Source organism: Actinophytocola sp. (assembly GCF_036378875.1).
GTDB lineage: Bacteria > Actinomycetota > Actinomycetes > Mycobacteriales > Pseudonocardiaceae > Actinophytocola.
In genome coordinates, this window is record NZ_DASUVO010000054.1 from 57,672 (window position 1) to 103,370 (window position 45,699).

The following is a 45,699-nucleotide window of genomic DNA, read 5'->3' on the forward strand; positions in this document are numbered from 1 at the left end:
GCACCGGATCCTGGCGGTGTTGCGTGGTTCCGCCGTGAACCAGGACGGCGCGTCGAACGGCTTGACAGCACCGAACGGTCCGTCGCAGCAACGGGTGATCCGTGCCGCGCTGGCCAACGCCGGACTGTCCACGTCCGATGTGGACGTCGTGGAGGCCCATGGCACGGGCACGGCTCTTGGCGATCCCATCGAGGCACAGGCATTGCTGGCCACCTACGGGCAGGGCCGGGAGCGTCCGCTGTGGTTGGGTTCGGTGAAGTCGAACATCGGACACGCGCAGGCCGCCGCCGGTGTGGCGAGCGTGATCAAGATGGTGGAGGCGTTGCGGCACGGCGTCATGCCACCCACGTTGCACGCCGACGAGCCCACCACTCAGGTGGACTGGACCGAAGGCGCGGTGTCACTACTGACCGAGGCCCGTGAGTGGCCGCGCGATGGGCATCCGCGCCGGGCCGGGGTGTCCTCGTTCGGGGTCAGCGGGACGAACGCGCACCTGATCATCGAGGAGGCTCCCGCCTCGGCGGAAGTTCCGGTCCCGCCGGAGGAGCCGGCCGTGTTTCCGTTCGTGGTTTCCGCGCGCACCAACGGTTCGGTGGCCGGGCAGGCCGGTCGGCTGGCGGCGTTGCTCGAGAGTGACGTGCCGTTGGTGACCGTGGCCGGTGCGCTGGTGTCGGGCCGGGCGGTGTTCGACGAGCGTGCCGTGGTCGTCGCGGGCTCCCGTGACGAGGCGCGGGCCGGACTGGAAGCCCTGGCGCGCGGCGAGGACACCGCCGGTGTGGTGACAGGCCGCGCGGGTGCGCCGGGCAGGATCGTGTGGGTGTTCCCCGGCCAGGGGACACAGTGGGTCGGGATGGGCCGGGAGCTGCTGGAGTCCTCGCCGGTGTTCGCCGAGCGGATCGCCGAATGCGCGGCCGCGCTGGAGCCGTGGGTCGACTGGTCCCTTGTGGACGTTCTTCGTGGTGAGGCTGAGCTGGACCGGGTCGACCTGCTCCAGCCCGCTTGTTTCGCGGTGATGGTGGGTCTCGCCGCGGTGTGGGAGTCGGTGGGGGTGCGGCCGGATGCCGTGCTCGGCCACTCCCAGGGAGAGATCGCCGCCGCGTGTGTGTCGGGTGCGCTGTCCCTTGAGGATGCCGCCCGGGTCGTTGCCCTGCGCAGCCAGGCCATCGCCAAGGAGCTGTCCGGCCGTGGCGGCATGGCCTCCGTCGCGCTGGCCGAGGACGACGCGGTCGACCGGTTGACGCCGTGGGCGGGCCGGGTCGAGGTGGCGGCCGTGAACGGTCCTTCCTCTGTGGTGATCGCCGGTGATGCCGAGGCACTGGATGAGGCACTGGAAGCGTTGTCCGCCAACGGTGTTCGCGTGCGTCGGGTCGCGGTGGACTACGCGTCCCACACCCGGCACGTCGAAGACATTCGCGACACGCTCGCCGACGCTCTGGCGGGCATCACCGCGCAGGCGCCGGCCATCCCGTTCTACTCCACCGTCACCGGTGGCTGGGTGAAGGAAGCCGGTGTGCTGGACGGCGAGTACTGGTACCGGAACCTGCGCGGCCAGGTGCGGTTCGGTCCCGCGGTAGCGGACCTCGTGGGGCACGGCCATGGGGTCTTCGTCGAGGTGAGCGCGCACCCGGTGTCGGTGCAGCCCATCTCCGAGATCGTCGACGACGCGGTGGTGGTCGGGTCGTTGCGGCGGGACGACGGTGGTCCGCGCCGGTTGCTGACCTCCATGGCGGAGCTGTTCGTCCGTGGCGTCGCCGTGGACTGGGGCCTGCCCGCCACTCGGGCGGACCTGCCGACCTACGCGTTCGACCGCCAGCACTACTGGCTCCAGCCAGCCGCACAGACCGACGCCGCGGCACTGGGACAGGCAACGGCCGACCATCCGCTGCTCGGTGCGGTGGTGTCGTTGCCGCGGTCCGACGGGCTGGTGTTCACCACGCGGCTGTCGGTGCGGTCGCACCCCTGGCTGGCCGACCACGCGATCGGTGGGACGGTGCTCTTTCCCGGCACCGGGCTGGTGGAACTGGTCGTGCGGGCCGGGGACGAGGCCGGGTGCCCGGTGATCGACGAACTCGTGACCGAGGCGCCGCTGGTGGTGCCCCAGCACAGCGGAGTCCGCGTGCAGGTCACCGTGAGCGGGCCCGACGACACCGGGTCACGCACCGTGGACGTGTACTCCCAACGCGACGGTGACCTGTGGACACGGCACGCCACCGGCACGCTGTCCGCGAAACCCCGGAACGGTGCCGATGTCGACCTCACCACCTGGCCGCCGCCCGGCGCAGACCGGGTCGACGTCGAGAACCTCTACCCCGACCTGGCCGAGCGCGGGTACGCGTACGGGCCCGCGTTCCAGGGGGTGCGGGCGGTGTGGCGGCGCGACACGGAAGTCTTCGCCGAGGTCGCCCTGCCCGACGAACTGCGTGGCGACGCCGCCGGTTTCGGTATCCACCCAGCCTTGCTGGACGCGGCCATCCAGACCGGGACGATCGCAGCGGCCGCGGCGGGTGCGGAGTCCGAGCGGTCGGTCATGCCGTTCTCCTGGAACGGGCTGGCACTGCACGCCGTTGGCGCGTCGGCGCTGCGGGTGCGGGTCGCACCGGCCGGCCAGGACGCGCTGTCGATCCAGGCCGCCGACCAGACCGGCGGCCCCGTCCTGACGATGGACTCGCTGGTGTTGCGGCCGGTGTCCACCGAACAGCTGGACACCACGCATGCCGAGTCCCTGTTCCGGGTCGACTGGACCGAACTGTCCCCAGTGGAGGGACCGGAGCCGTCGTGGGTGGCGGTGTCCACCGCTGACGACGTGGCCGCCCTGACCGACGTGCCCGCCGTGGCGGTGCTGGAGGCGGTCGGCGACGGCGACGCGCTGGCCGTGACATCGCGGGTCCTGGCGGTCGTGCAAGCGTGGCTGACGGTGCCTGAACTGGAGGAGTCACGGCTGGTGGTGACCACCCGGGGTGCGGTGCCTGCCGGCGACGGCGTGGTGACCGACTCCGCCGCGTCGGCCGTGTGGGGTCTGGTGCGTGCCGCTCAGTCCGAGAACCCGGATCGGATCGTCCTGGCCGACCTCGATCCCGCCGTCGGCGACGGACCGGAAGCGGTGCTGGGTGCCGTGCTGGCGAGCGGTGAGCCGCAGGTCGCGGTCCGCGGGACGACCCTGACCGTGCCGCGTCTCGCCCGTGTCGCCCATGAGTCGGGCTCGTCTGTCGTGTTCGGTCCGGACACGACGGTGCTGATCTCAGGCGGCGGGTCGTTGGGTGGTCTCGCGGCTCGCCACCTGGTCACTCGGCACGGTGTGCGGCGCCTGGTGCTCGCCAGTCGCCGGGGCCGCGACGCCGACGGTGTGGCGGAACTGGTCGCCGAGCTAGCCGAGCGGGGCGCGGAGGTGGCCGTGACGGCCTGCGACCTGTCCGACCGGGACCAGGTCGCTGCCCTGCTGGCGGAGCATCGCCCGACCGCCGTCGTGCACACGGCGGGTGCGTTCGACGCCGGCGTGATCGGTGCGCTGACACAGGACAAGCTGGCCGGGGTGTTCGCGCCGAAGGTCGACGCGGTGCGACACCTCGACGAGCTGACCCGTGACCTCGATCTCGACGCGTTCGTCGTGTACTCGTCCGCCTCGTCGATCTTCATGGGCGCGGGCAGCGGCGGATACGCGGCCGCGAACGCGTACCTGGACGGGTTGATGGCTCAGCGCAGGGCGGCGGGCCTGCCCGGGGTGTCGTTGGCCTGGGGACCGTGGCAGCAGGTCACCGGCATGGCGGACACCATCGACGACCTCACCCTGGCGCGGATGAGCCGGCGTGAGGGACGCGGCGGAGTCCTGGGGCTCGGGTCCGAGGACGGCATGGACCTGTTCGACGCCGCTCTGGCGTCCGTGCAGGCGCTGCTGGTGCCGGTCAAGCTGGACCTGCGTGAGGTGCGCGCCGACGCGGCGACCGGCGGCGTTCCGCACCTGCTGCGCGGCCTCGTCCGAGTGGGCAGGCAGTCGGTACGGGCGGCATCCGGCGAGGACGGTGGGCTGGTACGCCGGCTGGCCGGGCTCACTCCGGCCAACCAGGAAGCCGTGCTCCTGGATCTGGTCCGAGGACAGGTCGCGGTCGTGCTGGGGCACGCCGGTGGCAGTGCGATCCGGGCGGACGCGGCGTTCAAGGACGCCGGGTTCGACTCGTTGACGTCGGTGGAGCTACGCAACCGGCTGCGTGAGGCGACCGGGTTGAAGCTGCCAGCCACGGTGGTGTTCGACCATCCGAACCCGCAGGCCCTCGCCCGCCACCTGCGCGACGAGCTCGCCGTCGACGAGGTGTCCGCCACCGATTCGGTGCTGGCCGGGCTCGCCGGTCTGGAGGCGGCCATCGAGGCGACGGCCGCCGACGTCACGGCGCGGGACCGGATCACCGTGCGCCTGCGGGAACTGCTGCAGGCGGCGGAGACGGCCGGCAGCGATCCGGGCGACGACGAGGACCTCGACACCGCCAGCGACGAGGAGCTGTTCGCGCTCGTCGACCGCTTCAACTGACACCGACATCTCCTGGGAGCTTTCAGTGGCTGACGAGACGCAACTCCGCGATTACCTCAAGAGGGCCATCGCCGACGCTCGCGACGCCCGCAAGCAGCTGCGCGAGGTCGTGGACCACGCGAAGGAGCCGATCGCCATCGTCTCCATGGCGTGCCGGTACCCGGGGGGTGTGTCCTCGCCAGAGGATCTGTGGCAGCTGGTGGCCGACGGAGTCGACGCCGTCGCCGGGTTCCCCACCGACCGCGGCTGGGATCTGGCGGGCATGTTCGACCCGGATCCCGACCGTGCGGGCACCTCGTACACGAGCCAGGGCGGGTTCCTCGACGGGGCGGGACTGTTCGACGCGGGGCTCTTCGGGATCTCGCCGCGTGAGGCCCTCACCATGGATCCGCAGCAGCGGTTGCTGCTGGAGACGTCATGGGAGGCGGTGGAACGCGCCGGCGTCGACCCGATGTCGTTGAAAGGCGCCGATGTCGGGGTGTTCTCCGGGTTGTCCGCCACGGGCTACGGAGCCGGTGGCGGAGTGGTCCCGCCGGAGATGGAGGGACTCGCTGGCACGGGAGCGGCGGCGTGCATCGCGTCGGGTCGAGTGTCCTATGTGCTCGGGCTGGAGGGTCCGGCGGTGACGATCGACACGGGGTGCTCGTCGTCGCTCGTGGCGATCCACCTTGCCGCGCAGGCGCTGCGGTCCGGCGAGTGCTCGATGGCGTTGGCCGGTGGCGCGATGGTGATGGCGACCCCCGGCGCCTTTCGGACGTTCTCCCGGCAGCGAGCGCTGGCCGAGGACGGTCGTTGCAAGGCATACGCGGACGGCGCGGACGGGACAGGGCTGGCCGAGGGCGTCGGTGTCGTGGTGCTGGAGCGGTTGTCGGTGGCGCACGAGCGTGGGCACCGGGTGCTGGCGGTGATTCGTGGCAGTGCGGTGAACCAGGATGGTGCGTCCAACGGCCTGACCGCGCCGAACGGCCCGGCGCAGCAGCGCGTGATCCGCGGCGCGCTGGCCAACGCCGGCCTTTCTCCGTCCGATGTGGACGTGGTCGAGGGGCACGGCACCGGTACCGCGCTGGGTGATCCTATCGAGGCGCAGGCATTGCTGGCCACCTACGGCCAAGGCCGGGATCAGCCGTTGTGGCTGGGGTCGTTGAAGTCGAACATCGGTCACACACAGGCCGCCGCGGGTGTGGGCGGCGTGATCAAGATGGTGCAGGCGTTGCGGCACGGCGTGCTGCCCCCCACGTTGCATGCGCAGGTACCCACGCCTGAGGTGGACTGGTCGGCGGGTGCCGTCCAACTGCTGACGGAGGCGCGGGAATGGCCGCGCGACGGTCGTCCGCGCCGGGCCGGGGTCTCCTCGTTCGGGATCAGCGGAACGAACGCGCACCTGATCCTGGAAGAGGTGCCCGAGGAGCCCGTGACCGCCGAGGAGGCGGTGCCCAAGGGTGTGCTGCCGCTGGTGGTGTCGGCACGCAGCACGGCGTCCCTGGTGGGGCAGGCGGATCGGCTGGCCGCCTACATCGAGAACGCCGGTGCCGAGGTGCCGCTCGCGGAGGTGGCCGGTGCGTTGGTGTCGGGCCGGGCGGTGCTGGACAAGCGTGCCGTGGTCGTGGCGGACGGCCGGGACGAGGCGATCGCCGGACTGAGGGAGATCGCGGAGAGTGCGGAGCGATCATCGGGCACAGTCGCCGCCGGCAGAGGCGTGGTGGGCGACGGGATCCGCGATGGCGGCGTGGTGTTCGTGTTCCCCGGCCAGGGCACCCAGTGGGTCGGGATGGGCCAGCGGCTTCTCGAGGAGTCGCCCGTGTTCGCGGCCCGGATGGCTGAGTGCGACGAGGCGATCGCGGCACTGACGGGCTGGTCGGTGCTCGAGGTCCTGGGCAGCGAGGAGGGCCTGGATCGCATCGAGGTCCTGCAGCCTGCGCTGTTCTCGGTGATGGTGTCGCTGGCCGCGGTGTGGGAGTCCTTTGGTATCCGCCCCGACGCGGTGGTGGGCCATTCGCAGGGCGAGATCGTGGCCGCACACGTGGCGGGTGTCCTGAGCTTGACGGATGCCGTGCGTGTCGCGGTGTTGCGCAGCGACCTGTTCGCCCGGCGGCTGGTGGGCCATGGCGCGATCGCGTCCGTGGCGTTGTCCGCCGACGCGGCCCGGGAGCGGCTCCACGGCTATCCGGAGCTGAGTATCGCCGGGCGTAACGGTCCTGGGGCGTGCACCGTGTCGGGGGAGACCTCGGCGCTGCGACGGTTCATGGACGAGTGTGAGGCCGCCGGCGTGCGGGCACGTGTGGTGCCCAGCACCGTTGCCTCCCATGGCGTCCAGGTCGAGCCGCTACGGGACGAGCTACTCGGCTTGCTCAAGGACGTGCGGCCAAAGCCGGGCACGGTGCCGTTCTACTCCACCGTCAAACCCGGCGTTCTCGACGGCGAGCGGCTGGACGCGACGTACTGGTACGACAACTGCCGGCAGATGGTGGATCTGCACGGCGCGGTCGACGCGCTCCTGGGCGACGGGCACCGGTTCTTCGTCGAGGTCAGCTCACACCCGGTGATGGTGCAGCCGATCAGCGAGATCGTGGACGACGCCGGCGTGGACGCCGCGGTGGGCGGGTCGTTGCGGCGTCAGGACGGTGGCCTGCGGCGGCTGCTGACGTCGATGGCGGAGCTGTTCGTGCGGGGTGTCGCGGTGGACTGGCGCGGTGTGCTGCCGACCGTCCCACCCGGACGGGTCGCCCTGCCGACGTACGCGTTCGACCACGAGCACTTCTGGCTGCAGCCCGCTCCGGCGGACACCGACGCCGCGTCGCTGGGGCAGGCGGCGGCCGATCATCCGATGCTGGGTGCGGTGGTGTCGTTGCCGCCGTCCGACGGGCTGGTGTTCACGTCCCGGCTGTCGGTGCGGTCGCATCCGTGGCTGGCCGATCACGCGATCGGTGGTGTCGTGACCGTTCCCGGCAGCGGGCTGGTCGAGCTGGCCGTGCGTGCCGGTGACGAGGCCGGCTGCTCGGTCCTCGACGAACTGGCGGTCGAGGCACCGCTCTCGGTACCAGAGAACGGCGTGCGGGTGCAGGTCGTGCTGGGTGGACCGGGCGAGCGCGGCTCACGCACCGTGGAGGTGTACTCCCTGCGTGACGGCGACGCGGAGGTGTGGACCCGGCATGCCACCGGCGTGCTGTCGGCCGCGCCGGCGACGCTGGGAACGGGATTCGACTTCGCTTCGTGGCCGCCGCCGGGTGCGCAGCAGGTCGAGATGGACCCCGGCCTGTTCTACGACGACCTGGCCGAGCGCGGGTTCGGTTACGGGCCGGCGTTCCAGGGCGTGCGGGCGGTGTGGCGGCGCGGTGACGGTGATAACGCTGAGGTCTTCGCCGAGGTCGCCCTGCCCGAGGAGCTGCGGGAGGACGCCGGCGGGTTCGGCGTTCACCCGGCGTTGCTGGACGCGGCCCTGCATTCGACCATGCTGAACGCCGAAGGCGACCTGGACGAACAGGAGCCGCGCCAACCGCGTGACTGGAGCGGGCTGGTGCTGCACGCGGCGGGTGCCTCGGTGCTGCGGGTGCGGCTGGCACCCAGCGGGCCTGGCGCCGTGTCGCTGGAAGCGGCGGACGGGGTCGGCGGTCCGGTGGTGTCGGTGGACTCGGTCGTGTTCTCGGCGGTGTCCGCCGAGCAGCTGGGTACCGCGGCGGTCGAGAACCGCGACTCGTTGTTCCGGGTGGAGTGGCCCGAGCTTTCCCTTGCCCCAGCCGCATCTTCGCCATCCTGGGTGTCGGTGGCCACCGCTGACGACGTTGCGGCCCTGGCCGATGGCGTGCCCGAGGCGGCGATGCTGGAGGCCATCGGCGGTGCGGACGCCCCGCTGGACGTGACATCACGGGTGCTGGCGGCCGTCCAGGCCTGGCTGGCGACGGCCGGGCTGGAGGATTCGCGGCTCGTGGTCGTGACCCGCGGCGCGGTGCCCGCCGGCGACGGTGCGGTGACCGATCCGGCCGCCGCGGCGGTGTGGGGTCTGGTGCGTGCCGCCCAGTCCGAGAACCCCGACCGGATCGTCCTGCTGGACCTCGACCCGGCTTCCGATGACGCTGCGGAATCCGTGTTGGGCGCGGTGCTGGCGAGCGGCGAGCCGCAGATCGCGGTGCGCGGGAAGACCTTCGCCGTCCCGCGTCTTGCCCGCGCAGGCGACCAGCCCTCGCACGCGCCCGCGGTGTTCAGTCCGGAAGGGACGGTTCTCGTCTCGGGCGCGGGAGTGTTGGGCGCTCTGGTCGCCCGGCATCTGGTCAGTCACCACGGAGTGCGGCACCTGGTGCTCGCGAGCCGGCGGGGTCCGGACGCCGAGGGCATGGCGGACCTGGTCGCCGAGCTCACCGAGCAGGGAGCGGCGGTGTCCGCGGTGTCCTGTGACCTGTCCGACCGGGACCAGGTGGCGGCACTGCTCGCCACACACCAGCCGACGAGTGTCGTGCACACGGCGGGTGCGTTGGACGACGGCGTGATACAGGCATTGACGCCAGAGCGGTTGGCCACCGTGTTCGCGCCGAAGGTCGACGCCGTACGACACCTCGACGAGCTGACCCGCGGCATGGACCTCGACGCGTTCGTCGTGTTCTCGTCCGCCTCAGGCGTGTTGGGGTCCGCCGGTCAGGGCAACTACGCGGCAGCGAACGCGTTCCTGGACGTGTTGATGGCGAACCGGCGGGCGGCAGGACTCCCGGGACTCTCGCTGGCTTGGGGGCTGTGGGAGCTGGCCACGGACATGATCGCTCATCTCGGCGGTGTCGACCGGGCGCGGATGAGCCGTGGTGGTGTGCTGGCGATCACGGCGACGGAAGGCATGGACCTGCTCGACGCCGCGCTGGGCCTCGACGAGGCGCTGCTCGTGCCGGTCAAGCTGGACCTGCGTGAGGTGCGGGCCGGCGCGAAGTCCGGTGGTGCGGTCCCGCACATGCTGCGCGGACTGGTTCGCGTGGGGCGGCAGCAGGCGCGGGGGGCGGCCGGCGGTGACAGTGGGCTGGTCCGTCGACTGGCCGGGCTGGCCGCGGCCGAGCAGGAGGCGCTGCTCCTGGACCTCGTTCGTGATCAGGCGGCGGTCGTGCTCGGGCACGACGGGTCCGGAGGTGTGCGGGCGGAGATGGCGTTCAAGGACGTCGGGTTCGACTCGTTGACGTCGGTGGAACTCCGCAACAGGTTGCGTGAGGGAACCGGTTTGCGGCTTCCCGCCACGCTGGTCTTCGACTATCCCACCCCGCAGGTCCTCGCCCGCCACCTGCGCACCGAGCTCGGTGTCAGCGAGGACGCGCTTTCCCTCGTGCAGGCCAAGATCGAGGCCGTCGAGTCGTTGATCAGCGGTCTTCGCCTCGACGAGTCCATGAAATCCAGCATCACGCTTCGCCTTCAGGGTCTGGTGGCCAGGTGCAACGGAGTTCTTGAACAGGCGGACGTCTCCACGGCGGCGGAGCAGCTGGAATCCGCCTCCGCCGACGAGGTCCTCGACTTCATCGACGAGGAGCTCGGGCTCGTCTGACACACCGTCGAGGCTTTCGACAAACCTTCGTGAGGATTGTGAAGAATGGCTACGGACGAGAAACTCCTCAAGTACCTCAAGCGCGTCACGGCCGAGTTGCACAGCCTGCGCAAGCAGGGCTCGGGACACGCTGACGAGCCGCTCGCCATCGTGGGGATGGCGTGCCGGTTGCCGGGCGGGGCGTCCTCGCCGGAGGACTTGTGGACGTTGGTGGCCGACGGGGTCGACGCGCTCACCGAGTTTCCCACCGACCGTGGCTGGGACCTGGACGGTCTGTTCGATCCGGACCCCGACCATCCTGGCACGACGTATGCCAGCCAGGGTGGATTCCTTCAGGGGGCTGGGCTTTTCGACGCCGGCCTCTTCGGTATCTCGCCGCGTGAGGCGGTGATGATGGACCCGCAGCAGCGGTTGCTGCTGGAGACCTCGTGGGAGGCGCTGGAGGACGCGGGCGTCGACCCGTTCTCGTTGAAGGGCACCGATGTCGGGGTGTTCTCCGGACTCTTCACCCAGGGCTACGGGACCGGTGCCAATGTGGTCCCGCCGGAGTTGGAGGGCTACGCGGGCACGGGCGGGGCGTCGAGTGTTGCGTCGGGTCGGGTGTCCTATGTGTTCGGTTTCGAGGGTCCCGCGGTGACGGTGGACACGGCGTGTTCGTCGTCGCTGGTGGCGATTCATCTTGCCGCGCAGGCGTTGCGGACCGGCGAGTGCTCGATGGCGCTTGCCGGTGGCGCGACGGTGATGCCGACCCCCGGCACCTTCGTGGCCTACTCCCGGCAGCGGGTCATGGCGCCTGACGGACGGAGCAAGGCGTTCTCCTCGACGGCGGACGGCACCGGTTGGGCCGAGGGTGTCGGCGTGTTGGTGCTGGAACGGTTGTCGATGGCGCGGGAGCGCGGACACCGAGTCCTGGCCGTGTTGCGTGGCAGCGCGGTGAACCAGGATGGCGCGTCGAACGGGTTGACCGCGCCGAACGGTCCGTCGCAGCAGCGGGTGATCCGCAGGGCGCTGGCCGGTGCCGGGTTGGTTCCGTCCGATGTGGACATGGTGGAGGCACACGGCACCGGAACCGCCCTGGGTGACCCGATCGAGGCCCAGGCGTTGCTGGCCACCTACGGGCAGGGCCGGGATCCGGAACGGCCGTTGTGGCTGGGCTCGGTGAAGTCCAACGTCGGGCACACACAGGCGGCCGCGGGTGTGGTCGGTGTGATCAAGATCGTGCAGGCGCTCCGGCACGGCGTCATGCCACCCACCCTGCACGTCGAAGAACCCACCCCGCAGGTGGACTGGTCGGCCGGTGCGGTCTCGCTGCTGACCGAGGCACGGGAGTGGCCGAGGAACGGTCGTCCACGCAGGGCGGGGGTGTCCGCGTTCGGGATCAGTGGGACGAACGCGCACCTGATCCTCGAGGAGGCGCCACAGGAGGAGCCGATCTCCGAGGAGCCGGCGCTCGTCGGTGCTGCACCGCTGGTCGTGTCGGCGGGAAGCCCCGGTTCCCTGGCGGCTCAGGCAGAACGGCTGGGGTCGCTTCTCTCCTCCGGCGCCGGCGAGGTGTCGTTGGCGCGGGTCGCCGGGGCGTTGACGTCTCACCGTGCGGTGCTCGGTCAGCGTGCCGTGGTGGTGGCGGAGGACAGCGCGGAGGCGCTCGCCGGGTTGGCCGCACTGGCTCGAGGAGAGCACGCGCCCGGTGTGGTGACCGGCAGTGCGGGAGCGCCGGGCAAGACCGTGTGGGTGTTCCCGGGCCAGGGCTCGCAGCGGATCGGGATGGGCCGAGAGCTGTACGAGCGGTATCCGGTGTTCGCGGAGGCGTTCGACGAGGCATGTGCGCACCTGGACGCGTTCCTGGCCGGGTGGGTCGACCATTCGGTGCGGGACGTGGTGTTGGGCGAGGTGGCCGGTGGTGCGGAGCTCCTGGACCTGACGGTGTTCACGCAGGCGGGGCTGTTCGCGGTGGAGAGCGCTCTGTTCCGGCTGGTGGAGTCGTGGGGCGTGCGGCCGGATGTGGTGATCGGGCATTCGGTCGGCGAGATCACCGCCGCGTACGCGGCGGGTGTGTTGTCCTCGCAGGACGCGGCGCGGGTGGTCGCGGCCCGGGGCCGGCTGATGCAGGCGTTGCCGCCTGGCGGGGCGATGGTCGCGGTGGCGGCAGGTGAGGACGAGGTCGCCGAACTGCTGGGTGAGGGCGTGGAGCTCGCGGCGGTCAACGGCCCGGCCGCCGTGGTGCTCTCGGGCGATCACGACGCGGTCCTCGCGGCGGCTGACCGGTTGCGGGAGCGGGGACACAAGACGAAGCGGCTGGCGGTCTCACACGCCTTCCACTCCTCCCGGATGGAGCCGATGCTCGCCGAGTTCGCCGCCGAGCTGAGCGACGTGACGTGGCGACGGCCGACGATCCCCGTGATCTCCAACGTGACGGGGAACCTGGCCGAACCCGGTGAGTTGGCCGACCCGCGGTACTGGGCCGACCATGTGCGGCGGCCGGTCCGGTTCGCCCAGGGCATCGCGGCCGCGGTGGCGCACGGCGGCGGCACGTTGTTCGTGGAGCTGGGTCCCGGCGCGGCCCTGACCGGCCTTGTCGAGGAAGGCTCCGCTGCCGGGGTGACCTGTGTCGCGGCCCTGCGCGACGACCGCTCGGAAGAAAGGACCGTGCTGGCCACGGTCGCCGAGCTGTTCGTGCGCGGCGTGTCCGTTGACTGGAGCGCCGTGCTGCCAGCTTTGCCGGGCTGGGTGGACCTGCCGACCTACGCCTTCGACCACCAGCACTTCTGGCTCAACGCCACCGGCAGGGCGACCGACGTGACGTCGCTCGGGCAGTCGGCGGCCGACCATCCGCTGCTGGGCGCGGTGGTGCGGCTGCCACACTCCGACGGGCTGGTGTTCACGTCGCGCCTGTCGGCCAGGACGCACCCCTGGCTCGCCGACCACGCCATCGGCGGGGTCGTGCTCGTCGCCGGCACCGGTCTGGTGGAGCTGGCCGTGCGTGCCGGCGACGAGGCCGGGTGCCCGGTGCTCGAGGAACTCGTGATCGAGGCGCCGCTCGTCGTGCCCGAGGACGGCGGCGTGCGGGTGCAGGTCGCGGTGGGTGCGCCGGGGGAGACCGGCTCACGCACCGTGGACGTGTACTCCCTGCGTGAGGACCAGGCCGACAGCGACGAGGTGTGGACGCGGCACGCCACCGGGACCCTGACGGCGACACCGCCGGCGCGGGGCTCGGGCTACGACTTCACCGCCTGGCCGCCACCCGGTGCTCAGCGGGTCGACATCGCGGACTTCTACCCCGAGCTGGCCGAGCGCGGCTACGCGTACGGACCGGTGTTCCAGGGCCTGCGCGCGGTGTGGCGGCGCGGTGACGAGGTCTTCGCCGAGGTCGCCCTGCCCGACGAACACCGGGAGGACGCCGGCGGGTTCGGCCTCCACCCCGCACTGCTGGACGCCGGGCTGCACGCCGGCATGCTCGGCGTCGCGGCCACGCCCGAGGAGGAACTCGGGCAGCCGGCGCTGCCGTTCGCGTGGAACGGGCTGGTGCTGCACGCCGCCGGCGCCGCGGCACTGCGGGTGCGCCTGGTGATCGGCGGACCCACCACCGTGTCACTGGAGGCGTCGGACGAGACCGGCGGCCTCGTGGTGACGGTGGACTCGCTGGTGTCCCGCCCGGTGTCCACCGAGCAGCTCGACGCCGCGCCGACCCGTGACGCGTTGTTCCGGGTGGACTGGACCGAACTGCCGGCGACTCACGAGGAATCGGCGCCGTTGTGGATGCCAGTGGCGACCGCCGATGACGTGACGGCGCTGGTCTACGGGCTCGGGGTGTTCGAGGCTGTCGGCGGCGCGGACACCGCGCTGGACGTGACGTCGCGGGCGCTCGCCGTTGTGCAGGCATACCTCGCGGGTGCCGTGGAGTCGCGGCTCGTGGTCGTGACCCGGGGCGCGGTGCCTGCCGGCGATGGTGTGGTGAGTGACCCGGCCGCGGCCGCCGTGTGGGGCTTGGTGCGTTCCGCTCAGGCCGAGAACCCGGACCGGATCGTGCTGCTTGACCTCGATCCGGAGTCCAGTGTGGACACCGTGCTGGGTTCGGTGCTGGCGAGCGGCGAGCCGCAGGTCGCCGTCCGGGGCACCGCGCTGTCAGCGCCTCGGCTTGCCCGGGTCAAGCCCCCGGCCTCGCCTCCTCGGTTCGGTCCGGAAGGGACGGTTCTGGTCTCGGGTGCTGGATCGCTGGGCGCTCTGGTGGCCCGGCACCTGGTGGCCCGCCACGGTGTTCGGCGGCTGGTGCTCGCCAGCAGGCGGGGACAGGGCATGGACGACGTGGTCGCCGCGCTCAACGAGCAGGGCACGGAGGTCTCGGTCGTGGCGTGCGACCTGTCCGATCGGGACCAGGTCGCGGCGCTGCTCGCCGCGCACCGGCCGACGAGTGTCGTGCACACGGCGGGGGTGCTGGACGACGGCGTGATCGAGGCGCTGACCCCGGAACGACTGGCGACCGTGTTCGCGCCCAAGGTCGACGCTGTGCGGCACCTCGACGAGCTGACCCGCGAGATGGACCTCGACGCCTTCGTCGTGTTCTCGGCAGGGGCGGGGGTGTTCGGGTCCGCAGGCCAGGGCAACTACGCCGCCGCCAACGCCTACCTGGACGCGCTGATCGCGAACCGTCGAGCGGCGGGCCTGCCGGGAACGTCGCTCGCCTGGGGCATGTGGCAGCAGACCGATGGCATGACCGCGAAGCTCGGCGACGCGGACCAGGCGCGGGCGAGCCGTGGCGGCGTTCTGGCGATCGCGCCCGCCGAGGGCATGGACCTGTTCGACGCCGCCGTGGCGGCGGATCGGGCACTCATGGTGCCGGTCAAGCTGGACCTGCGCGGGATCGGTGCCGCGGCACGCAAGGAGGTCCCGCACCTGCTGCGCGGCCTGGTGCGCGCGGGTCGGCAGCAGGCACGGGCGGCGTCCGCGAGTGACAGCGGGCTGGTGCGCCGGCTGGCCGGGCTCGCCGCGGCCGAGCAGGAGACGCTGCTGCTGGACCTCGTGCGCGGGCAGGTCGCGGTCGTGCTCGGCCACACCGGGTCGGAGGGCGTCCGCGCGGACACGGTGTTCTCCGACGCAGGGTTCGACTCGCTGACGTCGGTGGAGCTGCGCAACCGGCTCCGGGAGACGACCGGCCTGAAACTACCCGCGACCCTGGTGTTCGACTATCCGACACCACTGGCACTCGCCCGCTACCTGCGCGACGAGTTGGGTGACACGGTGGCCGGCACGCCCGCCGCGCCGGTGGTGTCCACGCGTGCGGACGAACCGATCGCGATCGTCGGCATGGCGTGCCGCCTGCCTGGCGGCGTCGCGGATCCCGACGACCTGTGGCGCCTGGTGTTCGAGGGCCGCGAGGGGTTGTCCCCCTTCCCCGACGACCGCGGCTGGGACCTGGACGGCCTGTTCGACGCCGACCCCGATCGCTCGGGCACCTCGTACACCAGCCAAGGCGGTTTCCTGCCCGGGGCGGGGCTGTTCGACGCGGGGTTCTTCGGGATCTCGCCGCGTGAGGCGCTCGCGATGGACCCGCAGCAGCGGTTGCTGCTGGAGGCCTCGTGGGAGGCGCTGGAACGCGTCGGCATCGACCCCTCCTCGTTGAAGGGCACCGATGTCGGCGTGTTCGCCGGAGTGTCCAACCAGGGCTACGGGATGGGTGTGCCCCCATCGGAGCTGGAGGGCTACGCGAGCACGGCGGCGGCGTCGAGTGTGGCGTCCGGTCGGGTGTCCTATGTGTTCGGTTTCGAGGGTCCGGCGGTCACGATCGACACGGCCTGTTCCTCCTCGCTGGTCGCGATGCACCTGGCCGGGCAGGCGCTACGGCAGGGCGAGTGCTCGATGGCGCTGGCCGGTGGCGTGACGGTGATGGGCACGCCAGGCACCTTCGTGGAGTTCTCGCGGCAGCGTGGCCTGGCCGGGGACGGTCGGTGCAAGGCGTACGCGAACGGCGCGGACGGCACGGGGTGGGCCGAGGGCGTCGGGATCGTCGTGCTGGAGCGGTTGTCGGTGGCGCGGGAGCGTGGGCACCGGATTCTCGCGGTGCTGCGTGGTTCCGCGGTGAACTCCGACGGCGCCTCCAACGGTCTGACGGCGCCGAACGGTCCGTCGCAGCAGCGGGTGATCCGCAGGGCCCTGGCCGGCGCGGGTCTCTCTCCGTCCGATGTGGACGTCGTGGAGGGTCATGGCACCGGTACGGCTCTGGGTGATCCCATCGAGGCGCAGGCGTTGTTGGCGACCTACGGGCAGGGCCGGGAACGCCCGTTGTGGTTGGGGGCGCTGAAATCCAACATCGGCCACACCCAGTCGGCCGCGGGCGTGGCGAGCGTGATCAAGATGGTGCAGGCGCTGCGGCACGGCGTCATGCCACCCACCCTGCACGTCGACGCGCCCACGACCCAGGTGGACTGGTCGGCCGGTGCGGTCGAGCTGCTGACCGAGGCCCGGGAGTGGCCGCGCAACGGCCATCCGCGCCGGGCTGGGGTGTCCTCGTTCGGGATCAGCGGGACGAACGCACACCTGATCATCGAGGAAGCGCCTCTGGACGAGGCGCGGCCGGTCCCCGGCGAGACGCCGGCCGACGGTGTGGTGCCGTTGGTGGTGTCGGCGCGGAGCGCGGGTTCGTTGGCGGGACAAGCAGGTCGGTTGGCGGCGTTCGTCGAAGGGGACGTGTCGCTGACGGGTGTGGCCGGCGCGCTGGCATCCGGCCGGGCCGTGCTCGGTGAGCGTGCCGTGGTCGTGGCGGGATCGCGTGACGAGGCCATGGCCGGGCTGAAGGCGCTGGCGCGCGGCGAGGACGCACCCGGTCTGGTGACCGGCAGGATGCCTGCTTCGGGTCCGCCGGGGAAGCTGGTGTGGGTGTTCCCGGGCCAGGGTACGCAGTGGGTCGGGATGGGCCGGGAGCTGCTGGACACATCCGCGGTGTTCGCTGAGCGGATCGCCGAATGTGCTGCCGCGCTGGAGCCGTGGGTCGAATGGTCTCTCGAGGACGTTCTGAGTGGCGATGCTGAGCACGAGCTGCTCGACCGGGTCGATGTGCTCCAGCCCGCCTGTTTCGCGGTGATGGTGGGGTTGGCGGCGGTGTGGGCGTCGGTCGGTGTGGTTCCGGACGCGGTGCTCGGACACTCGCAGGGAGAGATCGCTGCGGCATGTGTGGCTGGTGCTCTGTCTCTTGAGGACGCCGCCAGGGTGGTTGCGTTGCGCAGTCAGGCGATCGCGGCGGAGCTGTCCGGGCGCGGTGGTATGGCTTCTGTCGCGCTTGCCGAGGACGACGTGCTCGCGCGGTTGGCCGGGCCCGTTGAGGTGGCGGCGGTGAACGGTCCGACCTCGTGCGTGATCGCCGGTGATGCCGAGGCGCTAGACGAGGCGCTGGAAGCGTTGTCCGGCGACGGTGTTCGGGTACGGCGGGTGGCGGTGGACTACGCCTCGCACACCCGGCACGTCGAGGACATCGAGGACACGCTCGCCGAAGCACTCGCGGGGATCACCGCTCGGGCACCGGCCATTCCCTTCTACTCCACCGTGACCGGCGAGTGGATCCAGGACCCGGGTGTCGTCGACGGCGACTACTGGTACCGGAACCTGCGCAACCAGGTGCGGTTCGGACCGGCGGTCGGGGAGCTGGTCGACCAAGGCTACGGCGTGTTCGTGGAGGTGAGTGCGCACCCGGTGCTGGCGCAGCCCCTCTCCGAGATCACCGACAGCCTGGTGGTCGGGTCGCTGCGGAGGGACGACGGCGGCCTCCGTCGGCTGCTCACCTCCATGAGCGAGCTGTTCGTCCGCGGTGTCGCGGTGGACTGGACCGGTGTCCTGCCCGCCCCGGCAGAGCGGGTGGACCTCCCGACCTACGCCTTCGACCACCGGCACTACTGGCTCCACACACCAGAGTCGGCCACCGACGCCGTCTCGCTGGGACTGGCCGGCGCCGACCACCCGATGCTCGGTGCGGTCGTGCGACTGCCGTGGTCCGACGGCCTCGTGTTCACCTCACGGCTCTCCCTGAGGTCCCACCCCTGGCTGGCCGACCACGCCGTCCGGGGCGTCGTCATCGTCCCCGGCACCGGGTTGGTCGAACTGGCCGTGCGGGCCGGGGACGAAGCCGGGTGCTCGGTTCTCGACGAGCTCGTGATCGAGGCGCCGCTGGTGGTGCCCCGGCGTGGCGGGGTCCGTGTCCAGGTCGCACTGGGCGGACCCGACGAGCACGGCGCACGCACCGTCGACGTGTACTCCCAGCGCGAAGACGCCGGCGACGAGGACACGTGGACCCGGCACGCCACCGGCATGCTCGCGGCTCAGCGGGGTCGCGGCGGCGCCGGGTTCGACTTCACCGCGTGGCCGCCGCCCGGCGCGCAGCCGGTCGACATCAGCTACGAACCGCTCGCTCGGGTCGGGTACGAATACGGGTCCACCTTCCAGGCCGTGCGGGCCGTGTGGCGGCGCGGGAGCGACGACAACGCTGAGATCTTCGCCGAGGTCGCTCTGCCCGAGGACGCGCGCGAGGAAGCGGGCAGGTTCGGCATCCACCCGGCGTTGCTGGACGCGGCCCTCCACTCGACCATCCTGATCGCGGCGGCCGATGGCGAACCGGACGGGCAGGAACTCTCGTTGCCGTTCGCGTGGAACGGACTGCGGTTGCACGCGGCCGGCGCCGCGGTGCTGCGGGTGCGTGTCGCGCGACCCGCGCCCGACGCGATGTCACTCGAGGCCGTGGACGAGGCAGGCGGTCTCGTCGTGACCATGGACTCGCTGGTGGGCAGGCCGGTGACCAACGAACAGCTGGCAACGGCGTCGGGCACCGGGCGCGTCGACTCGCTGTACCGGGTGGACTGGACCGCGCTGCCCACGGCCGAGGAAGAGCCCGCGCCGTCGTGGGTGCCGGTGGCCGACGCCGAACAGGTGGCGACCCTGGCCGACGACGTCCTGTCTGGTCTGCGGGCCGCCCCGGCGGCAGCGGTCCTGGACGCCGTCGGCACCGACGTGTTGGGCCTGACCACCCACGTGCTGGACGCGCTCCAGTGCTGGCTCGCCGGCGGCGGGCTGGAGGAGTCGCGGCTGGTGGTCGCCACGCGAGGTGCGGTGCCCGCCGGTGACGGCACGGTGACCGACCCCGCGGGCGCGGCGGTGTGGGGCCTGGTTCGTGCCGCCCAGGCCGAGAACCCCGGCCGGATCGTGCTGATCGACCTCGACCCGGCTACCCGCGACGGAGCCGAACCGGTGCTGGGTTCGGTGCTCGCCAGCGGCGAACCGCAGGTCGCCGTCCGCGGCACGGCGCTGTCCGTGCCCCGGCTCACCCGTGCCACCGGCGGCGTGCCGACGGTGTTCGGTCCAGAAGGGACGGTCCTGGTCACCGGCGGCACCGGCTCGCTGGGTGGTCTCGTCGCCCGGCATCTGGTCACCCGGCACGGCGTGCGGCGCCTGGTGTTGGCCAGCAGGCGAGGCCCGGCCGCCGACGGCGCGCGGGAACTGGTCGCCGACCTCACCGGACTAGGCGCGTTGGTGTCGGTCGTGGCCTGTGACATGTCCGACCGCGACCAGGTTGCGGCGCTGCTCGACGAGCACCCGGTGACCGGTGTCGTGCACACGGCCGGTGTCTCGGACGCCGGGGTGATCGGCACGGTGACACCGGACCGGCTGGCGGAGGTGTTCGCGCCGAAGGTGGACGCGGTCCGGCATCTGGACGAGCTGACCCGCGGCACGAACCTGGACGCGTTCGTCGTCTACTCCTCGGTTTCGGGCGTGTTCATGGGTGCTGGCAGCGGCAGCTACGCGGCCGCGAACGCGTTCCTGGACGGGCTGATGGCGAACCGCCGGGCGGCCGGTCTTCCGGGGCTGTCGCTGGCGTGGGGCCTGTGGGAGCAGAACACCGGCATGGCGGCCGGCACCGACGACCTCGCCCGGTCCCGGATGAACCGGCGCGGAGGACTGCTGCCGATGACGGCGGTGGAAGGCATGGAACTGTTCGACGCCGCCGTCGGGTCCGGGCACGCGATGGTGGTGCCCGCCAAACTGGACCTGCGTGGAGTGCGTGCCGGCGCCGAGGTGCCGCACATGTTGCGTGGCCTGGTTCGGGTAGGCCGGCAACTGGCACACACCGCGGGCACCGGCGACGAGCGCGGCCTGTCCGACCGGCTGGCCGGACTGCCCGCCGACGAACAGGCGAAGATCCTGCTCGACCTCGTGCGGACACAGGTGGCCGCCGTTCTGGGTTACAGCGCGACCCACCACATCGACGCGGACCAGGGGCTGTTCGAGATCGGCTTCGACTCGCTCACCGCCATCGAACTGCGCAACCGGCTCCGTGACATCACCGAACGGAAGATCGCGCCCAATCTCGTCTTCGCCTACCCGACACCGGAAATGCTCGCCACCCACCTGCACGAGCTGATGTGCGGCGAACAGGCCCCAGTACCGGTCTCCGTCTGAAAGAGGGTGTGACGTGTTCGATGTGGACGACTACCTCCGGCGGATCGGCTGCGCGGGAGAGACCGGTGTGGACATCGCGACATTGCGGAAACTGCAGAGAAACCACCTCATGGCGATTCCCTACAGCAGCCTCGCCTACGACCTCGCCGACGGTGTGCACATCGTCGACCTCGACGACGACGCCAGCTTCGAGACGAGCGTCGTCGACGGGCGCGGCGGCGCCTGCTACCACCTGAACCGGCTGTTCCATCGGCTCCTCCAGGAGTTGGGTTATGACGTCACGTTGCTGGCCGGCAGCACCGCGGAAGGCCAGGCGTTCGGGACCGACATCGAGCACATGTTCAACCGTGTCCGCCTCGACGGCGAGGACTGGCTCGTGGACGTCGGCTACCCGGGCCCGACCTACGTCGAGCCGTTGCTGGTCGCCGACACGGTGCAGTCCCAGCACGGGAGCCAGTTCCGGCTGGTCGACCACGAGAACGGCTTCGCGCTGCAACGCAGGGGACCGGCCACCCGCTGGGGCCTCATCTACACCTTCACGACGAAACCCCGCCAGTGGAGCGACTGGAAGGAACTGGAGGACAACTTCCGGGAGATCCTCGCGGACCCGGAACGGGACGACACCCAGGAAATCCTGTGCGGCCGGGCGGTCGAGAACGGTCAGGTCCTCATGAGACAGCGCCGGTATCTCACCGTCCGGAACGGCCGCGAGCAGGTGCGCACGATCACCGACGACGACGAGCATCGGATGCTGCTGTCCCGCATCCTCTCCGGCGACCTCGGCTGAGCCCGCGCTCGGTCGGAACCAGAAGGGAAACGATGGAGAACGAGAACCGTCTGTTCAGGTGGTTCGCCGAGCTCTACCGGGCCGGGTACGAGGGGCACGTCCGGTTCATGTGCGCCTTCTACGGCGGCGAACCGGCGGCGAAGGCCGAGGAGATCGAGGAACTGGAGCACACCTACCGCAACTCGCCGGACACCACGGAGAGGACGCCGTGAGCACGGCGGTTCCGGTGCGCCTCGGGGATCGTTCCTACGACGTGCTCGTCGGGCCGGGAGTACGCACGTCGCTCGCCGAGGTGATTCGACGGCTGGGCGCCAGACGGGCGGTCGTCGTGTCGGCCCGCCCGAAGGAATGGGTGCCCGACACGGGTGTGGACACCCTGCTGCTGCCCGCCAGGGACGGCGAGCAGGACAAGACAATGTCCACAGTGGAGGCACTGTGCGGTGAGTTCGTGCGGTTCGGGCTCACCAGGTCGGACGTCGTCGTTTCCTGCGGCGGCGGGACGACCACCGACGTGGTCGGCCTGGCGGCCGCGCTGTACCACCGGGGTGTTGCCGTGATCCACCTGCCCACGTCGCTGCTCGCCCAGGTGGACGCGAGCGTCGGCGGGAAGACGGCGGTGAACCTGCCGGCGGGCAAGAACCTGGTGGGCGCGTTCTGGCAGCCCAGCGCGGTGCTGTGCGACACGGACTACCTGTCGACCCTGCCACGGCGGGAACTGCTGAACGGACTCGGCGAGATCGCCCGCTGTCACTTCATCGGCGCGCCGGACCTGCGCGGGTTGTCGCTCCCGGAGCAGATCGCCGCCAGCGTGACGCTCAAGGCGGGCATCGTGGCGGTGGACGAACGCGACTCCGGTATGCGGCACCTGCTCAACTACGGCCACACGCTGGGCCACGCGCTCGAGATCGCGACCGACTTCGCGCTGCGCCATGGTGAGGCGGTCGCCATCGGCACAATCTTCGCTGGCCGGCTCGCCGGTGCACTTGGCCGCATCGATCAGTCCAGAGTGGACGAACATGTGGATGTCGTCCGCCACTACGGGCTGCCCATCGCCCTGCCCGCCGGCGTCGACCCCGCGGTCCTCGTCCGTCAGATGCACCGGGACAAGAAGGCGATCACCGGACTCGGCTTCGTCCTGGACGGGCCCGCTGGTGCGGAGCTGGTGAGCGACGTGCCGGAGGACGTCGTCGCGCGCGTCCTCGACGAGATGCCGCGTGCGCGCCTGGACGAGCTCGTCGGAGCCGCCACGATGGATGTGGCCCTGATATGAGGCGGTTCCTGCCCCGGCCGGCCGACACCGTGGACCGTTCCCGGTCAGTGGACCGGTTCTTGGCCCGCAGGCTCAACGAGGCGCTGGCGCGGCCCGCCGCACAGCAGCCCTGCTGGCCGGACCCGGAGCAGGCGCGCGCTGTCACCAGGCAGCTGCACCACGCGGACCCGATCGTGACGCCGGACGAGACGGTTCGACTGTCCGACCGGCTCGCGTCGGTCGCCCGCGGCGAGGCGTTCCTGCTGCAGGGCGGCGACTGTGCCGAGACCTTCGCTGACAACACAGAGCCGCACCTGCGGGCCAACCTGCGGATCCTGCTGCGCATGGCCGACGTGCTCGCGCACGCGTCCGGCATGCCGGTGGTCAAGGTCGGGCGCATGGCCGGGCAGTACGCCAAACCCCGGTCCAACATCGTCGACGGGCTGGGGCTGCCGGTCTACCGTGGCGACATCGTCAACTCCGCGGAACGCACCCCCGCCGCCAGGACGCCCGACCCGCACCGGATGCCGCGTGCCCACGCCAACGCGGCCGGCGCGATGGACCTGGTCCGAAAGCTCTGTGCCGGTGAGGTCTACGTCAGCCACGAGATGCTCCTGTTGGACTACGAGCGGACCGTGCTGTGGGTGGACGCCGGCGGCCCGGAGCCCCGGTTGTCGAGCGGCCTGGCGCACTTTCTGTGGATCGGCGACCGCACCCGTCAGCTCGACGGGGCACATGTCGCGTTCGCGGAGCTGTTGTCCAACCCGATCGGCCTGAAGATCGGTCCTGGCGTGACCCCGGAGCAGGCCGTCGAGTACGTGCGGCGCCTCGACCCGCACGGCACACCGGGAAGGCTGACGCTGGTGAGCCGCATGGGGCACGGCCTCGTCCGCCACCTCCTTCCGCCGATCGTCGAGAAGGTCAACGCCTCCGGGCACGAGGTGGTCTGGCAGTGCGACCCGATGCACGGCAATACCCGGCCGTCGGGAAACGGGTTCAAGACCCGCCACTTCGACCACGTGGTCGACGAGATCGCCGGTTTCTTCGAGGTGCACCGGCGGCTCGGCACGCACCCCGGCGGCATCCACATCGAGATGACCGGCGAGGACGTGACGGAATGCCTCGGCGGTGCCGCCGGCATCACCGAGGCGGACCTGCCCGCCCGCTACCGGACCGCCTGCGACCCCCGCCTCAACACCGACCAGTCGATCGAACTGGCCCATGTCGTCGCGGAACTGTTGACATGAATGACATCCCGCGCATCAGTGGCACCACTCGCCTGTACGTCGTCCTCGGCGACCCCGTGACACAGGTGCAGTCGCCTGCGCTGATGAACCCGCTCTTCACACGGCTGGGCATCGACGCCGTGCTGGTTCCCGTGCACGCCAAGCCGGAACACCTCGAACGGATCGTCGGCGGGTTGCGGTGCGTCGGCAATGTCGACGGCATCTTCGTCACGGTGCCCCACAAGGCGGCCGTCGTCGGGCTCGCCGACCGGTGCAGCCCCATGGTGGAGATCACCGGAAGTGCCAACGCGCTGCGGCGGGAGGCCGACGGCGGCTGGTACGCGGAGAACTTCGACGGCCTTGGCTTCGTGACCGGCCTCGTGGCTGCCGGCCACGACCCGAAAGGCAGGCGGATCGCACTCGTCGGCGCGGGCGGCGCGGGAAGTGCCATCGCGGCCGCGCTGCTGGCGGCCGGCGCCGACCGGCTGTCCGTGTGTGACCAGGACACCGTGAAGCTGAACGGGCTTCGTGCGCGCCTCGACGCGCACTGGCCAGGTCGCACGGTCACCGCGGCGCAGCCGCACCTGGACGGCGCCGACATCGTCGTGAACGCCACCCCACTCGGGCTGAACCCGGACGATCCGTTGCCATTCCGGCCGGAGGCACTGTCACCGGGCAGCGTGGTGGCCGACATCATCATGAAACCCCGCGAAACCCGACTTCTCCTGCAAGCGGCGGTACTCGGCCACTGTGTCCACTATGGAATACACATGCTCGACGGACAACTGGACTCGTACCGCGCGTTCTTCGGCCTGGGTGACGACTACCAGATCGAGGGATGTGACGTTTCCGGCGCGGACATACCGTGAAGTGGGAGGCCGTCGCCGTCCCATTCCGTCTTTTCTCAGTCGGACCAACGTGGAGATTCGGAGAGACATGAACGCGCGACAGGCACCAGAGTTTCCCCGCTGGCCGCAGTACGACACGTCCGAAAGGGACGGTCTGATCCGCGCGCTGGAGCAGGGGCAGTGGTGGCGCATGGGTGGGGACGAGGTGAACTCGTTCGAGCGTGAGTTCGCCGACCACCACGGCGCCGAGCACGCGCTCGCGGTCACCAACGGCACCCACGCGTTGGAGCTCGCCCTCCAGTGCATGGGCGTCGGGCCGGGCACCGAGGTGATCGTGCCGGCCTTCACCTTCATCTCCTCCTCCCAGGCGGCCCAACGGCTCGGCGCCGTCGCGGTCCCGGTCGACGTCCACCCGGACACCTACAACATCGACGTGGCCGCGGCCGCCGACGCCATCACCCCGCGCACCAAGGTGATCATGCCGGTGCACATGGCCGGGCTCATGGCGGACATGGACGCGCTCGCGAAGCTCTCCGCCGACGCCGGTGTGGCGGTTCTCCAGGACGCCGCGCACGCGCACGGTGCGCGCTGGCAGGGCAAGCGCGTCGGCGAGCTGGGCACCGTCGCGACGTTCAGCTTCCAGAACGGCAAGCTGATGACCGCTGGCGAGGGCGGCGCCGTGACGTTCCCCGACACGGAGATGTACGAGACGGCGTTCCTGCGCCACAGCTGCGGCCGGCCTCGCGACGACCGCCGTTACCTCCACCAGATCGCCGGTTCCAACCTGCGGCTCAACGAGTTCTCCGCGTCCGTGCTGCGGGCACAACTGCGCCGCCTCGACGAGCAGATCGCGCTCCGCGACGAGCGATGGACCCTGTTGTCCCAGCTGCTCGGGGCCATCGACGGCGTCGTCCCGCAGAGCGGTGACGTGCGTGTCGACCGCCGGTCGCACTACATGGCGATGTTCCGCATCCCCGGGATCACCGAGGAGCGGCGCAACGCCCTCGTCGACCGACTCGTCGACGCCGGCCTGCCCGCGTTCGCCGCGTTCCGCGCGATCTACCGCACCAAGGCCTTCTGGGAGATCGGCGCGCCCGACGAGACCCAGGACGCGATCGCGAAGCGCTGCCCCAACACCGACGCCATCAGCCAGGACTGCGTCTGGCTGCACCACCGGCTACTGCTGGCGGGGGAGCAGGAGATGCACGCCACCGCGGAAATCATCGCCGACGGCGTGGCCGCCGCATGACCGTCCGGGTTGCCCTGGTGGGGCTTGGCTGGGCGGGGCGGGAGCTGTGGTTACCCCTGTTGCGTGAGCACGCCGACTTCGCGGTGGTCGCCGCCGTCGACGCCGACCCGGCCTCGCGTGCGGCGTTCCGGGAGGCGACGGGCATCCCCGTGCACGCGGCGGTGGACGCGCTCACCCCCCGAACCGTCGACCTGGCCGTGGTGGCCGTGCCCAACTACCTGCACGCCGAGGTGGCCGGGGCTCTGCTCGCCACCGGGATCTCCGTCTTCCTGGAGAAACCGGTGTGCCTGACCGCCGCCGAGGCCGACACGCTCGCGGCGGCCGAACGCAGCGGCGGGATGCTGCTGGCCGGTAGCGCCGCCCGGTACCGCGGCGACGTCGCCGCGTTGCGGCGGATCCTCCCGGAGCTGGGCGACATCCGGCACGTCGACCTCGGCTGGGTCCGGGCCCGCGGTGTGCCGAGGGCCGGCGGCTGGTTCACCCAGCGCGACAAGGCCGGTGGGGGAGCGCTGTTCGACCTCGGGTGGCACCTGCTCGATACCCTCGCGTTCCTGCTCGGCCCCGTCCGCTTCCCGCAGGTGATCGGCGTGACGTCGGACGACTTCGTCAATGTCGGCGCCTGGCGCGCGGCGTGGCGGCAGGACGAACCCGGCGCGGACGCCGCCGACGTGGAGGACACGGCCCGCGGGTTCCTGGTGCGCGACGACGGCGTCTCGGTCTCCGTGCGGGCCAGCTGGGCGTCCCACGCGGCACGGGACGTGTCGTCGATCCTGGTCGAGGGCAGCGCCGGCACCGCGGAACTGCGGTGCACGTTCGGTTTCAGCCCCAACCGGGAGCCCGAGCCTGTGCTGACGGTGACCCGCGAGGGCACCACCACCCGGCTGCGGGTGCCGGCCGAGCCGATCGGCGTCGAGTACACCCGACAGCTGGACGGCCTCGCGGCGATGCTGGCCGACCCGGACAACCGTGGCAGGGCCATCGCCGAGGCCCGCCCGATCGTCCGCATGATCGAGAACTTCTACGCGTCGGCCCGCTCGGCGCGTGCCCGCCGCGCGGTGCCCGCCTACCAGTAGAGAGGTGCCCATGGCAGTCCCGAGCGTCGAACGGCCGGACACGCTCGCGCCGGTCAGACACGCCGTCATCTTCGACCTGGACGGGGTCGTCGTCGACAGCTTCGCGGTGATGGGTGAGGCCTTCGCCGTCGCCTACGCCGAAGTCGTCGGCGACGGGCCCGCGCCGTTCGAGGAGTACCGGCGGCACATGGGGCGCTACTTCCCGGACATCATGCGGATCATGGGCCTACCGCTGGAGATGGAGGAGCCGTTCGTCCGCGAGAGCTACCGGCTCGCGCCCAAGGTGCCGGTCTTCGACGGCATCGTCGAGCTGCTCGTGACGCTGCGGGTGCGCGGCCTGCGGCTCGCGATCGCCACCGGCAAGACCGGGTCGAGGGCGCGCTCCCTGCTCGACGAGCTTGGTCTGCTCCCGTTCTTCGAGCACGTGATCGGCTCCGACGAGGTCGCCAGGCCCAAGCCGGCCCCGGACATCGTGCGGCATGCGTTGGATCTGCTGGACGTGCCGGCCGAGCAGGCCGTCATGGTCGGCGACGCCCCGACCGACCTGGCCAGCGCCCAGGGCGCCGGCGTCGCCTCGGCCGCCGCGCTGTGGGCGCCACCCGACGACGTCGACGAGCTGCTTGCCGCCGGCCCCGACGTGGTGCTGCGCCGTCCGGCCGACCTCCTCGCGCTCTGCCCGACCGTGCCCGTCCACTGACGCGCGTGTCGCACTACCTCGGCATCGACATCGGTGGCACCAAGGTCGCCCTTCGGGTCGAGACCGACGCCGGGTGCGTCGACGAGGCCACGTTCGAATGGGCGCCGCGGCACAGCGCCGCCCGCGATCTCGCCCAACTCGCCGACCACGTGGCCGAGCTGCGCACGAGGCTCGGTGCGCCGCTTCGCTCGGTGGGTGTCGCGATGCCCGGCACGGTCGGACCGGATGGCCGGATCACCGCATGGCCCAGCAGGCCGGAGTGGGCCGGGACCGACCTGGACGGTTCGCTGCGTGCGCTGTTCGGCGAATCGGCCGTCGCCTGGGCGGACGACGGCGACCTCGGCGCGCTCGCCGAGGCCAGGGACTCGGGCTGCGACGATCTGCTCTACGTCGGTGTGGGCACCGGCGTCGGCGGCGGTCTCGTCCTGAACGGCACGCCGTGCCCCGGGCTCTACCGCGGCTCCTTCGAGATCGGGCACGTGGTCGTCGAGCTGGACGGCACGCTCTGCGTGTGCGGTCGGCAGGGCTGCCTCCAGGCGATCGCCTCCGGACCGGCCACATTGGACCGTGCGGCTCTTCTGCGCGGAGCGGCCGTCACGTTCGACGACCTTCGGCGTGCACTGCGCCACGAGCAGCCGTGGGCCGTGAGCGCGGTCGACCGGACGGCCCGGGCGCTGGCCGCCGCGGTGACCGGGGTGCGGGAGCTCGTCCATCCGAAGCGCGCGGTGATCGGCGGCGGTTTCGCGGCTGGCATCCCGGAGATCGTCGGGTGGGTGTCGGAGCACCTCGCCGAGCTGGCCCGTCCTGGTCAACCGCCACTGCTGGCGGAACCGGCCGCGCTGGGCGGCCTTTCGTCGTTGCGTGGCGCGGTGTCGCTCGCCCGCCTGATCGCGTCGTGACCAGTACCCGTCAGCCGGCGGCCAACCGGTCCCGCAGGTCGTCGACCAGTTCCTTGGCGCTCCCGGGATCGTTCGCGGCGCCGTAGACGTGGTAGTCCGGCCGGACGAGCAGGGACGTGGCGCCGAACCGTGCCAGGTAAGGCAGATAGACGTCATCAGTGTCCACAACGCCGTCCTCGGTGCTGCCGGGTGGTCGCAGTCGCACCACATGGGTGCCGAGTCCGGCGAGGAATGCCAGCCGGTCCTCGTCGAGTGTGGTGTGCGGGTCGTCGGTGGTCAGCAGCACGAAACCACGGCCGACGACGTCGTCGAACAGCCCGGTGTCGTCGTGCGAGCGCACCCGTCCCTGCGGCACGACCGCGCCGGCGGGTGGCCGCCGGTGCAGCAACCCGGTGGTGAGTGGTTTCGCCGGTTCCGGCCGGGTGGGCGGTTTGCCGCGGCGGTTGGCCAGCACCGTCGCGTCCCGTTCCTCGGCGGCCACCGGGTCCGTCACGCAGATCACCCGTCCCAACTGGACAGACGCCAGGATCGACTCCCTGGCCTGCGTGCGGCGCTCCTCGCCATAACTGTCCATAATAGACTCCGTGGCCAGTCCCCGGAATGTCAGGTCGAGCTTCCACGCCAGGTTGACGACGTCCCGGATGCCGGAGCACATACCCTGCCCGGCGAAGGGCGGCATGAGGTGCGCCGCGTCGCCGGCCAGCAGGACGTGGCCGACCCGCCACCGGTCGGCCCACCTGGCCTGGAAGATGTACGTGGTGCTGCGCAACAGGTTCGCGGTGTCCGGGGTGACCCCGAACGGCGCCAGCAGCCGCCACGCCGTCTCGTCCCGGTTCAGCTCGGCGGTGCTCTCGCCCGGGAGCCGCATGAACTCCCAGCGCCGTCGCCCGGGACCGCTGCCCACCAGCGTCGTCGGCCTCGCCGGATCGCAGACCTGCACGTTGGTGGGGACGAACTCGCGCGGCTCGCGCGGCTCGACGTCGCAGAGCAGCCACTCGTAGGAGAACCCGAGGTCGGTGACGGGAACGTCGAGGTGGTCGCGGACGAAGCTGTTGGCGCCGTCGCACCCCACGACCCATCGCGCGGAGAACACGCGTGTCATGTCGTCGTCGGTGGTCGCGGTCACCCGTACCCGCTCGTCGGTGTCCTCGATGCGCACGACCTCGTGCCCACGCAGCACCGTGATGCCAGGAAGTTCCGCCGCCCTGGCCGCGAGCAACTCCTCCAGCGCCGGCTGGTGCATCGTGTTCGCGTCCGGCCAGCCATAAGGGCCGGCCGTGGTGAACTCGATGTCCAGCAGTGCCTCGCCGGCGGCGGTCTGCCACTGGTATCCGTTGGCGGGCACGGTGATCCCGGCCAGTTCCGGCCCGATCCCGGTGGCGGCCAGCAGCCGCGCCGTCTCGCCGTCGAAACTGGTCGCCCGAGGCAACCGGTACGGCCGGGCACGGCGTTCGAGCACGAACACCCGCCAGCCGCACTGGGCGAGCAGAACCGACAGGGTGGCGCCGACCGGCCCGTTGCCGACGACGACGATGTCAGCGTCCGTCACGGAGAAACCGTCCCTACCAGGTGACAGGCAGCTCGATCATGCCCTGGATGGCGATACCCGGCTTGAAGGGAACGTCCTCGGGCGCGGCCGCGAGACGCAGGTCGGGCAGCCGCTCGAAAAGGCTGTGCAGAGCGATGCGCAGTATGACGCGAGCCAGGTTCTGCCCGAGGCACTGGTGGATGCCGAACCCGAACGCGATGTGGTTCTGGGTGGCGCGGTGCCAGTCAAGGGAGTCCGGCCGTTCGCGGACGTCCTCGTCGCGGTTGATCACGGACGTCAGGAAGATGATGCCGTCGTCCTTGCGGATGGTGATGTCCGCGATCTCGATGTCCGCCGTGGCCACCCGCGTGAAGCCGTCGGTGATGGACAGGTACCGCAACAGTTCCTCGACGACGGCCGGCCACAGCGACGGGTCCGCCCGAACCTCGGCGAGCCGCTCGGGGTGGCGCAGCAGCGTGAAGATGCCGAGCGAGAGCATGCTGGCCGTGGTCTCGTGGCCCGCGGCCAGGATCACCATCGCCAGGTCGACCAGGTCGCCGCGGTCCACCTTGCCATCGGGGGCCGCGACGAGGTCGCCGAACAGCCCCTCGCCGAGCCTGTGCTGGTTCTCCCCGACCAGGTCGAGCATGTACGCCCGGAGTTCTCCCCATGACTCGGCCGGGTTCTGGCCGGACAGCATCCTGGTCGTTCGTTCCTCGAAGAAGTCGTGGTCGTCGTACGGCACGCCCAGCAGGTGGCACATCACCATGGAGGGCAGCGGCTGCGCGAACGCGCCGACCAGCTCCGCGGGAGCGCCCTTCTCGACCACCGCGTCGAGCACCCGCTCGGCGATCTCCTGGATGTGCGGGCGAAGGGAGTTGATCCGGCGGTGCGTGAAACTGGGGATCAGCATCCCGCGCTGGACCTTGTGCACCGGGTCGTCGACTCCCACCAGCGGCGGGGTCAGGCGGTTGCGGATGCTGGCGGCCGCGGCGCTCGTCACGGGGAACGCCGGGTTCCTGCGATCGGTGGAGAGCCGGGAGTCGACCAGCAACCGGCGAGCCTCGGCATGGCCGGTGATCGCCCAGACCTCGCGCCCGTCCCACAGCTTGAGGCGGGAGATCGGGCCGTCCTCGGTCACCGCCCGGTAGCCCTCCGGCGGCTGATGAGGACAGGTCCGATCCTGAGGAAAGGTTCTCGGTTCCACGGTTGAAAACGGTAGGGAACGGAAGGCCGGGTGGGCATCCCTCGCTCTGATAGCGCCGACAACGTCTACCAGCCTGAAGGATGCCCGAGCGATCATGCTTGTCCTAGCGTGCGGAAGGTGACTGTTGACGCCTACCTGAGGCAACCCCACCTCGCCGGTGACACGATCACCTTCGTCGCCGAGGACTGCGTGTGGCTGGCCTCGTTGGACGACGCGCTCGGGGGCACCGCGACGGCGCGGCGCGTCGTCGGCGACGGCGTTCAGGACGGCGCACGTCCCTCGTTGCCCCGGCTGAACCCGTCGGCGACCCGGATCGCGTGGACGTCGGTGGTGGGCGGCAACACGGTTCTGCTGCGTGGCGGGGCGCGCGAGGTCTGGTACACCGATCTCGACGGCGGCCAACCCGAGCAGCTGACGTACTGGGCCGACCGGAACACCGGGACCTGCGGTTGGCTTTCCGACACGGAGGTGCTGGTCCGGTCCGGCTACGGCCACGCGGCCGACCGGCGCGCCTGGATGTTCGCCGTTCCCGTCGCGGGGCCGCCGCGTGAGCTGCCGTGCGCGCCCGCCGCGGACCTCGCGGTGCGCGGCGACGGTGCCCAACTTCTTGGCACCATGACCGTTTTCGAGCCCGCCTACTGGAAGCGCTATCGAGGTGGTTGCGCCGGCAGGGTGTGGTACTCGCCGGACGGTGACACCTTCGAGCCGGTGCTGCGGTCGCTCGACGGGAACGTGACCAACCCGGTGTGGGCCGGCTCTCGGATTGCGTTCCTCTCCGACCACGAGGGAGTCGGCGCCCTGTACTCCGCGGCGGTCGACGGTTCGGACCTGCGCCGGCACGGCGACCTGGGCCCGTTCTACGCGCGCAACGCAACATCTGATGGCACCCGCGTGGTCTACGAACAGGCCGGCCGACTTCTCCTGCTTGCCCCGGGTGACGATCAGCCGGTGCAACTGCGTATCCGGCTGGCCGATCCCGGCCGGGGCCGGCTGCCGCGCACCTGGTTCGGCGCGCGGGCGACGGGCGGCTTCGTGCTCGACCCGACGGGGAGGCAACTCGTCGCCGAGGTGCGCGGCACGCTGCACCTGCTGCCGGCGGCGGGTGGCGAACCCCGTGTGGTGTTCGACGTTCCGGGGGCGCGGGCGCGGCTCCCCGTCGCCACCGCCGACGCCACGACCGTCGTCTGCGTCAGCGACCGGGGCGGCGAAGAAGGGATCGACGTCCTGGCCCAGGACGGTTCCCCAGCAAGGCGGCTGGCTCACGGAAAGCTGGGCCGGGCCAGAGAGCTGGTCGTCGCACCCGACGCACGTACCGCCGCGATCGCCACCGATTCGCGGCTGCTGACCGTGGACCTGGCCACCGGCGCGCTGACCGAACTGGTCGCGACCGACCACGGTCCCTGCACGGGCCTCACCTTCTCGCGCGGCTCCGACCTCCTCGCCTGGGCGCAGCCGTGGATGTCCCGTGGCCGCAGCCAGATCCGGCTCGCCCGGCTGGCGGACGGCAATGTCGTGGATGTCACCCGCGGTCAGTTCGACGACCGTTCACCGGTCTTCACCCTGGACGGGAGATACCTCGCCTTCCTGTCCGGGAGCACGCTCGACCCGACGGGCCCGGCACTCAACGGGCAGCTGCAGCAAATGGGTTTCGCTCCGGGTGTGCGGCCACATCTGGTACCGCTCGACGGGCGGTCGGCCTCGCCGTTCGACGCGAGCTACGGCGGCTGGCTGGAGGAGGACCTGTCGCCGGTCGACGAGACCGGCGGCGAGACGCGGCCGGTGGACCTCGACGGCCTGCCCGGTCGTGTGGTGCCCTTTCCGGTCGAGGCGGGAGCCTACGAGTCCCTGGTCGCGATCGAGGGCGGCGTGGCCTGGTTGGACCGGCCCTCCGGTGGGCTGCTCGGCGAGGCCGCCAGGCATGCGCCCGGACCCGCCCCGATGCCGAGGCTGGTGGGCTACCTGCTCACCGACGCGAGCCGCCCGACGCTGCTGGCGAAGGCGCTCGGCGCCTACACGGTCGCCTCGAACGGCGGCCACCTGGCCTATCGGGCCGGCGGCGCCGTGCACATCAGGCCCACCGGCGACGCCGGGACCGAACACGTCGTGGACCTGGACGCGATCCAGGTGGAGGCGGACCCGTCGACCGAGTGGCGGCAGATGTTCGACGAGTCCTGGCGGCTGATGCGGGACCGGTACTGGCGCGCGGACATCGACGGCGTCGACTGGCCGGCGATCGGCGCGCGGTACCGGCAGCTGCTGGACCGGGTCGGCTGCGCCCACGACCTGTTCGACGTCATCATGGAGATGCACGGCGAGCTGAGCGTGTCGCACGTCGGCGTGTTCTTCCTTGGCGGCCAAGGAAAGCCCGCGCCGCCGCCGGGCTACCTCGGCGCGGATCTCGTTGCCACGGCGGAGGGCGGTTGGCGGATCGACCGGCTGCTGAGCGGTGACATCTCCTCGAGCATGCACCGCACACCGCTGGCCGGACCCGGCATGACGGCACGTCCCGGGGACGTCGTCAGCGCCGTGGACGGTGTGCCCGTCGACCCGGACCGCGGACCGATGCCGCAGCTCGCGGGAAAGGCCGGTCAACAGGTCAAGCTGACACTGCGCCGGGACGGTGCCGAGTTCGGCCTCGTCGTCGTGCCGACGCCACACGAGCCACGGCTGCGTCACCACGACCTGACAGTGCGCCGCCGCGCCAGGGTGGCCGCGCGAACCGACGGGCGCGTCGGATACCTGCGGATCATCGACATGGTGGCCACCGGATGGGCGGACCTCAACCGCGATCTGAGCGTGGAGCTCGAGCGGACCGGGCTGATCCTGGACCTGCGGGGCAACCACGGCGGTGATCTCCATCCCCTCCTTGACCTGCTCACCCGGCGGGTCACGGGTTGGCACCAGCCGCGGTTCGCCGAGCCGTACACCTGGCCGTACGACACGGTGCGCGGTCCGGTGGCGGTGCTCATCGACGAGTTCTCCACCTGTGGCCCGGAAAACCTCGTCGTGTCGCTGCGGGTGCGGGGTGCCGCGACGCTCGTGGGCCGCCGGACGCACGGCTCGATGACCGGCTCGATCCCACCCGACCAGGCGCTGCTGGACGGTTCGCGGGTCTCCCAGCCGACGGTGTCGAAATGGTGGGACGGGCCCGGCTGGCTGGACAACCACGGCGTGACGCCCGACATCGAGGTGGACATCGCGCCTCAGGACTGGGTCGCGGGACGCGATCCGCAGCTCGACACGGCGATCGACGTCGTCCTCGACGGACTGCGACGCGAAGGCTTTCCCACACCGCCGGATCCCGCCCCGCCGACCGGCGGTGGTGGTGTTCCGCGATGAGTCCTCGGCCGGTGAACCTCTCTATTGTCGCGTCATGACGTCACCCACCGAAACCTCTCCGCCACCCTCGGTGCTGTCCCTGCTGCGTCCCCGGTTGGGTCCCTACCGCCGGTTGGTCATCGCGATCGTGGTGCTCCAGGCCGGGCAGGCGCTGGCGATGCTGTATCTGCCGACGCTCAACGCCGACGTGGTCGACTTCGGTGTGCTCACCGGCAACACCGGCTACGTCCTCGGACATGGTGGGATCATGCTGGCGGCCACGCTGGCACAGGTCGGGTGCACTGCCGTCGCGGTGTATCTGGGTGCGCGGGTCGCGATGGGACTGGGTGCGGACCTGCGGGCCGCGCTGTTCGACCGGGTGTCGGGCTTCTCCGGCCGGGAGATGGGCCGGTTCGGCGCCTCGTCGTTGCTGACCCGCAGCACCAACGACGTCCAGCAGGTGCAGTTGCTGGTGTTCACCGTGCTGACCCTGCTGCTGACCTCGCCGTTCCTGGCGACCGGCGGGATCGTGCTGGCCATGCGGCAGGACGTGACGTCCTCGCTGGCGCTGCTGGTGGCGGTGCCGGTCATGGTGGTGACGATCTGGGTGCTCGTCAGGCAGATGGTGCCGGCGTCACAGCTGCTGCAACGGTTTGTGGACGTGGTCAACCGGGTGATGCGCGAGCAGATCACCGGTATCCGCGTGATCCGGGCGTTCGTCCGCGACACGCACGAGCGGCGCCGGTTCGCCGAGGCGAACACCGACCTGATGGCGGTGGGCATCCGACTGGGCCGGGTGCAGGCGTACTTCGGCGCCGCGTCGCTGGTGGTCTCCAACCTGGCGTCGATCGCGGTGCTGGCGATCGGTGGGCCCAGGATCGTGGCAGGCGAGCTCCGGCTGGGCGCGCTGATCGCGTTCCTGACCTATCTGACCCTGATCCTGGGCGCGGTCACGGCGGCGACCGGTGTGTTCATGCTGACGCCACGGGCCAGGGTCAGCGCCGGCCGAATCGCCGAGGTGCTGGACACGGAGCCGGGTGTGGGTGAGCCTGCCGCGCCCACCCGCGTCGAGAACTGGCGGGGGAACCTGGAGGTCGCCGACGTCACGTTCGGCTATCCGGGTGCCGAGTACCCCGCCCTGCGCCGAGTGAGCCTGTCCGCCCGCCCCGGCCGGACCACCGCGATCATCGGCTCGACCGGCAGCGGCAAGACGACCCTGGTCAATCTCATCGCCCGGCTGCTGGACGTCGACGACGGCGCGGTGCGCATCGACGGCGCCGACGTGCGGGACCTGGTGCGGCGCGACGTGACCGAACAGGTCGGGCTGGTGCCCCAGCGCGCCTACCTGTTCGCCGGAACCGTCGCCGACAACCTGCGCTACGGCGACCCGTCCGCCGTCGACGAGCGGTTGTGGCACGCGCTGGAGGTCGCCCAGGCCGCCGAGTTCGTCCGCGCCATGCCCGACGGGCTGGACACGGTGATCGGGCAGGGCGGCGGCACGGTGTCCGGCGGTCAGCGGCAGCGGCTGGCGATCGCCAGGGTCCTGCTGGCGCGGCCGCGGATCTACCTTTTCGACGACGCCTTCTCCGCGCTGGACAACGCCACCGAGGTGGCGTTGCGCGCCGCGCTGGCCACCGAGATCGCCGGCGCCACCCAGGTGATCGTCGCTCAGCGGGTGTCCACCATTCGCACCGCGGAGACGATCGTGGTGCTCGAGGCCGGCGTGGTCGAGGCCGTCGGCACCCATGAGGAGCTGCTGGCCACCAGTCCCACCTACGCGCAGATCGTCGACTCGCAGGTGCCGGCCTGATGAGCGCACCACAGGCTCCCGCGCCCTCGGTCAGTTTCCGTGACACCGCACTGCGACTGCTCGGCATGATGCGCCAGGACTGGGCGCGGATCGCCGTCATGGTCGTCCTGGGCATCGTCGGCACCGGCGCCTTGGTGACGATTCCGCAGCTGCTCGGGCGTGCCACCGACGTCATCGTGAACGGTATCCGCCAGGGCGGCGTCGATTTCGGTGCGGTCAGCCGGTTCCTGGTGCTGGCCGGCGTGCTGACCGCGGTGTTCGCGGTGTCCACGGTCGTCCGGGGGCGGCTGACCACCACCGTGGTGCAACGGATGGCGTTCCGGCTGCGTGAACGCACCGACCTGGTGCTGTCCCGGCTGTCACTGTCCTATTTCGACACTCGACCCCGCGGTGATCTGCTGTCCCGCACCACCAACGACATCGACAACGTCGCGCAGTCCGTGCAGCAGACGGCCAACCAGATCCTGGCCTCGGTGTTCATGTTCATCGGCTCGCTGGTGATGATGCTGCGCATCTCGCTGCTGCTGACCGCGGTCGCGGTGGTCATCATCCCGGTGACCGTGTGGACCGCCAAGGTGATCGGCCGCCGCGCCAAACCCCAGTTCGCCCGCCAGTGGAAGGCCACCGGAGCGCTCAGCGGTCACCTGGAGGACGTCTACACCGGGCACGACCTGGTCACCTCGTTCGGGCGCTGGGGCCAGGCACGGCAGACCTTCACCGCGCACAACGACGAGCTGCGCACGACCGCCGCCGCCGCCCAGTTCCGCTCCGGGCTGATGGCGCCGGCACTGACCTTCCTCGGCAACCTCGGCTACGTGCTGGTCGCGGTGGTCGGCGGGTTGCGTGTCGCGGCCGGCGCACTGTCCATCGGCGACATCCAGGCGTTCCTCCAGTACGTCCTGCGGTTCAACCAGCCGATCACGCTGTTCGCGACGATGGCCGGTCAGATACAGTCCGCGATCGCCTCGGCCGAACGGGTCTTCGAACTGCACGACGCCGACCCGCAGCGGCCCGACCCGGCCCAACCGCGACGCCAGGACACCGTCACCGGCAAGGTCGTCTTCACCGACGTGTCCTTCCGCTACAAGCCCGACCAACCCGTGATCGACCACCTGTCCCTCACTGTCCAACCGGGACAGACCGTGGCGATCGTCGGACCCACCGGCGCCGGCAAGACCACCCTGGTCAACCTGCTGCTGCGGTTCTACGACGCGGACACCGGCACGATCACCCTCGACGGTGTGGACATCGCCGACATGGCCCGCGACGACCTGCGTCGCCGGATCGGCATGGTGCTCCAGGACACCTGGCTGTGCGAAGGCACCATCGCCGACAACATCGCCTACGGCCGACCGGACGCCACCCGCGAGCAGATCGTCGCCGCCGCGACCGCCGTGCACGCCGACCGTCTGATCCGCACCCTGCCCGACGGCTACGACACCGTCCTCGACGGCGAGGGCGGCGGCCTCTCGGCAGGGGAACGCCAGCTGGTCACCATCGCCAGGGCGTTCCTCGTCGAACCCGCCATCCTGGTGCTCGACGAGGCGACCAGCGCGGTGGACACCCGCACCGAGATGCTCGTCCAGCAGGGCCTGGCCGCCCTGCGCCATGGGCGAACCAGTTTCGTCATCGCCCACCGCCTGTCCACCATCCGCGACGCCGACCTGATCCTGGTCATGGAGGCCGGCCGCATCGTCGAACAGGGCACCCACACCGAGCTGCTCGAGGCCGGCGGCGTCTACGCCCGCCTCCACGCCGCCCAGTTCGTCGCGAGCCCGATGGCGTGAGACGAAACCGGATCCGGGTGCCCGGGCAAGGAGTAACCATCGATGAACGACATCGCGCGTACCCCGTCCGGCATCCCGGTCCGGGCCGTCTACGGACCGGCGGACCGGGCGTCCGATCCGCCGGAGCCGGGCACTTTTCCTTTCACGCGCGGTAACTTCGCCGGCGGCTACCGGAAGAAGCCGTGGACGATCCGGCAGTACTCCGGTTTCGGCACGGCCGAGGAGTCGAACCGGCGGTACCGCTACCTGCTGGACCAGGGCGGCACGGGCCTGTCGGTCGCGCTCGACCTGCCCACCCAGTGCGGCTACGACTCCGACGATCCGGAGGTGAGCGAGGAGGTCGGCCGGGTCGGGGTCGCGGTGGACACGCTCGCCGACGCGGAGATCCTGTTCGCTGGCATCCCACTGGATGCGATCAGCACCAGCTTCACGATCAACGGCACGGCCGCGATCCTGCTGGCGTTCTACGTCGCCGCCGCCGAGCGTGCGGGCGTGCCCCGGGAGAAGCTGACCGGCACCATCCAGAACGACATTCTCAAGGAGTACGCCTCCCGTGGCACCTGGATCTGGCCGCCGGAGCCGTCGCTGCGGCTGATCGCCGACACCATCGAGTTCTGCGCGGCCGAGGTGCCGAGGTTCAACGCGATCTCCGTGGCGGGCGCGCATTTCCGGGACGCCGGGGCGAACGCGGTGCAGGAGATGGCTTTCACACTCGCGGACGGGGTCACCTACTGCGACACCGTGGTGGAGCGCGGCAGGCTGACGATCGACGAGTTCGCTCCGCAGGTCTCGTTCTTCTTCTACACCCACGGCGACTTCTTCGAGGAGATCGCCAAGTACCGGGCGGGCCGGCGGCGCTGGGCGACGATCGTCCGCGAGCGGTACGGCGCGAAGACCGACAAGGCGGCGATGTTCCGCTTCGGCTGCGTCGCCGGCGGGGCCTCGCTGTACGCGCCGCAGGCGAGGAACAACGTCGTCCGCGTGGCCTACGAGGCGATGGCGTCCGTGCTCGGCGGCGTGCAGTCGATGTTCACCGCCGCCTGGGACGAGCCGTTCGCCCTGCCCAGCGAGGAGTCGGCGACGCTCGCCCTGCGGACACAGCAGATCCTCGCGCACGAGACCGGGGTGGCTCGTGTCGTCGACCCGCTCGGCGGCTCCTACTTCGTCGAGGCGCTCACCGACGCGACCGAGGAACGCATCGTCGAGATCATGGCCGACCTCGACGCGCACGGCGGGATGGTCCACGCCATCGAGGACGGCTACCTCCAGGGACTGATCGCCGACGAGGCGTACCGGCTGCACCAGGCCGTCGAGGCGGGTACGCGCCCGGTGGTCGGGGTCAACCGGTTCGCCTCGGCCGAGGAACCGCCCGAGATCACGACCTACGAGCTCGACGCCGAGGGCCGGGAACTACAGCTGAAGCGGCTGGCGCGCGTGAAGGCGGAACGCGACGCCACGGCCGTGCGCACCAGTCTCGACGCGCTGTCGCGAACCGCGGAGGGCACTGGAAACCTGATGGCACCACTGATCGACTGCGCTAACGCCTACTGCACCCTCGGTGAGATGGTGGCCGCGCTCAAGCAGGTCTGGGGCGAGTTCCGACAGCCGGTGGTGTACTGATGCCGACCCGTGTCCTGATCGCCAAGCCCGGTCTCGACGGCCACGACCGCGGCGCGAAGATCGTCGCCCGCGCGCTGCGCGACGCCGGTTTCGAGGTGATCTTCACCGGGATCCGCCAGCGGGTCGAGGACATCGTGGCGGCGGCGCTGCAGGAGGACGTCGCCGTGGTCGGCCTGAGCATCCTTTCCGGCGCGCACCTGTCGTTGACCACCCGCACCGTCGACGGGCTGCGTGCCGCCGAAGCCGGGGACATCGCCGTGGTCGTCGGTGGCACGATCCCGCCGGGGGACGTGCGTCTGCTCGAGGAAGCGGGCGCGGCGGCGGTCTTCCCGACCGGCACGGCGCTGGACGTGCTCGTGACGGAGATCGGCAAGCTGACCGGAGAGCCGAGGTGAACGCCGGTCCGCTCGCGGGCATCCGCGTGCTCGAGGTGGGGCACATCCTCGCGGGCCCCTACGCCACGATGCTGCTGGCCGACCTTGGCGCCGAGGTCATCAAGGTCGAGCCGCCGACCGGGGATCTCTCGCGGCAGGTCAGCGACGCCTATTTCGCCAGTATCAACCGGAACAAGCGCAGCGTCTGCCTGGACCTGCGGACCGAGGACGGTCGGCGGCGCCTGGGCGGTCTGGTGGCCGAGTCGCACGCGTTGCTGGTCAACCTGAAGCCGTCCGTGATCCACCGCTTCGGCCTCACCTACGACTCGCTGCGGCGGTGGAACGAGCGGATCGTGTGTGTCGCGATCACCGGCTACGGACTGGACGCTGGCGACGAGCCCGCCTTCGACTACGTCGTCCAGGCCGCCACCGGGGTCGCCGCGCTCACCGGCGATCCCGACGGACCGCCGACCCTGCCCGGGTACTCGGCGGCCGACAACTCCGCAGGGCTGGCTGCCGCGCTCGGCCTGCTGGCACAGATCGTCTCCGGTCGGGGCGGCCAGGTCGAGGTGTCGTTGCGGGACGTGATGCTGTCCCAGCTCAACTACCGGGCCTCGGCCTACCTCAACGAGGGCACCGAACCGCGCCGGTTGCCGTTCGGCGCGCACTCGTTCTACGTGCCCGCCCAGCTCTTCCCGACCGCCGAGGGACATCTGGCGCTGTTCGTCACGCACGACGGTTTCTGGAAGTCCTTCGCCACCGAGGCGGGCATCGACGGTTTCGAGACGATGACCGAACGCGTCGCGCGGCGGGACGAGGTACTCGCCGTGGTGACCAAGGCCCTCGCCGCCGACACCGCCGAATCCTGGGAGTCCCGGCTGCGCCCACTGGGCGTCGCGGCCGCGGCGGTGCGAACACTGCCCGAGGCACTGGCCGCGGCGCCCGGGACCATCGTGACCGCCGGGGACTTCCGGCTGATCGGCAGCCCGGTCCGGATCACCGGCTACGAGCCCGGCCACCGTCCGCCGCCAAGGCTGGGGGAACACCAGGCCCGCCTGGAGTAATTGCGTCGACACCCGTTACGAACTGGGGAAAACTCCCCGCGATGCCGCAACGAACTGACACGCCTCCCACGTGGGACGAGCGTGCGCAACTGGCCACCTTCCTCGACTACGCGCGCGACACCGCACGAGCCAAGTGCGAGGGCGTGTCCGCCGAAGACGCCCGCAAGGCCCCGCTCCCGACTTCACCGCTGATGACGTTGTGCGGGCTGATCAGCCATCTGCGGTGGGTCGAGTTCTACTGGTTCCAAGTGATGTTCCTGGGCGAGGAGCAAGTGGGGCCGCTCGCCGGGGCAACCGACGACGACCCCGACCCGGAGATGCGGACTGCCGTCGACATCCCGTTGCCCCAGCTGCTCGCCGAGTACGAGGAGCAGAGTGCCCGCTACCGTCGCCTGGTGTTCGACCACGACCTGGACTCAACAGCCAAGCGTCCCATCAGGGACGGCCGCCACGTCGACCTGCGCTGGGTGGTCCTCCACCTCATCGAGGAGACGTCCCGCCACAACGGCCACCTCGACGTCGTACGTGAGCTCGTCGACGGGCAGACCGGCACCTGAGACCTGATCCGCACCGGCTACAGCGGGATGTTGCCGTGTTTGCGGGGGAGCGGGAGATCTCGCTTGCCGCGTAGGCTCTTCAGCCCGGTGGCCACGTACTCCCTGGTGCGTGAGGGCGGGATGACGGCGTCGACGTAGCCGTGTTCGGCGGCCAGATACGGCGTGAGGAGGGTCTCCTCGTACTCCCTGGCCAGCTTGGCGCGAAGCGCTTCCACGTCATCACCCTGGCGGGCCGCGTCGGCGATCGCCCTGCGGTACAGCACGTCGGTCGCGTTGGTGGCGCCCATGACCGCGATCTGTGCGGTGGGCCACGCGAAGTTGAGGTCGGCACCGAGGTGCTTGGACCCCATGACGTCGTAGGCGCCGCCGTACGCCTTGCGGATCACGACGGTGACCAGTGGGACCGACGCCTCGGCGTAGGCGTAGATGAGTTTGGCGCCGCGCCGGATGATGCCGTTCCACTCCTGCTCGGTGCCGGGCAGGAAGCCCGGCACGTCGACGAAGGTCAGCACCGGGACGTTGAACGCGTCGCAGGTGCGCACGAACCTGGCGGCCTTCTCCGACGCGTTGATGTCGAGGCACCCGGCCAGCCGCAACGGCTGGTTGGCCACGACACCGACGCTCTGTCCCTCGATCCGGGCGAAGCCGACGATGACGTTCGGCGCGTACAGCTCCTGCACCTCGTCCAGATCGCCGTCGTCGACCACCGCGTGCAGCACGTCTCGCATGTCGTACGGCTGGGTCGCCAGGTCCGGGATCAGCGTGTCGAGGTCGGCGGCGCCCGAGGGCACGACACCGGGCGCGTACGTGGGCGGTTCGGCCAGGTTGTTGGGCGGCAGGTACGACAGCAGCTGCTGCACGTAGCCGATCGCGTCCTCCTCGCTGGCGGCGAGATAGTGGGCGTTGCCCGACCGTGCGTTGTTGGTCTGGCCGCCGCTCAGCTCCTCCATGCCCACCTGTTCCCCGGTGGCGCCGCGGATGACGTCCGGACCGGTGAGGAACATGTGCGAGTTGCCGTCGACCATGACGACGAAGTCGGTCAGCGCGGGGGAGTAGCAGGCGCCGCCGGCACACGAACCGAGGATGAGCGAGATCTGCGGCACGATCCCCGACGAACGCACGTTGCGGCGGAAGATCTCGCCGTAGATCGCCTGGGCGACAACGCCTTCCTGCAGCCGGCCACCGGCGCCGTCGTTGATGCCCACGATGGGCCGGCCGGTCCGCACCGCCAGGTCCATGACCTTGACGATCTTGCTGCCGTGCGTCTCGCCGAGCGAACCGCCGAACACGCTGGCGTCCTGGCTGTAGACGCAGACCGACCGCCCGTCCACGTCGCCGTAGCCGGTCACGACGCCGTCGCCCAGTGGCCGGTTGCGGTCAAGTCCGAAGTTCGCCGACCGGTGCCGGACGAGCGCGTCGAGCTCCACGAACGAGCCGGGGTCGAGCAGCAGCTCGATGCGTTCCCGCGCGGTCAGCCGGCCGCGGGGATGCTGGCGCTCGGCCGCCCGGGCGGAGCCGTGCGCGACGGCCTCCTCGGTACGACGATGCAGCTCCTTGAGCCGGTCGGCAGTAGTGGCGGGCGCGGGAAAACTATGGACAGGTCTGGATTCGACGTCGGTCATGTGGGAATCCGCATCGAGCTGAGCTCCTGCCGGAGAATCTCGAGCACGTGGTCGCGCTGGTCGACGAGGAAGAAGTGACCTCCAGGCAGGACCTGGAGGTCGGTGGGTCCGGTGGTGTGCTCCGCCCACGCGCGGGCTTCGTCCAGGGACACCCGGGGGTCGTTGTCGCCGGTGAGCACCGTGATCGGGCAGTCGAGTCCGCGGTCGGGATCGTGGCGATACGTCTCGACGGCCCGGTAGTCGCCGCGGACCGCCGGCAGGATCATCTCCAGCACCTCGGGGTCGGCCAGCATCGCCGCGTCGACGCCGCCGAGCGTCCGCAGCTCGGACACGAGCTCGGCGTCGGACGCCTGGTGCACCCGCTCGGCACGGTCGCGGGACGGGGCCCGACGACCAGACGCGAAGAGCCGCGTGGGTGCCGGCATCCCGGCGTCGGTCATCCGCAACGCCACCTCGTAGCCGATGACCGCGCCCATGCTGTGCCCGAACAGTGCCAGGGGACGGTCGTCCAGGTGGCGCAGCGCGTCGAGGATCTGGTCCGCCAGGTCTGCGATGTCGTCGACCACCGGCTCGTCGCGTCGGTCCTGGCGGCCCGGGTACTGGACCGCCAGGACCTCGGCTGCGGGGGCGAGCGACTTGGCCACCGGGAAGAAGAAGCTCGCCGACCCGCCGGCGTGCGGCAGGCACACGAGGCGGGCGGGCGCGTGCGGTGCCGGGTGAAACCGGCGTACCCACTTCTCCACGTGCTCCGCGGCTGACGGTCCCGACGTCACGACGCCGGGACGAGCCGCACCGGGAGGTCCTTGGTCCGGGTGAACCCGGGTCGCAGGATCCACGGGACCTCTTCGCGCGGCACCGCGAGGGACAGGTTCGGGAACCGGGTGAACAGGCCGGAAAGCGCCACCTCCGCCTCCAGGTAGGCGACGTGCTGACCCAGGCAGCGGTGGATGCCCTTGCCGAACCCGAGGTGGCTCTCGCTGCCAACGGCCAGCCGGTCGACGATCAGCTTCTCCGGCTCGGGGAACTTGCGCGGGTCGCTGTTCGCGCCCATGATCATCGGCAGGACGGGCATCCCCCTCGGGATCATCACGCCGCCCAGCTCGATGTCCTCCGTGGCGAACCGCGGTTGCCCGAACTGGATCGGGCCGAGGCGCTGCAGCTCACGCACGGCCTGCGGCCACAGCGACGGGTCCGCGTGCAGCCGCGCGAGCTGGTCCGGGTGCTCGAGCAGGGCGAGCACCGAGTTCCCGATCAGGTACGTCGTCGTCTGGTGCCCTGCCGTCACCAGGCTGAACAGAACCCCGACCAGCTCGTCGTCGGTGACGATGTCCGGGTTCTTCGTCTGTGCCTGGACGAGCGCGGTGACCAGGTCGTCCTTCGGCTCGGCGCGTCGGCGTTCGATCATCGCCCGCGCGGCGGCGAGGGTCTTGCGCACCTCGGTCGGGAGCCGCTCGCCGTCCAGCGTCGCCATCGCGTCGCTCCAGGAACGCCATTGCGGGCGGTCCTCCTCGTCGACGCCGACCAACTCGCAGATGACGGTCACCGGCAGCGGGTAGCAGAACGTGTCGACGAGGTCGATCGGCGAACCGTCCTTGGTGGCCTCGGCCAGCTCGTCGAGCAGCTTCGCGGTGATCTCCTCGACCCTGGGCCGGAACTTGCTCACCCGGTGGTTGGTGAGCGCGTAGGAGACCAGCTTGCGCAGCCGGGAGTGGTCGTCGCCGTCGGAGGCGTTGATGAGGTTCTTCAGCCAGGGGATCAGGTCCTCCGGCACGTCCAGGTGCTTGAACACGCCGATCCGGATGTCCTCGTCGAGATCGTCCGTCAGCGGGTTGGTGAGGAACCTCGGGTCGGTGAGGACCTGCTTCACGTGTTCGTAGCGGGCGGCCATGAACATGGGCGGCCCGCCCATGAAGCCGCCGATCTGCAACGTCGGTGCCTCGCGCACCCGCCCGTGCGCCCCCCACGGGTCAGCGACCACTTCTGGTGCGAACAGGTCCACCGGTTCGGCCGAGGTATCGGCGGCGGTGGTGGTCATGGGCCTCTCCCTATTCGAGTCGAAAAGCGTGCGATCCACTGACCAGGGGCCCCGGGCGCGCCGCGGCCCCGTTTCCCAACGTTAGGAAAGGGATGGCCGGCTGCCATCCCTCAACCTGATAGGACTGGGGCACACGGCCCGCTGACCACGCCGAACGTCACGGAAATCCGATATTCAGATTCGCATTCGCATCATCGCGGACGTACAACGCATATCCACGCATTGTCAACCCGCCGTCGGTGTTGAAAGAAATGAAAACCGACATTCCGTCGAAGCTGGCATGAACC

General features: G+C 70.9%; 24 protein-coding genes (1 of these 24 cut by a window edge). 19 read left to right on the forward strand and 5 right to left on the reverse strand.

Translation table 11 applies throughout. The features are described from left to right. From VF106_RS16105 to VF106_RS16160, 12 genes are all read left to right on the forward strand, one after another. Positions 1–4,519, forward strand: the 3' portion of a protein-coding gene (locus tag VF106_RS16105; protein ID WP_414638979.1) for a beta-ketoacyl synthase N-terminal-like domain-containing protein. 863 nt of this gene lie to the left of the window's left edge; 4,519 of the gene's 5,382 nt are visible here — the last part of the coding sequence; the start codon falls outside the window, past its left edge; its stop codon occupies positions 4,517–4,519. Positions 4,520–4,544: 25 nt separating this feature from the next. Further along, positions 4,545–10,028, forward strand: a complete 5,484-nt coding sequence (locus tag VF106_RS16110; RefSeq protein ID WP_414638981.1) for a type I polyketide synthase — start codon at positions 4,545–4,547, stop codon at positions 10,026–10,028. 45 nt (positions 10,029–10,073) lie between these two features. Next, complete coding sequence (locus VF106_RS16115; protein WP_330840524.1) at positions 10,074–20,462, forward strand: SDR family NAD(P)-dependent oxidoreductase; 10,389 nt, start codon at positions 10,074–10,076, stop codon at positions 20,460–20,462. Positions 20,463–20,475: 13 nt separating this feature from the next. After that, a complete protein-coding gene (locus VF106_RS16120; protein WP_330840525.1) occupies positions 20,476–21,249 on the forward strand; it encodes an arylamine N-acetyltransferase in 774 nt (257 codons plus the stop codon). A gap of 32 nt (positions 21,250–21,281) precedes the next feature. After that, entirely contained in the window at positions 21,282–21,461 is a 180-nt protein-coding gene (locus VF106_RS16125) for a hypothetical protein (protein ID WP_330840526.1), read from the forward strand. Continuing rightward, entirely contained in the window at positions 21,458–22,519 is a 1,062-nt protein-coding gene (locus tag VF106_RS16130) for a 3-dehydroquinate synthase family protein (protein WP_330840527.1), read from the forward strand. Before VF106_RS16125 ends, VF106_RS16130 begins: the two co-directional genes overlap by 4 nt. Then, positions 22,516–23,745 carry a 3-deoxy-7-phosphoheptulonate synthase gene (locus tag VF106_RS16135; RefSeq protein ID WP_330840528.1) on the forward strand — a complete coding sequence of 410 codons (1,230 nt, stop codon included), beginning with the start codon at positions 22,516–22,518 and terminating at the stop codon, positions 23,743–23,745. The genes VF106_RS16130 and VF106_RS16135 overlap by 4 nt, the downstream gene beginning before the upstream one ends. Then, positions 23,742–24,593 (forward strand): shikimate dehydrogenase family protein, encoded by an 852-nt coding sequence (locus VF106_RS16140; RefSeq protein ID WP_330840529.1) that lies wholly within the window; start codon positions 23,742–23,744, stop codon positions 24,591–24,593. The genes VF106_RS16135 and VF106_RS16140 overlap by 4 nt, the downstream gene beginning before the upstream one ends. Positions 24,594–24,660: 67 nt before the next feature. Next, positions 24,661–25,821: a 3-amino-5-hydroxybenzoate synthase gene (rifK, locus tag VF106_RS16145; protein ID WP_330840530.1), complete on the forward strand. Its 1,161-nt coding sequence runs from the start codon at positions 24,661–24,663 to the stop codon at positions 25,819–25,821. After that, a complete protein-coding gene (locus VF106_RS16150) occupies positions 25,818–26,894 on the forward strand; it encodes a Gfo/Idh/MocA family protein (protein WP_330840531.1) in 1,077 nt (358 codons plus the stop codon). Before rifK ends, VF106_RS16150 begins: the two co-directional genes overlap by 4 nt. A gap of 10 nt (positions 26,895–26,904) precedes the next feature. Continuing rightward, positions 26,905–27,591: an HAD-IA family hydrolase gene (locus tag VF106_RS16155; protein WP_330840532.1), complete on the forward strand. Its 687-nt coding sequence runs from the start codon at positions 26,905–26,907 to the stop codon at positions 27,589–27,591. Between the two features lie 5 nt (positions 27,592–27,596). After that, positions 27,597–28,490: an ROK family protein gene (locus VF106_RS16160; protein WP_330840533.1), complete on the forward strand. Its 894-nt coding sequence runs from the start codon at positions 27,597–27,599 to the stop codon at positions 28,488–28,490. 10 nt (positions 28,491–28,500) lie between these two features. Here VF106_RS16160 and VF106_RS16165 read toward each other — a convergent pair whose 3' ends face one another. Together VF106_RS16165 and VF106_RS16170 are read right to left on the reverse strand one after the other, a co-directional pair. Further along, complete coding sequence (locus VF106_RS16165; RefSeq protein ID WP_330840534.1) at positions 28,501–30,039, reverse strand: bifunctional 3-(3-hydroxy-phenyl)propionate/3-hydroxycinnamic acid hydroxylase MhpA; 1,539 nt, start codon at positions 30,037–30,039, stop codon at positions 28,501–28,503. A gap of 13 nt (positions 30,040–30,052) precedes the next feature. Continuing rightward, positions 30,053–31,225, reverse strand: coding sequence for a cytochrome P450 (locus tag VF106_RS16170; RefSeq protein ID WP_330840535.1), 1,173 nt, complete (start codon positions 31,223–31,225; stop codon positions 30,053–30,055). A gap of 117 nt (positions 31,226–31,342) precedes the next feature. Here VF106_RS16170 and VF106_RS16175 point away from each other — a divergent pair, with 117 nt between their 5' ends. From VF106_RS16175 to VF106_RS16205, 7 genes are read left to right on the forward strand one after another with little or no spacing between them, the layout of a single operon-like run. Beyond that, on the forward strand, positions 31,343–34,564 hold the full coding sequence (locus VF106_RS16175; RefSeq protein ID WP_330840536.1) for a S41 family peptidase: 3,222 nt from the start codon (positions 31,343–31,345) through the stop codon (positions 34,562–34,564). Between the two features lie 34 nt (positions 34,565–34,598). After that, complete coding sequence (locus VF106_RS16180; protein ID WP_330840537.1) at positions 34,599–36,353, forward strand: ABC transporter ATP-binding protein; 1,755 nt, start codon at positions 34,599–34,601, stop codon at positions 36,351–36,353. Beyond that, positions 36,353–38,140 (forward strand): ABC transporter ATP-binding protein, encoded by a 1,788-nt coding sequence (locus VF106_RS16185; RefSeq protein ID WP_330840538.1) that lies wholly within the window; start codon positions 36,353–36,355, stop codon positions 38,138–38,140. Before VF106_RS16180 ends, VF106_RS16185 begins: the two co-directional genes overlap by 1 nt. Before the next feature lie 42 nt (positions 38,141–38,182). Continuing rightward, entirely contained in the window at positions 38,183–39,760 is a 1,578-nt protein-coding gene (locus tag VF106_RS16190; RefSeq protein ID WP_330840539.1) for a methylmalonyl-CoA mutase family protein, read from the forward strand. Continuing rightward, a complete protein-coding gene (locus VF106_RS16195) occupies positions 39,760–40,155 on the forward strand; it encodes a cobalamin B12-binding domain-containing protein (RefSeq protein WP_330840540.1) in 396 nt (131 codons plus the stop codon). Before VF106_RS16190 ends, VF106_RS16195 begins: the two co-directional genes overlap by 1 nt. Continuing rightward, positions 40,152–41,198: a CaiB/BaiF CoA transferase family protein gene (locus VF106_RS16200; protein WP_330840541.1), complete on the forward strand. Its 1,047-nt coding sequence runs from the start codon at positions 40,152–40,154 to the stop codon at positions 41,196–41,198. Before VF106_RS16195 ends, VF106_RS16200 begins: the two co-directional genes overlap by 4 nt. Before the next feature lie 41 nt (positions 41,199–41,239). Next, positions 41,240–41,755, forward strand: coding sequence for a DinB family protein (locus VF106_RS16205; protein ID WP_330840542.1), 516 nt, complete (start codon positions 41,240–41,242; stop codon positions 41,753–41,755). Positions 41,756–41,772: 17 nt separating this feature from the next. On the opposite strand, the gene VF106_RS16210 is transcribed toward VF106_RS16205, so the two are convergent. From VF106_RS16210 to VF106_RS16220, 3 genes are read right to left on the reverse strand one after another with little or no spacing between them, the layout of a single operon-like run. Then, positions 41,773–43,377: an acyl-CoA carboxylase subunit beta gene (locus tag VF106_RS16210; RefSeq protein ID WP_330840543.1), complete on the reverse strand. Its 1,605-nt coding sequence runs from the start codon at positions 43,375–43,377 to the stop codon at positions 41,773–41,775. Beyond that, positions 43,374–44,120, reverse strand: coding sequence for a thioesterase II family protein (locus tag VF106_RS16215; RefSeq protein WP_330840544.1), 747 nt, complete (start codon positions 44,118–44,120; stop codon positions 43,374–43,376). Before VF106_RS16215 ends, VF106_RS16210 begins: the two co-directional genes overlap by 4 nt. Before the next feature lie 26 nt (positions 44,121–44,146). After that, on the reverse strand, positions 44,147–45,412 hold the full coding sequence (locus VF106_RS16220) for a cytochrome P450 family protein (RefSeq protein ID WP_330840545.1): 1,266 nt from the start codon (positions 45,410–45,412) through the stop codon (positions 44,147–44,149). Positions 45,413–45,699 lie beyond the last annotated feature (287 nt).

Bases quoted from the DNA above. Each gene is read 5' to 3' on its own strand.
- VF106_RS16185 (WP_330840538.1), top strand. From the start codon at position 36,353: ATGAGCGCACCACAGGCTCCCGCGCCCTCGGTCAGTTTCCGTGACACC.
- rifK (WP_330840530.1), top strand. From the start codon at position 24,661: ATGAACGCGCGACAGGCACCAGAGTTTCCCCGCTGGCCGCAGTACGAC.
- VF106_RS16195 (WP_330840540.1), top strand. From the start codon at position 39,760: ATGCCGACCCGTGTCCTGATCGCCAAGCCCGGTCTCGACGGCCACGAC.
- VF106_RS16115 (WP_330840524.1), top strand. From the start codon at position 10,074: ATGGCTACGGACGAGAAACTCCTCAAGTACCTCAAGCGCGTCACGGCC.
- VF106_RS16210 (WP_330840543.1), bottom strand. From the start codon at position 43,377: ATGACCGACGTCGAATCCAGACCTGTCCATAGTTTTCCCGCGCCCGCC.
- VF106_RS16150 (WP_330840531.1), top strand. From the start codon at position 25,818: ATGACCGTCCGGGTTGCCCTGGTGGGGCTTGGCTGGGCGGGGCGGGAG.
- VF106_RS16125 (WP_330840526.1), top strand. From the start codon at position 21,282: ATGGAGAACGAGAACCGTCTGTTCAGGTGGTTCGCCGAGCTCTACCGG.
- VF106_RS16155 (WP_330840532.1), top strand. From the start codon at position 26,905: ATGGCAGTCCCGAGCGTCGAACGGCCGGACACGCTCGCGCCGGTCAGA.
- VF106_RS16220 (WP_330840545.1), bottom strand. From the start codon at position 45,412: ATGACCACCACCGCCGCCGATACCTCGGCCGAACCGGTGGACCTGTTC.
- VF106_RS16140 (WP_330840529.1), top strand. From the start codon at position 23,742: ATGAATGACATCCCGCGCATCAGTGGCACCACTCGCCTGTACGTCGTC.
- VF106_RS16135 (WP_330840528.1), top strand. From the start codon at position 22,516: ATGAGGCGGTTCCTGCCCCGGCCGGCCGACACCGTGGACCGTTCCCGG.
- VF106_RS16190 (WP_330840539.1), top strand. From the start codon at position 38,183: ATGAACGACATCGCGCGTACCCCGTCCGGCATCCCGGTCCGGGCCGTC.
- VF106_RS16205 (WP_330840542.1), top strand. From the start codon at position 41,240: ATGCCGCAACGAACTGACACGCCTCCCACGTGGGACGAGCGTGCGCAA.
- VF106_RS16180 (WP_330840537.1), top strand. From the start codon at position 34,599: ATGACGTCACCCACCGAAACCTCTCCGCCACCCTCGGTGCTGTCCCTG.